This window comes from Streptomyces sp. NPDC127092 (assembly GCF_042722475.1).
Classification (GTDB): domain Bacteria; phylum Actinomycetota; class Actinomycetes; order Streptomycetales; family Streptomycetaceae; genus Streptomyces.
Window position 1 is genome coordinate 366,889 of record NZ_JBHXFE010000001.1, and the last position, 57,671, is coordinate 424,559.

General features: G+C 72.6%; 42 protein-coding genes (2 of these 42 only partly in view). 12 read left to right on the plus strand and 30 right to left on the minus strand.

What is annotated here, in order from left to right:
* From ACFWJO_RS01545 to ACFWJO_RS01565, 5 genes are all read right to left on the minus strand, one after another.
* A protein-coding gene (locus tag ACFWJO_RS01545) for an AlkA N-terminal domain-containing protein (RefSeq protein ID WP_386862791.1) crosses the window boundary here: on the minus strand, positions 1-15 show its start. 1,557 nt of this gene lie to the left of the window's left edge; the window shows 15 of its 1,572 coding nt (coding positions 1-15); its start codon is at positions 13-15; its stop codon lies beyond the left edge, outside the window.
* Positions 16-65: 50 nt separating this feature from the next.
* A complete protein-coding gene (locus ACFWJO_RS01550; RefSeq protein WP_386862792.1) occupies positions 66-1,163 on the minus strand; it encodes a LuxR C-terminal-related transcriptional regulator in 1,098 nt (365 codons plus the stop codon).
* A 144-nt stretch (positions 1,164-1,307) separates the two neighbouring features.
* Positions 1,308-1,826, minus strand: coding sequence for an O-acetyl-ADP-ribose deacetylase (locus ACFWJO_RS01555; RefSeq protein ID WP_386862793.1), 519 nt, complete (start codon positions 1,824-1,826; stop codon positions 1,308-1,310).
* Between the two features lie 52 nt (positions 1,827-1,878).
* Entirely contained in the window at positions 1,879-3,303 is a 1,425-nt protein-coding gene (locus tag ACFWJO_RS01560; RefSeq protein WP_386862794.1) for a phytoene desaturase family protein, read from the minus strand.
* A gap of 58 nt (positions 3,304-3,361) precedes the next feature.
* Entirely contained in the window at positions 3,362-4,225 is an 864-nt protein-coding gene (locus ACFWJO_RS01565; RefSeq protein WP_386862795.1) for an inositol monophosphatase family protein, read from the minus strand.
* 140 nt (positions 4,226-4,365) lie between these two features.
* Here ACFWJO_RS01565 and ACFWJO_RS01570 point away from each other — a divergent pair, with 140 nt between their 5' ends.
* Both ACFWJO_RS01570 and ACFWJO_RS01575 read left to right on the plus strand, forming a co-directional pair.
* A complete protein-coding gene (locus ACFWJO_RS01570; RefSeq protein ID WP_386862851.1) occupies positions 4,366-5,421 on the plus strand; it encodes a lipoate--protein ligase family protein in 1,056 nt (351 codons plus the stop codon).
* A 181-nt stretch (positions 5,422-5,602) separates the two neighbouring features.
* Complete coding sequence (locus ACFWJO_RS01575; RefSeq protein WP_386862796.1) at positions 5,603-6,496, plus strand: hypothetical protein; 894 nt, start codon at positions 5,603-5,605, stop codon at positions 6,494-6,496.
* Between the two features lie 29 nt (positions 6,497-6,525).
* Here ACFWJO_RS01575 and ACFWJO_RS01580 read toward each other — a convergent pair whose 3' ends face one another.
* The 18 genes from ACFWJO_RS01580 to ACFWJO_RS01665 form a co-directional block, all read right to left on the minus strand.
* Entirely contained in the window at positions 6,526-7,125 is a 600-nt protein-coding gene (locus ACFWJO_RS01580; RefSeq protein ID WP_386862797.1) for a class I SAM-dependent methyltransferase, read from the minus strand.
* A gap of 239 nt (positions 7,126-7,364) precedes the next feature.
* Positions 7,365-8,606 (minus strand): cation:proton antiporter, encoded by a 1,242-nt coding sequence (locus ACFWJO_RS01585; RefSeq protein ID WP_386862798.1) that lies wholly within the window; start codon positions 8,604-8,606, stop codon positions 7,365-7,367.
* A gap of 347 nt (positions 8,607-8,953) precedes the next feature.
* Entirely contained in the window at positions 8,954-9,523 is a 570-nt protein-coding gene (locus ACFWJO_RS01590) for a hypothetical protein (protein ID WP_386862799.1), read from the minus strand.
* Between the two features lie 2 nt (positions 9,524-9,525).
* Entirely contained in the window at positions 9,526-11,766 is a 2,241-nt protein-coding gene (locus tag ACFWJO_RS01595) for a DUF6571 family protein (RefSeq protein ID WP_386862800.1), read from the minus strand.
* A 12-nt stretch (positions 11,767-11,778) separates the two neighbouring features.
* Positions 11,779-12,240, minus strand: a complete 462-nt coding sequence (locus ACFWJO_RS01600; protein ID WP_386862801.1) for a hypothetical protein — start codon at positions 12,238-12,240, stop codon at positions 11,779-11,781.
* 216 nt (positions 12,241-12,456) lie between these two features.
* The gene (locus ACFWJO_RS01605) at positions 12,457-14,790 is read right to left on the minus strand and encodes a hypothetical protein (RefSeq protein WP_386862802.1); all 2,334 of its coding nucleotides are present in this window, start codon (positions 14,788-14,790) and stop codon (positions 12,457-12,459) included.
* 79 nt (positions 14,791-14,869) lie between these two features.
* The gene (gene nhaA / locus ACFWJO_RS01610) at positions 14,870-16,171 is read right to left on the minus strand and encodes a Na+/H+ antiporter NhaA (protein ID WP_386862803.1); all 1,302 of its coding nucleotides are present in this window, start codon (positions 16,169-16,171) and stop codon (positions 14,870-14,872) included.
* Positions 16,172-16,402: 231 nt separating this feature from the next.
* Positions 16,403-17,950: an alanine/glycine:cation symporter family protein gene (locus ACFWJO_RS01615; RefSeq protein WP_386862804.1), complete on the minus strand. Its 1,548-nt coding sequence runs from the start codon at positions 17,948-17,950 to the stop codon at positions 16,403-16,405.
* Positions 17,951-18,366: 416 nt separating this feature from the next.
* Entirely contained in the window at positions 18,367-23,214 is a 4,848-nt protein-coding gene (locus ACFWJO_RS01620) for a DNA repair ATPase (protein ID WP_386862805.1), read from the minus strand.
* Between the two features lie 86 nt (positions 23,215-23,300).
* Positions 23,301-25,322 (minus strand): flotillin family protein, encoded by a 2,022-nt coding sequence (locus ACFWJO_RS01625; RefSeq protein ID WP_386862806.1) that lies wholly within the window; start codon positions 25,320-25,322, stop codon positions 23,301-23,303.
* A gap of 64 nt (positions 25,323-25,386) precedes the next feature.
* Positions 25,387-25,809, minus strand: a complete 423-nt coding sequence (locus tag ACFWJO_RS01630; protein WP_386862807.1) for a hypothetical protein — start codon at positions 25,807-25,809, stop codon at positions 25,387-25,389.
* Between the two features lie 266 nt (positions 25,810-26,075).
* The gene (locus ACFWJO_RS01635) at positions 26,076-27,089 is read right to left on the minus strand and encodes a TIGR03842 family LLM class F420-dependent oxidoreductase (protein WP_386862808.1); all 1,014 of its coding nucleotides are present in this window, start codon (positions 27,087-27,089) and stop codon (positions 26,076-26,078) included.
* A gap of 11 nt (positions 27,090-27,100) precedes the next feature.
* Positions 27,101-28,504 carry a dihydropyrimidinase gene (hydA, locus tag ACFWJO_RS01640; RefSeq protein ID WP_386862809.1) on the minus strand — a complete coding sequence of 468 codons (1,404 nt, stop codon included), beginning with the start codon at positions 28,502-28,504 and terminating at the stop codon, positions 27,101-27,103.
* Positions 28,505-28,522: 18 nt separating this feature from the next.
* Positions 28,523-29,806 carry an aspartate aminotransferase family protein gene (locus ACFWJO_RS01645; RefSeq protein ID WP_386862810.1) on the minus strand — a complete coding sequence of 428 codons (1,284 nt, stop codon included), beginning with the start codon at positions 29,804-29,806 and terminating at the stop codon, positions 28,523-28,525.
* The gene (locus ACFWJO_RS01650) at positions 29,803-30,645 is read right to left on the minus strand and encodes a nitrilase-related carbon-nitrogen hydrolase (RefSeq protein WP_386862811.1); all 843 of its coding nucleotides are present in this window, start codon (positions 30,643-30,645) and stop codon (positions 29,803-29,805) included. Before ACFWJO_RS01650 ends, ACFWJO_RS01645 begins: the two co-directional genes overlap by 4 nt.
* Before the next feature lie 296 nt (positions 30,646-30,941).
* Positions 30,942-32,171: a UL36 very large tegument protein gene (locus ACFWJO_RS01655; protein WP_386862812.1), complete on the minus strand. Its 1,230-nt coding sequence runs from the start codon at positions 32,169-32,171 to the stop codon at positions 30,942-30,944.
* A 53-nt stretch (positions 32,172-32,224) separates the two neighbouring features.
* A complete protein-coding gene (locus ACFWJO_RS01660) occupies positions 32,225-32,638 on the minus strand; it encodes a PPOX class F420-dependent oxidoreductase (protein WP_386862813.1) in 414 nt (137 codons plus the stop codon).
* Between the two features lie 90 nt (positions 32,639-32,728).
* Complete coding sequence (locus ACFWJO_RS01665) at positions 32,729-33,130, minus strand: winged helix-turn-helix transcriptional regulator (RefSeq protein WP_386862814.1); 402 nt, start codon at positions 33,128-33,130, stop codon at positions 32,729-32,731.
* A gap of 70 nt (positions 33,131-33,200) precedes the next feature.
* On the opposite strand from ACFWJO_RS01665, the gene ACFWJO_RS01670 reads away from it, so the two are divergent.
* A complete protein-coding gene (locus ACFWJO_RS01670) occupies positions 33,201-33,965 on the plus strand; it encodes an NAD(P)-dependent oxidoreductase (protein ID WP_386862815.1) in 765 nt (254 codons plus the stop codon).
* Positions 33,966-34,034: 69 nt separating this feature from the next.
* Here ACFWJO_RS01670 and ACFWJO_RS01675 read toward each other — a convergent pair whose 3' ends face one another.
* Positions 34,035-34,286 carry a helix-turn-helix domain-containing protein gene (locus tag ACFWJO_RS01675; protein ID WP_384419616.1) on the minus strand — a complete coding sequence of 84 codons (252 nt, stop codon included), beginning with the start codon at positions 34,284-34,286 and terminating at the stop codon, positions 34,035-34,037.
* A 32-nt stretch (positions 34,287-34,318) separates the two neighbouring features.
* On the opposite strand from ACFWJO_RS01675, the gene map reads away from it, so the two are divergent.
* On the plus strand, positions 34,319-35,086 hold the full coding sequence (gene map, locus ACFWJO_RS01680; protein ID WP_386862816.1) for a type I methionyl aminopeptidase: 768 nt from the start codon (positions 34,319-34,321) through the stop codon (positions 35,084-35,086).
* 34 nt (positions 35,087-35,120) lie between these two features.
* Here map and ggt read toward each other — a convergent pair whose 3' ends face one another.
* Positions 35,121-36,941 (minus strand): gamma-glutamyltransferase, encoded by a 1,821-nt coding sequence (gene ggt, locus ACFWJO_RS01685; RefSeq protein ID WP_386862817.1) that lies wholly within the window; start codon positions 36,939-36,941, stop codon positions 35,121-35,123.
* A 106-nt stretch (positions 36,942-37,047) separates the two neighbouring features.
* Between ggt and ACFWJO_RS01690 the strand changes: the two genes are divergently transcribed.
* Complete coding sequence (locus ACFWJO_RS01690; protein ID WP_386862818.1) at positions 37,048-37,776, plus strand: hypothetical protein; 729 nt, start codon at positions 37,048-37,050, stop codon at positions 37,774-37,776.
* On the opposite strand, the gene ACFWJO_RS01695 is transcribed toward ACFWJO_RS01690, so the two are convergent.
* Positions 37,730-39,034: a cytochrome P450 gene (locus tag ACFWJO_RS01695; protein WP_386862819.1), complete on the minus strand. Its 1,305-nt coding sequence runs from the start codon at positions 39,032-39,034 to the stop codon at positions 37,730-37,732. The two genes, ACFWJO_RS01690 and ACFWJO_RS01695, sit on opposite strands and share 47 nt — an antisense overlap.
* Positions 39,035-39,192: 158 nt before the next feature.
* Between ACFWJO_RS01695 and ACFWJO_RS01700 the strand changes: the two genes are divergently transcribed.
* The 3 genes from ACFWJO_RS01700 (at position 39,193) to ACFWJO_RS01710 (ending at position 42,688) form a co-directional block, all read left to right on the plus strand.
* Positions 39,193-39,663: a hypothetical protein gene (locus tag ACFWJO_RS01700; RefSeq protein WP_386862820.1), complete on the plus strand. Its 471-nt coding sequence runs from the start codon at positions 39,193-39,195 to the stop codon at positions 39,661-39,663.
* A 110-nt stretch (positions 39,664-39,773) separates the two neighbouring features.
* The gene (locus tag ACFWJO_RS01705; RefSeq protein ID WP_386862821.1) at positions 39,774-40,949 is read left to right on the plus strand and encodes an Ig-like domain-containing protein; all 1,176 of its coding nucleotides are present in this window, start codon (positions 39,774-39,776) and stop codon (positions 40,947-40,949) included.
* Positions 40,950-41,125: 176 nt separating this feature from the next.
* Positions 41,126-42,688: an alpha/beta fold hydrolase gene (locus ACFWJO_RS01710; protein ID WP_386862822.1), complete on the plus strand. Its 1,563-nt coding sequence runs from the start codon at positions 41,126-41,128 to the stop codon at positions 42,686-42,688.
* A 49-nt stretch (positions 42,689-42,737) separates the two neighbouring features.
* Here the strand turns inward: ACFWJO_RS01710 and ACFWJO_RS01715 are convergent, their stop codons facing one another.
* The 4 genes from ACFWJO_RS01715 to ACFWJO_RS01730 all read right to left on the minus strand — a co-directional run bounded on the left by ACFWJO_RS01715 (position 42,738) and on the right by ACFWJO_RS01730 (position 46,052).
* Positions 42,738-43,175: a DUF6278 family protein gene (locus ACFWJO_RS01715; protein ID WP_386862823.1), complete on the minus strand. Its 438-nt coding sequence runs from the start codon at positions 43,173-43,175 to the stop codon at positions 42,738-42,740.
* Between the two features lie 96 nt (positions 43,176-43,271).
* Entirely contained in the window at positions 43,272-44,051 is a 780-nt protein-coding gene (locus ACFWJO_RS01720) for an exodeoxyribonuclease III (protein ID WP_386862824.1), read from the minus strand.
* Between the two features lie 55 nt (positions 44,052-44,106).
* Entirely contained in the window at positions 44,107-44,739 is a 633-nt protein-coding gene (locus ACFWJO_RS01725; RefSeq protein ID WP_386862825.1) for an MBL fold metallo-hydrolase, read from the minus strand.
* Between the two features lie 47 nt (positions 44,740-44,786).
* Positions 44,787-46,052, minus strand: a complete 1,266-nt coding sequence (locus tag ACFWJO_RS01730; protein ID WP_386862826.1) for an alpha/beta fold hydrolase — start codon at positions 46,050-46,052, stop codon at positions 44,787-44,789.
* A 389-nt stretch (positions 46,053-46,441) separates the two neighbouring features.
* On the opposite strand from ACFWJO_RS01730, the gene ACFWJO_RS01735 reads away from it, so the two are divergent.
* The 4 genes from ACFWJO_RS01735 to ACFWJO_RS01750 form a co-directional block, all read left to right on the plus strand.
* Positions 46,442-47,110, plus strand: a complete 669-nt coding sequence (locus ACFWJO_RS01735) for a class I SAM-dependent DNA methyltransferase (RefSeq protein WP_386862827.1) — start codon at positions 46,442-46,444, stop codon at positions 47,108-47,110.
* Positions 47,111-47,396: 286 nt separating this feature from the next.
* Entirely contained in the window at positions 47,397-48,020 is a 624-nt protein-coding gene (locus ACFWJO_RS01740) for an RNA polymerase sigma factor (RefSeq protein ID WP_386862828.1), read from the plus strand.
* Positions 48,017-48,388 carry a hypothetical protein gene (locus tag ACFWJO_RS01745; RefSeq protein WP_384419577.1) on the plus strand — a complete coding sequence of 124 codons (372 nt, stop codon included), beginning with the start codon at positions 48,017-48,019 and terminating at the stop codon, positions 48,386-48,388. The genes ACFWJO_RS01740 and ACFWJO_RS01745 overlap by 4 nt, the downstream gene beginning before the upstream one ends.
* Positions 48,389-48,670: 282 nt before the next feature.
* On the plus strand, positions 48,671-57,671 hold the 5' portion of the coding sequence (locus ACFWJO_RS01750) for a type I polyketide synthase (RefSeq protein WP_386862829.1). It continues 596 nt past the right edge of the window; the window shows 9,001 of its 9,597 coding nt (coding positions 1-9,001); the start codon lies at positions 48,671-48,673; its stop codon lies off the right edge, out of view.

A 57,671-nucleotide genomic window follows, 5' to 3' on the forward strand; every position in this document is an offset into this window, starting at 1 on the left:
GGTGTCGGTGTGCATGCCTCAAGGATCGGTGATCGCGGGCGGGCCGGGCTGGCGAGAAAACGACATCAACGTCCGGCGACCTGGCCGGCCTCCGCTCCCGGGAGGGGCAGCTCCGGAAGGTAGTGCGGGAAGAAGACCTGGGCGACGAGTTCGCGGCGGGACCGGACCCCGGTCTTGGCGAAGACCGCCTTGAGGTGGTCCTGGACGGTGAACGGGGACAGCCCGAGCCGGGTGGCGATCTCCGAGGTGGGAGCGCCGCCGACCACCTCGGTGAGGACCTGGCACTCGCGCGGGCTGAGGGCGTAGGTCTCCATCAGGGCGGCGATGCGGTCGGGCGGCGAGGCGGGCCCCATGGACAGGGCCACCTGGGGCCGCTCCCCCGTGTCGAGCCGCCAGCCCTCGATGGCGGCCCAGCCGCCCGACCGGGTCGGCACGCAGACCCGGCTGCCGCCGGTGGGGCTGCTCAGGGCCGACGCGGCGACGCCGTACGCGGCGGCCGGGAGGCCCGTGCCGCGTGCGGACGTCTCGGCGAGCTCGGCGCACCAGGCGCCGGCGGTCGCGGACCGGGTGACGACCTCGTACGCGGAGTCGAGGACGACGAGCGAACGGGCGCCGGGGCCGGGGGCGGTGGGCCGTTCCGCCAGGGCGTCCCGCAGGGCGCGGCCGAGCGGGGCGGACAGCCGGGCGGCGAACTCCGTCTCGGCGGCGGAGAACGCCGGCCGGTCCTTGGAGCGCGCGAGCACCAGGGCGCCCCATACGCGGCCGGCGTCCCGCAGCAGCAGCCGCATCTCGTCGGCGAGTCCGAGCGGCCGGTAGACGTCCTGGTAGCGGAGGCTCCGTTCGAGACGGCCGTCGAGCGCCCCGGAGAGGGTGCCCACGGGCTGTGCCTGCCGGGCCACGGCGGGCATGAGGTTGGCGTCGCCCTCGCGGTACTCGATGTCGAGGAGCCGGGGCATCCATTCGGCGCCGACGCCGTGGTGGTAGCAGCCGCCGACGTTGAGGAGGGTCACCGGGTCGAGCAGCACCCCGGCCCAGAACTCGCAGGGCACGGCCTCGGTCAGCGAGGTGGCGGCGGCCTCCAGGACGGCCACGGCACCCTGTGCCCGGCGGGCCGCGCGAACCGTACGGCCGTGGACCGCCTGCCAGTCGGGGCCTCTGCCCATGCGCCCTCCCAGGGGTGCGACGCTCTCGTTGCGGCACCGTCCGGAGCCGTCGTCCCAGCCTCACAGGACGCGCTGAATGTCTGATAAACGCGCCACCGCGGCCGGATCACGACGGACGGTCTGTGGGCGGGCGGAGGACCGAGGTCAGCCCAGGGCCGCCTCGAAGGCCGCGTACGCCGTGTCGTCGAAGAGCACGAAGCGGACCTCGGCCACCGACGTGGTCGCCGCCCGCACCGTCTCGACGGCGATGCGGGCGCCGTCGTCCATGGGCCAGCCGTAGACGCCGGTGGAGACCGCCGGGAACGCGACGGAGCGCGCGCCGAGTTCGTCGGCCACGCGCAGGGACTCGCGGTAGCAGGAGGCGAGCAGCTCGGAGCGGTCCTCCTGGGCGCTGTGGACCGGGCCGACGGTGTGGACGACCCAGCGGGCGGCGAGGTTTCCGGCCGTGGTGGCGACGGCCTGGCCGGTGGGCAGGCCGCGGCCGTAGTGGCCGGCGCGGAGCCTGCGGCACGCGTCGAGGACGGCGGGGCCGCCCCGTCGGTGGATCGCCCCGTCGACCCCGCCTCCGCCGAGGAGGGAGGAGTTGGCGGCGTTGACGATGACGTCGGTGTCCTGCCGGGTGATGTCGCCGCGGACGAGCACGATCTGGGGTCGGGTGGTCATGTCCCCATCCTCTCTGCCGACGGGTGGGCGGGTCATCCGGGTTTCCGCCGCCTCATCTCCCCGCGGGTACGCGCAGGCGGCGCCAGACCGCCTTGGCGGCGTTGTGGCCGGACATGCCGTGCACGCCGGGGCCGGGCGGGGTGGCGGAGGAGCAGAGGAAGACCGCCGGGTGCGGCGTGCTGTAGGGGAAGAGGGAGAGCTTCGGCCGCAGCACGAGCTGCAGGCCGCGGGCGGCGCCGCAGGCGATGTCGCCGCCGACGTAGTTGGCGTTGCGCTCGGCGAGCTCGGGCGGTCCGGCGGTGGCGCGGGCGAGGATCAGGTCGCGGAAGCCGGGGGCGAAGCGCTCGATCTGCCGCTCGACGGCGTCGGTGAGGTCACCGCGCCAGCCGTTGGGGACGTGGCCGTAGGCCCAGAAGACGTGCTTGCCCTCGGGGGCGCGGCCGGGGTCGACGAGGCTGGGCTGGGCGGTGATGAGGAACGGGGTGTCCGGGGCGGTGCCGGAGGAGGCCTGGTTCAGGGCGGTGTCGATCTCGCCCATGGTGGGGCCGATCTGGACGGTGCCGGCCCGGCGCGCGTCCTCGGCGGTCCACGGTACGGGGCCCGACAGGGCGTAGTCGATCTTGAAGCAGCTGGCGCCGTAGCGGTAGCCGTCGTAGGCGGCGCCGAGTCCGGCGATCCTCGCGAGGGCGGTGGGCGAGGTGTCGAAGACGTAGGCGCGGGCCGGCGGCAGGTCGTCGAGCCGCTTGACCTCGAAGTCGGTGTGGACGGCGCCGCCGAGCTCCTTCAGATACGCGGCGAGCGCGTCGGAGATCGACTGGGAACCGCCCCGGGGCAGCGGCCAGCCGCCCGCGTGTGCGGCGAGCGCGAAGACCAGGCCGACGGCGCCGGTGGCGAAGCCGCCGAGCGGGGCGATGACGTGGCCGACGAGTCCGGCGAACAGGCCGCGTGCCTTCTCGTCGCGGAAGCGGCGCATCAGCCACGTGGAGGGCGGGAGTCCGGCCAGGCCGAAGCGGGCCAGGGTGACCGGGTCGCGGGGCAGCGCGGTCAGCGGGAGCTGCATGAAGTCCGCGACCAGGCTGTCCCACCTGCCGAGGAAGGGCGCGACGAGCCGCCGGTAGGTGCCGGCGTCACGCGGCCCGAAGGAGGCCGCGGTCTCGGCGACGGAGCGGGAGAGGACGGCGGCGGTGCCGTCGTCCCAGGGGTGGGCCATGGGCAGGTCGGCGTGCAGCCACTCCAGGCCGTGCCGCTCCAGCGGCATGGTCTTGAAGACGGGCGAGCCGACGCCGAGCGGGTGCACGGCCGAGCACGGGTCGTGGCGGAAGCCGGGGAGGGTCAGCTCCTCCGTGCGGGCGCCGCCGCCGATGGTGGGCTTCGCCTCGAACACGGCGACCGAGAAGCCGCGCCGGGCCAGCTCCACGGCAGCGGTCAGTCCGTTGGGTCCCGCCCCCACGACGACGGCATCGAGCATCGACGGCACCTGGACTCCTTCGGTCGGCGGGCCGGGAACCCAGCATATTCCCGGCCCCGTACGGGACTTACCGGGCCCCGAGGAGTGACCGGATCCGTTCGGCGGTGGCGGCGTCGCGGGCCGCGGTGAACGGCAGCGTGTTGCCGCCGGTGACCCGGAAGCGCTCGCCGGTCAGGGTGAGGTCCGCGCCACCGGCCTCCGCGACCAGCAGCATGCCGGCGGCGTGGTCCCAGGCGTACTCCCAGGAGAAGGCGACCGCGTCGAGGCGGCCCCGGGCGACGGCCAGGTACTCCAGTCCCGCGGAGCCGCACGGGCGGGGGCGGACGCCCTCGGTGCGCAGTCCGAGCAGGGCGCGCTTCTGGTCCGGCGTGGTGTAGTCGGGGTGGGAGGTGGCGACCTCCAGGACCGCACCGGGCGCGGGCGCGCCCGACCGTATCGGCTCGCCGTTCAGGGTGGCGCCGTGGCCGCGCACCGCGACGGCGAGCTCGTCCAGGGCGGGGGCGTAGGTCCAGGAGGCGAGGAGCTCGCCGCGCCGGGCGAGGGCCACGAGTGTGCAGAAGCCGGCCTCGCCGCGCACGAACTGACGGGTGCCGTCCACCGGGTCGACGATCCACACCGGGGCGTCGCCCTTCAGTGCCTCGTAGACCGCTGGATCGGCGTGCACGGCCTCCTCGCCGACCACCACGGAGCCGGGCAGCAGCGCGGTGAGGGAGGCGGTGAGGTGGGCCTCGGCGGCCCGGTCGGCGACGGTCACCAGGTCGTGCGGCCCGTTCTTCTCGACGATCTCGTCCGCGTCGAGCTGCCGGAAGCGGGGCATGATCTCCGCGGCGGCGGCCTTGCGCACCGCCTCCTCCACCTCCGTGGTGCCACCGGCGAGGACATGGGCGAGGAAGTCGTGGGCTCCGGTCTCGGTCACGCTGTGTTCCGTCATGTGTCCATCCCACCACACCCGTCTGACAGGGCGGGGGCTCCCGGACGACCTGTGGACAACCGGCGGACGACCTGCCGGCCACGAGTACGCTTTGGTCGAGTTCATCCCATGGCTCCGTGCTCACCATCCAGGGAGGGCCCGTGCACGGCGAGTACAAGGTCCCGGGCGGCAAGCTGGTCGTCGTCGACCTCGACGTGGAGGACGGCGTGCTGCGCCGGGTCCGGGTCGCGGGCGACTTCTTCCTCGAACCCGACGAGGCGATCCTGGCCATCGACCAGGCCCTCGAAGGCGCCCCCGCGGACACCGACGCCGCCGGTCTCGCGGCCCGCATCGACCAGGCGCTGCCGCCGGGCACGGAGATGTTCGGCCTCACCACGGAGGGCATCGGGGTCGCGGTCCGCCGGGCGCTCGCGCACGCCACGGACTGGACGGACTACGACTGGCAGCTGGTGCACGAGCCGCCCCGGTCCCCCGCGCTGCACATGGCCCTCGACGAGGTGCTGACCGCCGAGGTCGCCGCGGGCCGGCGTCCGCCGACGCTGCGGGTGTGGGAGTGGGGCTCGCCCGCCGTGGTGATCGGCAGCTTCCAGTCGCTGCGCAACGAGGTGGACCCGGAGGCGGCCGAGCGGCACGGCATCGAGGTGGTCCGCCGGATCAGCGGCGGCGGCGCCATGTTCATCGAACCCGGCAACACGATCACGTACTCGCTGTCGGTCCCCGACGCCCTCGTCCAGGGCCTCTCCTTCACCGACAGCTACGCCTACCTCGACGACTGGGTGCTCGGCGCGCTCGGCGACATGGGCGTGAAGGCCTGGTACCAGCCGCTGAACGACATCGCCACCGACGCCGGGAAGATCGCGGGCGCCGCCCAGAAGCGCATGGTCGCGGGCGAGGGCGCGGTGCTGCACCACGTGACGATGGCGTACGACATCGACGCCGACAAGATGACCGAGGTGCTGCGGATCGGGCGCGAGAAGCTCTCCGACAAGGGCACCAGGAGCGCGAAGAAGCGGGTCGACCCGCTGCGCCGGCAGACCGGTCTGCCGCGCGAGGCGGTGATCGAGCGGATGATCTCCTCCTTCCGCGGCCGCTACGGCCTCACGGAGGGCGGGGTGACCGAGGAGGAGCTGGCTCGGGCGAAGGACCTGGCGGAATCCAAGTTCGCGACCCGCGCCTGGACGGCCCGGGTCCCGTAGCGCCCGGGTCCCGGAGCGCCCCGGGTCCGGCCGGCGGCCTGCGCCCTGGAGCCCGGGTCCCGTGACGAACCGGCCTGGCAGCGCCCCGAGCCGACTCCGGTGGCGGCCCGGGTGTTTGTGGCCGCGAGGGGAGCTGGAGCCCGGATACCGTGCCGCCCGCTCCGCCTCGTACGCTCGCGGGATGCGGATCGTGATCGACCACCCGGTGCGGCCGGGGCTGCGGATGGAGTGCGCGGACGGCGGGCGGCTGGTCCTGTCGCAAGGGGACCGGCCGGTGCTGTTCGCGCGGCAGCGCGCCTCGCGCTACGGCGTCCACTACGCCCGGACCGGGACGTACGTCTCCCCGCTCGCCCCGCTGCGCGCCGCCACCGCCCGCTCCTTCGCGGACTTCGCCCCGCCGGGCTCCGAGGCGTGGACCGACCGCTGGACCGCCCACGCGGCGGCGGAGCTGCGCGGGGCCACCGAGGGACCGCTGCACGAGGGCGACTGGCATCTGGGCCCGATGATCCCGGGATGGTTCGTGGACGCCCACTGGGCCCATCTCCTCCCCCACGACACCGACCGTGGCCACCTCACCTGGTTCGGTTACGGCGACCCGGTCGAGGACGCCCGCGACCTGCTGCCGCTGCGGACGCTGTCCGCACCGGAGGCGCCGCGCGTGAAGGCGTACCGGCGGCAGTACCGCGAGGGTCTGCTGCCGCCCGTCCTGCTCTGGTGGATCAGCGGGCTCAACTGCCCGGTCGTCCTCGACGGCCACGATCGGCTGGTGGCGGCGCTCGCCGAGGGCGGCCGTCCTTCCGAGCTGCTGCTCTCCAGGGCGGTCGACGCCAGGTATGTGGCGGTGTGCTCGGAGCGTCCGCTCCGGGAGTACGAGGAGCGCATGGCCGCTCTGGAACCCGGTCCCCTCGCCCAGGTGAAGGCAGGAGTGGCGAGCCGGCACCTGGCGGCCGCCCTGCGGGCCGTCGAAAGAGCCACGGAGATCACCCGCGCCTGGCCGCTGGCCGGGGGCGTGGCCGCCTGGGAGCGTTCCGCGGCGGCGCACGTGCCCGGCTGGCGGCCGCCGCCCCTTCCTTGACGCGGGAGGGGGCCGCGGGCCTGCCCGGCTCAGGCCTCCGCGGGGATCCGGGCGACCAGGACGAACTCGTTGTAGGGGAAGACCTTGCCCACGGACCGCGGGAACGGGAACGAGTAGGTGCGCTCGATGCCGAGCCCGACCTTCTCGGCGTGCGTGCGCATCCCGTCGAAGTCGACGAACCGCACGTGCGTGGAGTCGGTCTTGTAGCCGGCCTCCTGCGGACAGATCAGGACGACCGAACCGCCCCGCTTCACCAGCGGCAGGTACTGCTCCAGGACCGAGTTCCCGAGGGTCTCGTCCATGTGTTCCAGGACGTGCGCGCAGAGCAGGCTGTCGAAGGAGCCCGGACCGCAGTCCGGGGCCTCGGCGAGCTCGTCCGGCGTGTAGGCGTTGAGCCCGCGCTCACGGCAGGTGGCGACGGAGTGGGCGTTGTGGTCGACGCCGACGCTGTCGGGCCCGCAGTTCAGCAGGTTCCGGCCGAGACCGCAGCCGACGTCGAGCACCCGCCCTAGGCCGAGCCTCTTCAGGTTCCATCGGTAGGGAGCTTGCGTGGGGAGCAACCGCTTGATTCCCGAGGTCTCGAGCCGCGCGAGACGCTGGGTGTAGTCGGAGGACTCCGTGCCGGACATTGACGACCGCCTTCGTTGCGTTGTGTAAACGCAAAACGACACCGTGGGGGGCGAGTTACGGGGTCACGAACGCGTCCGGGCAGGTTGGGGGACCCGAAGTGAGCGACGCTGCCCGCTTCTCGGTGTCTGCGAGGCTAGGGCATTCACGCCGCCCCGGTCCAGGGCCGCCGGGACGGGCAGGTCTGCCGGCTTCGCGCAGGCTGCCGCGAGGCGTACCGGGGAGGCAGGGCCGGGCAAGGTCACGCGCGCGCATGGGGCTGGACCTTCATGGTGGCCGCGGGAGCCTCGGGGCGTGTGCCGTCGCCTTCGACGAGGTCGTCGACGTGGAAGAGGCGGGCGATGGGGACGTCGGTGCTGCTGTGCGCGAGGATCGAGAAGGCGATGCAGACGGCGATCAGGGTGTACGCCTCCTGGCCCTGGGGGATGCCGGCCTGGAGGACCAGCAGGCCGTAGACGACCGACGCGAAGCCCTTCGGGCCGAACCAGGCCGCGACCAGCTTCTCCCTACGGTCGATCCGCGTCCCCCACAGCGAGACGAGCAGTGACGCGGGCCGGATGAGCACGATCGCCAGCACGACCGCCACGTATCCGCCGACGGACAGGTCGCCGAAGAGCCGCGGCGTGAGCAGCGCGCCGAAGACGAGCAGGGCGGCGAACTTGGCCAGCTCGGCCAGCGACTCCCCCAGCGGCTCGAACGCTTTCTGGGGCTCCGGCGACACGGCGGCGAGGACCGCGCCCGCGGAGAAGGCCGCCAGGTACGGGTTGGCGTGGGTCAGGTGGCAGGCGGCGTACAGGATGACACCGGTGGCGAGCGGCAGCAGCGGCTGGAGCTTGGGCTCCGCGCCGAGCAGCCGGAACCGTACGAGCCCGTTGACGAGCAGCGGGAGCAGCGCGCCGAAGGCCAGGCCGAGGCCGAGCTCCAGCGCGATCTTCCCGAAGGATGCCTCGGCGTGACCGGCGGCCGGTCCCGCGGCGGCGATGAGGACGAGGACGACGGGCAGGGCCAGGCCGTCGTTGATCCCACTTTCGACGTTCAGCAGCTCACGAAGCCGCGCGGGGACCTCCTTGCGGCCGACGATGGCCGAGGCGAACACCGGGTCGGTCGGCGCGAGGACCGCGCCCACGAGGAACGAGGTCGTCCAGTCCAGGCCGACCAGGTAGTGGGTGACCAGCGCCATGCCCACGCAGGCCAGCGGCATGCCGAGGCCCAACGCCCGTGCCGGATTGCGCCAGTTGGCCCGCAGCTTGCCGAAGGAGACGTGCATTCCGTCGGTGAACAGCACGGCGAACAGAGCGAGGTCGGCGGTGACCGACACGATCTCGCTCTCCGGCGTGATGTGGATCAGCCCCAGGAAACCGTCGCTGACCAGCGCCCCACCGACCAGGAAGAGCAACGAGGTGGACAGGACGGTCCGGGCGGCGAGCCCGGACAGCAGAACCGCGACGAGCAGCGCGGCACCGAAGACAGCGACGAGCACCATGACGGAAGTTCCCCGATCGGCAGAAAAGACACGTAGCCCTTGTTCGCCGACCAGGCTTCCCGGCACTCCGCAACGGACCTTACACGTTTCTTATGCGACGTTGACAGGTCCTTGACGGGCATCCGATCGCACTCCGGGTTGCCGACACCCGGCAATGTGCCGTGACTCGCGGCAGGTGAGCCGGAAGCCTCGCCGGCAACAGATGCCGCCTGCCCCGTTGCCCGCTCTGCACGCCTACGCCGAGCGCTGCCGCTCCTCGGGAACACGTGGAGGGATGACGACGGGTGCGTCGCCATCCCTCGCTTCCGCTCTGACGGTGCCGGGCGGCACCAGCTACTTCCTGCCCTTCAGCAGCCCGCCTTCCGTGCGAGGTTCGTCGCGGCTTCGCGCACTACCGTGGTGCTGTTGCGGATGGCCGTGTCGCGGTCGACGAGGCCCTTCTTCTCCGCCTGTGAGGGTGCGCTGAGAGTCACCGTGATGTACGGGGCGGTCGAGCCCATGCGGGCGGCGCAGCCTGCGGGCAGGGTGGCCTCGGCCTGGTCGGGGAGCACCCAGCCGGTGAATCCGGTGCCGAGCGGGACGGAGTCCTTCCTGCGGCCCGGGGCGCTGCGGGTGTCCTGGATGATCAGCTGGTAAACGCCCCGGGGGGACTCGCTGTCCGGGTTGGCGCGCTGCACCTGGCAGCCCTTGAACACCGCGTAGTCGGTGGTCTTTCCCTTGCTCTGCCACTCCTCCGCGCTGACCTCGCCGCCCTTGCCGTCGTCGATCAGCTCCGCCGTCTGCCGGCTGAGCGCCCCATAGCACAGGGTCTGCGGAAGCGGTGGCTCCTTCTCGCCGTCGGGCCAGACGCTCGCCGTCACGACGGCGACCCCGGCGGCGCCGAGCACGACGGTCAGCGGCAACCACTTCTTGTTCACGGCTACGGCTGCCCCATCTTCTTCTGGGCATCCTCGATGCCGTACTGGTACCACTGCTCGGCGGTCGCCTGGAGGCCGTCCTCGTATTCGCCGGGGGTCGCGTCCAGCTCCTGGTCGGTGAGGCCCTTCTCCTGCGCCATCTTGCGCATCATGGCGTCCATCTGGTTCTCGCCGTTCTCGAAGTGGTTGACCATGTCCTTACGAGTCGCCTCGTCGACCTTGGCGTTGAGCTCATTCATGTACGCGGCCGTGCCGACGTCGATCGAGCGCTGGAGCACGTCGCCGGCGACGGGAATGGCCGTCAGCGGTGCGCCGATGATGTGGTAATTCATCATCTTGTTCCAGCCGTTGGTGTCCTTCTGAGCCTGGCCGAGGTCGTAGATGACGTCTCCGCGTACGGCGTCGAGGTGGCCGAGCACCGACGCCGACTGCTTGACCCAGGCGCGCAGTTCGGGGTCCTCCTTGCGGAACGATTCCGGCGGGAAGCCGTTCAGCCCTTCGGCGATCACCACGCTCTGCGAGTGGTGCATGACTCCGAACGCCTTGGGGTCCTCGGCGACGCCCCGCATGAGGCGGGCCAGGTCGCCCCTCTCGATCGTGAGGTTGTTGAAGTCGGTCGGCCCGTCCATCTTCTTACCGAGGATCTGGTGCACGTCCGAGGCGTAGTCCCCGATCATGTTGCCCATGCTCGTGCGCATGGACACGGGCACGGAGCTCTGGGTTCCGTAGGTCTCGTCGCCGGTGTACTCCTTGGCGATCCGCTCGAAGATCGCGGCCTGGGCGCCGTCGTGGCGGTTCTCGACGCCGTTCAGCGGGCTGCCCGGCTGACGGCCGGTGGCCGCGGCCTCCAGGGCGGCGCCGAACTCCGTGCGGGCCGAGGTGCGTTGTGTCTCCTCGGGCATCTTGAACTCGACGTCGCCGCCCGGCCACTTGCGGTCGTCCAGGAAGTACTTGAGGTTGTCCGTGGTGTGCGGGTCGAAGTAGCTGGTGGCGGCGGAGGGGTTCCGGCTCATGGCGTTCATCAGACCCTTCATCGGGTCCTCCTGCGTGCCCTGCCAGTTCTTCATGTAGCCGTCGTAGGCGTCGTCGTTGTTCGTCTCCCATGCGCGGATGGTGTCGCCGACCTCGGTCAGGAACGCCTCGCTGTAGACCGGGTCGTCCTTGTCCTTGTCGTAGGGGGACGCGTTCTTGTCGTTCGGGTCGTACGCCTTGTCGCCGGCGTCGGCGGCCATGAGGTCGGTGAGGTCCTTCAGGCTCGCGGCACCGCCCCCGATGTACCCGGGGTGGCGGTTGGAGAGGCCGTTGCCGTCACGGGCCGTGGTGATGAGCTTGTCGGTCCAGGCCGAGGTGACGCCGCCCGGGGAGCCGATGGACGAGTCGGGCCCGGTGGCGGTGGCGAGGGAGCCGGACAGGGCCTTGTACAGGCGGGCGTCGGTCGCGGAGAGCTGGCCGTCCCGGCCGCCCGCTTCCAGGCTGCCGGCCAGCAGCAGCACGGCCTCCTGCTGGTCACGGCCCCGGTAGCTGAGGTTCGTCATCAGCTGTTCGGCGAAGGCGGGCGAGTTCTTGCCGCCCTCGGCGAGCTGCAGCAGCCTCTCGCGCTCCTTGTCGTCGAGGTACTCCCAGCGGGCGTACAGCTTGGCGGCCTCCCGGCCGTTCTCCGCCTGCTGCTTCTCCTCCTCGCGCAGCTTCTTCGCCTCGGCCACGCCGCCGATGTCGGTGCTGCCGAAGTCGTTCGGGTGGTTCTTGATCAGCGCGCGAAGACCCCATGCGCACAGCTCGTCGGCCTCGGCCGCTCGCTTGAGAATGCCCTCGATCTTGCCCCGCAGTGCCTCGAACTGCGCCTCCGTGGCCACCGGTTCGGTGCTGTCCTTGGAACGGCGGTCCGGATGGACCCGGTGGCTGAGGACGCCGTTGGGGTAGATCGTGATGCCCGGCGGGGGGTTCTCGTACGTGGTCTTCAGATCGTCCTGCGCCGTCTTCAGCAGGGTGTACGCGTCCTGGAGCAGGTCGCGTACGGATTCGGCCTCGGTGACGGCGTCGCCGAACTCCTTGGCGGTCTTGGTGACGAACTCCTTCGTCACGGAGGCGTTCTCGCCGCGCCAGGTGGACTTGCCCGCCTTGGACGTCATGGCCGACGCGTCCGTCTTGAGCTGCGTCAGCTTGGAGATCATCTCGGTCCACTGCGTGGCGGCGGTGTTCATCGGGCCGAGCTTGGCGTTCAGAAGCTGCTCGAACGTAGGCACTGGCTCGGCTCCTTAACGGAAGTACTTGTCGATCTGGGACGCGGACACGGCGCCGTCCCGGCCCGGGACGACCGGGCCGACGATGCGCAGCTGCGCCGCGATCCAGTCGTCCTCGGCCTTGTTGGACTTCTTCGTGTAGTTGAGGTGGTTGGAGATGTGGGCGCATGCCTGAAGGAGGGTCTTGACCTGCGTCTCCCAGGTCTTGTTCACCTCGGTGAGGGCCGCTCCGGAGTCGAATCCGTCGCCCTTCAGGCTGGTTCCCGCGGTCTCGCTGGCCGCGTTCGCGTGCTTGCCGGCCGATTCGAGGCCGTTGAACAGGCCGTGCGCGGCATGGCCGATCTCGCCCAGGTCGTCGTCCTCCACGACGTAGTCCCCGGACCCCTTCGCGGGGGTGGAGCTTCCCGTGCTGTCCGCCTTGTTGAGCCTCATGGAAACAGCCGCCTTCTGCGCGGCCCACTCGTCTTCGAACGACATCGTCGACACCCCCGTGTCCTGATTCGCAAGAACTGACCCGCCCGCCACGCTACCCACACGGTCCACGGTCAGCGATAGCTGATCGATCATGCGTACGGGTTCTTTACATCCCGGCGCCTTCCCGCCTCGCATACGGAATGCGACGTCATGGGCGGGTCTGAAGGCGAGTGACCGACGGCTCCCCGCGGCCGGCCATCGGCCGCGGGGACCTCGGCGTCAGCCGCGATCGGCGGCGGGCGACGACTCCGTCGGATGGCCGTGCGCGTCCGAGGGGTCGAGCGCGACACCGGGCGGGACAAGGTCCGTCACGTACTGCCGGAAGTACTCCTCCTCGTCCTGGTCGGCGAGCAGGGTCAAGGGGCCGAAGGGCCAGACCAGTTGCTCACCGATCACGGCGACCGCCGCGGCGGAGTCCTGGGGCGCGCTCCGGAGGTCCAGAGTGCCTTCCGTGGGCAGGAGTACCGCGCTCGGTTCCACTTCCATCACCGCTGCCGGCCGACGTGCCCCGGGCTCGAAGAGAACGAGCAGGGGTGCCGCGTTTCGGGGCTTTTCGCCGCCGCCGGGGAGGAGGAGGTAGTCGAGGCGCCGGGCCTCGCCGCACCGGGCGGCGCGCAGCACCCGTCGCAGAGTCCGCCCGAAGGAGACGGTGCACCACACGAGGCGGACCACCGCCAGAGCCGCGACGGTGCCGCTCGCCCAGAGGCCCCGCCCGAGTCCGGGGTCGCCGGGGATCCATGCGACGGACGGACGCCCGGCCGCGTACGCGATCCCGATGGTGTCCCCTTCGGCCGGTACCGGATCGCCATGGGCGATGTCCGTGACAACCCGTCGGCCGTCAGCCGTGACGAAGCTCATCTCCGCCTCACCGGGCAGCGGCCACGGCTCCAACGGAAGGTCGTCGTACAGGTACTCAACGGTCGCGACTGACGTCTCGGACCGATCCGTGGCGGAGTGCAGGGCGGTCATCCACCACCCTCCCGACCAGAGGGCGGTGACACCGAGGACGATCAGGGCACCCCAGGAGACTCCCGACGTGAGCGCGACGCGGCGCAGCACCGGCGATCTCCACCACGGGTGGGAACCGGGATCGGGCTCCGGGCCGCGGCTCCTCGGGCGGGACCCGCGTACGTCCCGCGCGAAGAGCAGCCTGGACACCGCCGTCAGGTGGCCACGGTCGAGCACGTCACCGGTACGGGCCGGGTCGCCTCCCGCTTGCTTCTGCGGAGGGACCGATGTGGCGGTGGAGGCGGCTTCTGGAGTCGACGTCAGAAGCCGGCCCCGACGTGACCGGCGGGAACGGAGTCCGATCCCCAGGAGCGCGACGCCGACGTGGGCGACCGTGACGATCCCGAGGGCAACAGGAGTGAAGTCCCGGTCGAACGCCTCCCCGCGCAGGGGCCACGGCAGGGCACTGACCTCCAGGGAGTCTCCACCGGAGACGCCGTCACAGTCGACTTCCGCTGTGTGCCGTGCACCGTCCCAGGGGTCGGCCCAGGCGACGGCGCAACTGCCGTAGTCGGTCGTGCCGGTGACCTCCGCGCGTACCGGCTGCCCGAACCCGTACGCGAGCGTCATCAGCCCCAGACCGGCCAGGCCGAGCGTTCCCGTTGCCCAGCTCCACCAGGGCACCACCACACGGGCCGCTCCGGGCGGGTTCGCCCCTCCGCCGCGTCCCAGGTGGCCCCGCAGCAGCCGTAGCCTGCGTGCGGCGCCGAGCGATGCGGAAGCGATGCCGACCAGTCCTGCCAGCCCTGCGGCACTCACCCCGAAGACCACCATGAAGGGGGAGTCCTCCAGGTCCGCGGCCTCGCCCCGCGCCGGCCAGGGCCGGGCGCTGATCCGCAGCGCGTCGCCCGGTTTCTCACCCTGGTAGCAGTCCACGCGTGCGTGCCGGGTACGGCTCGCGTCCCACGGGTCCTGCCACACCACCTGGCACTGGGCGTCCCTGACGCCGCTGACTTCGGCGGTGACTTCCCTCCCCAGGAGGAAGGTGTGCGCGCCGAAGAGTGCGAGGAGCAGTGCACCGCTCAGGAGCAATGCGGCGGCGCCAGGCACACGGATGCGCTGCCAGGGGGCGACCTGCAGCACATCCGCCGGCTTCTCGCGCTCGGACTGCCCGCCGCCCGGCTGCGTGAGGGCCTTCGTCACGATCTCGGCGGAGGGCTGGTCCACGGTGATGGCGAGGCGGGCTCCCGCCCCCGGCACCTGGTACACCACGGTCTCGCGGTGGACGAATGACCGTTTGAGCCCTTTCGCGCGCTGAGGGGCGACATCCCTGATCCTCCCGCCACGGGGCAGCGTGAGGATGGTCGAACCCTCCGCGACGAAGTGGAGCGGGGCGTCGCCCCGGCCGGTCAGCCAGAGGTCTCCCCGCACCGTCGCGCCCTGGTCCTGCTGCCCGTCGTGCGACTGCCAGGCGACCTCTGCGGGAAGCCCGACGGTCTTGCCCGAGGCGAAGGCTCGCCGGAGGGACCGGGTCCTGCCGTTGGCCCAGAGAGCCGGAAGCACTCCGCCGAGGACGATGCACAACGGCAGCAGAAGGAAGTTCACAGACGCACTCTCAGGAAGAGCTGAGGAAAGAAGAGACAAGGTGGTGCGCCGAGCAGAGCCGGACCGAGGCCGTCGACTCTCAACGGTGCCCGCTCAGCTGGGTGACGGTCTGGTAGACGTCGGGGATGCCGTCCGCGTCCTCGTCGCGCTCTTCCTCTTCCCACAGCCGCTTGTAGAGGCGGTTCCGGCGGCGCAGGAGCACGGCGGCGAGCGCCGCGGCGATGAGGGAGCCCACGAGGACGGCGGCCTTGGTGTGTTCCGCCTGGGCCGCGTCGGGGAAGGCGAGTTCTCCGATGAGGAGCGCGACGGTGAAGCCGATCCCGGCAAGGGTGGCGAGGCCGAAGACGTCGGCCCAGGCGAGTTCGGGGTTGAGCTGCGCTCGCGTGAAGCGCGCGGCGAGGTAGGTGCCGAGGAATATCCCGAGGACCTTGCCGACGACCAGTCCGACGACGACGGCGAGGGGTTCCGGGTCGGTGAAAACGTGCCCGAGGGCCGTGCCGGACACGCTCACGCCCGCCGCGAACAACGCGAAGAGAGGGACGGCGACGCCGGCCGAGACGGGATGTACGAGGTGCGAGACGCGGGCGCCCGGTGAGGTCTCTTCTCCCTTGTCGCGGACGGTGCGCAGGATCAGGCCCATGGCGACTCCGGCGACGGTGGCGTGGACGCCGGAGTTGTACATCAGCGCCCAGATCGCGACGCCGAGCGGCACGTACCACCACCAGCCGCGCACGCGGAGGCGCTGGAGCGCGTAGAAGAGGATCAGGCCCGCGAACGCCCCTCCGAGCGCCCAGAAGTCGAGGTCGCTGGTGAAGAAGACCGCGATGATCAGGATGGCACCGAGGTCGTCGACGACGGCGAGGGTGAGCAGGAACGCCCGCAGGGCGGCGGGCAGATGCGTGCTGATGACCGCGAGGACGGCGAGGGCGAAGGCGATGTCGGTGGCCATGGGCACGGCCCAGCCGTCGAGGCTGCCGCCGCCCGCCGAGGCGGTGAGGGTGTAGAGGGCCGCGGGTACGGCCATGCCGCACAGGGCGGCGACGACGGGCAGGGCCGCGGTGGCGGGGGTGCGGAGTTCGCCGACGACGAGTTCGCGTTTCAGCTCGATGCCGGCGACGAGGAAGAAGACGGCCAGGAGGCCGTCGGCGGTCCAGTGGCCGACCGAGAGCTCCAGGCCGAGGGCGGGGATGCCGAAGTGGAAGTCGCGTACGGACTCGTAGGCGGCGCTCCACGGACTGTTCGCCCAGACGAGCGCGACGACGGCCGCGGCGAGCAGAACGAGACCGCCGACGGTCTCGGTCCGCAGGGCCTCGGCGATCGCCTGGCGTTCAGGCCAGGGCAGGAGCCCGAAGACGGGCCTGCGGGGGCGTGCCTGCGTCATGGGGAGGGGCCTCCGGGGGTGTCGACTAGTGGGCACACAGGTCCCTCGGACGCCGACCAGACTTCCCGGCACACCAGCATCGTGTTCTTGACGCGATCTTTACACCCTATCGGGTGATCGGGAGTCTCACCAGGGCGTCTCTGACCTGCTGAAAGAAGGTGAAGGACCCTGTCCTCACCAAGGCGCGAGGTGGGGACAGGGTCCTTCGGGAGCCGGGCCGCCGGGGGGCGGTCAGACGGTGGTCTTCACCGGCTCCTGGTCGGTGTCGCTCTCGGTCTCCTCGTCCGTGTCGAGGCCGGCGTCACGCCGCTTCACGAAGGCGAGGAAGGAGTTGAGCTCCCGCTTGACGACGGGGGCGAGGAGGTAGAGGCCGATGATGTTGATGACCGCGAGCATGAACAGCACGGCGTCGGCCATGTCGATCAGCGTCTGGAGGGTCAGCAGGGAACCGGCGACGGCGAAGAGGGTGTAGAGGACCTTGAAGGTCAGCTCGCTGGCCCTGCCGCGGCCGAACAGGTGCGTCCAGGCCTTCATGCAGTAGTAGCCCCAGGTCAGCACCGTGGAGATCGCGAACAGCATGACCGCGATGGTCAGGATGTACGGGAACCAGGGCAGGACGGTGGCGAAGGCGTCGGAGGTGATGGTCACACCGCCGATGGACTCACCCGCGCGGGCCTCGGCCCAGCTCGCCGGGTTGGCGATGACGATGGTCAGCGCGGTCATCGTGCAGATGACGACCGTGTCGATGAACGGCTCCAGCAGCGCGACCAGTCCCTCGCTGGCGGGGTGCTTGGTCTTCACCGCGGAGTGGGCGATCGGGGCGGAGCCGAGGCCGGCCTCGTTGGAGAACGCGGCCCGCTTGAAGCCGATGATCAGCGCGCCGAGGACACCGCCGGCGACGCCCTGCGGGTTGAAGGCGCCCTCGATGATCGTGGAGATCGCGGTGGGCACGGCGCTGACGTTGACGGCGATGACGACCAGGCAGGCGGCGATGTAGATGCCGGCCATGGCGGGGACGAGCTTGCTGGTCACGGAGGCGATCGAGCGGATGCCGCCGAGGAGCACGATGCCGACGAGGGCGGCGATCAGGATGCCGAAGAAGAGCGCTCCGGCGGAGCCGCCCATCAGGCCGCTCTCGCCGCCGGTGACGGAGACGAGCTGCGCGTAGGACTGGTTGACCTGGAAGAGGTTGCCGCCGAAGAGGCCGAAGAACAGCACGAAGAAGGAGGCGAGGACCGCGAGGACCTTGCCGAGGGTCTTGCCGTTCTTGCCGAAGCGCTCGGCGAGCCCCTTGGGCAGGTAGTGCATCGGGCCGCCGGAGACCGTGCCGTCGGCGTGCACCTCGCGGTACTTCACACCGAGGGTGACCTCGACGAACTTGGTCGCCATGCCGAGCAGGCCACAGAGGATCATCCAGAACGTCGCTCCCGGACCACCGATGGAGACGGCGACCGCCACACCTGCGATGTTGCCGAGGCCGACGGTGCCGGACACGGCCGCCGTCAGGGCCTGGAAGTGGTTGACCTCACCGGTCGACCCCTTCTCGTCGTACTTGCCGCGCACCACGTTCACGGCCAGGCGGAACTTGCGCAGCTGGACGAAGCCGAACCAGCCGGTGAAGACCAGACCCGCGACGACGAGCCAGGCGACGATGAGGGGGAGCTGGGTGCCGCCGACGGGCACGGAGTAGAAGACGACCTCGCCGAGCCAGGTGGCTATGGGCTCGAAGAATCCGCTGACTGCCTTGTCCACGGACTGGGTGATGGAGTCGAGTGACACGGTGGGGGACCTCAATGGCGCAGGGGCCGGCGCGCGGGAGGCAGCGCCGGTGTGGGGGGTGCGGGCTTGAGCGAACGCCGTTGTCCGTTCGGCGACCGGAGGTGAACCGTCCGCGGACTCGGACAGTGATCACCGGGGTCGGGCAGGCCGGAGGTGCACCGGCCCTCACGAGGCGGCGAGGGGTGGTGCCACCTGCGGAGTTGCGCATTCCTACCACGAGACCCGGCAGGTGCTACGTGACGCGTATCACATTACGGAAGGTGATCTTCCAAAAGCCCAGCACTCGTGACCCGACCGTTATCCGGACGGCCGCGTCCGTTCACCGTGCACTTATCTCCGCAGGTCAGGAGCCCACTGAGAAATGGTCCTGTCCTCCCGGGGTCACGTCCCCCTCAGCCGCGGTCCCTCTTCCTTTGTCAGTTACCCGCGTGCTGTCCTGCGGGCCGCGTGAGGAGGTGGCGGGGGTCGGTCGCGCGGGTGATGGCCTTCTCGACGGCCGCGAGCCGGTCCGCCAGCAGCGCCAGGGCGGCGACCGCTCTGCCGGTCGGGTCGTCGCCGGCCCCGGCGAAGGCCCGCGTCCGGGTGTAGGCGCTGGTGATCTCGGTCCAGCGGGTGGCCTGCTCGGGAGTGAGGGTGCCGCGCAGGGCGGCGAGCTTCAGGAGGTTGGCCTCGGCGTCGGTGGTGAGGGTCTGGGCCTCCGCCGTGTAGTGGTCGTCGATGACCGCGGCGAGCTCGGCGTCGTTCATGGCGGGCGAGATGCGGGCCGCGATCTTGTTCATGTTGCGGTACGACCCCTGGAGCCGGAACGGCGGCTCGGTGCGGGCGTCGTCGGCCTGGGCCGCGGAGGCGATGTACGCCGCGTTCACCGCGAGCACGGTGGTACGGGCGGTCAGCAGGTGCCGCAGGACGGCGAGGATCCGGTCGAGCTCGGCCGGGGTGTACGGGTGGCTGAGGGGGTCGCGGCTCACCGTGGGGTCCGAGACGGCGAGCCTGGTGAGCAGGTCCACGTCCGCGCGGTCCCGGCCGGCCAGCGGGGCGAGGTCCGGGTGGGAGGTGAGGGCGTTCTCGACGAAGCTGAAGGCGAAGGCGTCCTCCTTGCCGGTGAGGACGTCGCCGAGGTTCCACACGTCGGCGCGGTTGGCGAGCATGTCGGGGACACGGAAGCGCTGCCCGGACTCGGTGTAGGGGTTGCCCGCCATGCAGACGGCGAAGCGCTTGCCGCGCAGGTCGTGCCCGGCGAGGCTGCGCGTGGCGTCGCAGAGGGGGATGAACTTCTGCAGGAACTCGGGCGAGCAGTGCTGGATGTCGTCCAGACAGAGCATGACGTTGTTGGCGGCCGCGAGCGCGAACGCGATCTTCTCCAGTTCGCGCGAGGCTCCCGCGTCGGGGGCCTCGGCGGGGTCGAGGGAGATCGTGCCCTGGCCGAGGGCGGGGCCGTCGACCTTGACCAGGAGCAGGCCGAGCCGTTCGGCGACGTACTCCACCAAGGTCGTCTTGCCGTAGCCGGGCGGTGAGAGCAGCAGGAGCAGGCCGTGGCTGTCGGCGCGCTTGCCGTCGCCCGCCGCGCCGAGCTGCTTCGCGAGGTTGTCGCCGATCAGCGGCAGGTAGACCTCGTCGACGAGGCGGTTGCGCACGAACGAGGACATGACCCGCGGGCGGTACTCGTCCACGCGCAGCCGCGTGCGTTCGGCCGCGACGAGCTCCGCCCTGCGCCCCTGATATGCCCGGAAGGCCGGCACCTCGTGGGCGGCGAACTCCCCCGTCCGGTGGAGGAATTCATCGAGGCGGAGCTCCAGGGAGCCGCCGCGCAGCCGCGGGTGGCTGCCGATCAGGCCGGGGATCATGGAGCCGGTCGGGCTGTCGACGTCGTAATGGTCGAGCCCGGGGCACAGCTCGACGGCGACGGCCTCCGCCAGAACCCCCTCTCCGGCCTGCTCGCCGGACGCGGCCGCGTAGGCGTGCAGCCAGCCCTCGACGAGCTGACGGCGGGCCGCGAGGTCGCCCAGGGCGCCGAGGTCGTCGTCGTACGCGCCGGTCCCCACGGCCCTGCGGAACTTCTCAAGCAGGGTGCGCGCCTCCGCGGAGACCGCGAACCCGGTCGGGCCCGTGGCCAGTTCCTCGATGAGGTACGCGGCGGCCGACAGGTCGCCGGTCTTCTCGGCCAGCTCGCGGCAGAGCGTGTCCAGGGCGGGTGCCGCGCCGAAGAGGTCGCGGGCACGAGTGAGGGAGAGGGCGCGCCGGGACCAGGCGGCGCGGGCCTCGTCGGTCGCCGTGTGCGCCCAGAACAGCTGGGCGTCCGCCCTGGCCGCCGCCGGGTGGCGCAGCGGTCCGGCGGCGTCGCACAGCCGGAGCACCGCTGCGAGGATCGCCGCCGCGTCGTGGTCGTGGACCCCGCGCTCGTACCCCTCGTCGTACGCGGCTTCCGCGGCCTGGCGTACGAGGGCCGGCAGATCTGCGACGGCGGCGAGGGTGTCGGCACCGTGTTCGGCGAGGAGCCGGGCGGCCAGGTACTCGGAGCGGTACACCTCCGGGGATTCCGACGGCAGGGTCCGCGTCCAGTACGGGCGGGTGGCCTGGAAGGCGGGGTCGGTGACCGGACGGCGGTAGTCGGTGCCGGTGAGGGCGAAGGCCAGGGTGTCGCCGTGCGGGACCAGGGTCAGCTCGGGCGCCTGGCGCTGGACGGCGAAGCGGTGCCGCCCGAGACGGATGGTGTCGCCACCGTCGGCGTACAGCTCGCCGCGGTCGCGCAGGGCCCGGACGGCCTCCTGACGGGCGGCGGTGAGCCGGCCCTCCAGTTCCTCGGCCCGCACCTGGTCGCCCAGGTCCCGCAACTCGGCCACGGTACGGCGGACCTTGGCGACCATGGGGTCGGAGGCGAAGTACGCGTGGACGTCGTCGGTGCTGTCGAGGGCGGCGGCCCGCCGCGCGACCGTTTCGAGGATCCGGCCGGCGGACTCGGTGAGGCGCTCGGCGCGGCGGGCGCGGATGTCGGTGAGGGTCTGGCGTCGTGCGGTGAAGGCGTCATGGATCTCGGTCCGCTTCTCGGCGAGTTCGCCGAGGAAGCCGTCGTGGTCGGCGAACCGGGACTCGAGGTTCTCGAGCTGGAGCAGGAGCCTGCCGAGCTGGGCGTCGCAGTCATCGGGCGTCGCCGTGGCGGCGAGCGCGCCGGTGACCGCCTCGGCGAGCAGGGCGAACCGTGCCGTGAACTCGGCCCGCCCCTCGTGGTCCAGGAGTTCGGCGCGCCGGGCGGTCAGGACGGCCCGGGCCCGGTTGAGGCCGCCCAGGACGTCGGCGACGCGCTCCAGGATGGAGGTGCGTACGGTGGCGTCGGCGATGTCGAGCCCGGCGACGACCTCGCTGAGCGTCCGCAGCCCGAGCCCGTGCTCGTCGAGCCGGCCGTCGAGGTCATGGGTCGCCGCGACGGTGTCCGCCTCGGCCGCGGCGGCGGTGAGCCGTTCGACCTCTGCGGCGTGGGTGGTGAAGGCGTCCTCGCGCTGGAGGAAGGACACCGCCCGCTGGGCCGCGGAGACGATGTCGTCCTCCGCCTGCCGGGCCAGGGCGTCGACGGCGTCGGTGTCGGCGTACCGCAGCTCCTTCACCGTGAGGAGCCGGCCCTGGGCCCGGCGCAGTCCGGTGAGGCGGGAGATCCACTCCTCGGCGGTGGCCGGTGACTCCCCGCGGACCTGCCGGACGAGCCGGGTGAGGTCCCGTTCGGCGTCCGCGAGGGCCTCGGCGGCCCGGCCGGTGAGGGCCGCCACGGTCTCGAACTCGGCGAGCACCTGCTCGGCGGTCGCCCGCAGCGCGGCGAGCGGCGATCCGAGGTCACCGGCCCCGGGGTCGTCGAGCCAGTGGTGGGTGTCGGCGGCCCGGACGCACGCGGCGAGCAGCGCTTCGTACACCTCGCCGGTCGGCGTGGTCTCGCCGGCCTGCCGGGCGATGGCGAAGCAGTCGGCGATGCCGCGGACGAGGTCGGCGTTGCCGATCCGGGCCAGGGGTCCCGTACCGGCCGGAGGCAGGTGGGTGTCGGCGGCGAACGGGGTGCGCCAGAGCTGTACGGGATGGACGCGGCCCGCCTCGGTGCCGGTCCCGCGCAGCACGACCATGGTCCCGTCGTCGAGCAGCGCGTGCGCGCGCCCGGTGACGGGGCGGGCGATCTCCTCACGGACCCGGTTGTACGGGAGCAGGACGGACCGTCCGTCGTCCGCGGCGCGGAAGACGTACAGGATGTCCTCGCCGTGCGGCGAGATGACGGCCCCGTCGTACTCCATGCCGTCCGTGTCGGTGTCGAAGGTCTTCACCGTGCCGTCGGCGAGGCAGTAGCCGCCGGGGAACACGACGCCCCGGTCGTCCGGGAGCCGCAGGCAGGCCTGGCCGAGGCCGTCGAGACGGACGACGGCGCCGGTGAGGGAGTTGAAGACCAGGTGGCGGGTCGTCTCCTCCCGGTACGGATGGACCCGGACGAGGACGAGCGGGCCGACGACGGCGTGGGCGACCTCGGCGTCGGCGAGGGACTGCAGGGGCTCGTCGACCGGTTCGGCGTACACGCCCTCGGCGGTCTCCGTGTCGTCGTCCGTCTTGACGGTGAGGGTGCCGCCGACCGTGGAGACGTACAGCCGCCCGCCGAGCGAGATGTGCGGGTGCCGGCCCGGCACGTGGTCGTCGCGGACGGCGGCGATCCAGTCGACGTCCTGGCCCGACGGCGAGACGAGATCCCGCTCGCCTCGGGCGTCCAGGAACCGGCACTCGCCCGACACGCCGACCGCCCAGCGCAGGACGCGCAGGTCGTCGGCCTTCTCGCCGGTACGGAAGACGGCGAGCAGCCGCCCCTCGGTACGGTGCAGCCGGACGAGGCGCGCGCCGCGGAAGTAGCGGTGCAGGGCGGTGAACTCGCGGACGAACGCCGGGTCGTCGAGCAGCCCGGGCACCGCGTCCTCGGGCACGGCGGTGAGCTCCCGGTCGTACAGGGCGAAGACGTCGGCGACGCGGGGCTCCGTGTCCTGGGCGGCGGGCGGCCGGGTGCGGCCGAAGAGCACCAGGCCGCCGACGGCCACCACGTCCGTCAGGACGCAGGGGTCCTCGGTCCGTGCCTGCCTCGTCCCGGTGAGCTCCAGCTCGCCCGAGCCGAACTCCCGGGTCCGGGCCTCGTTCAACGCCTGGGCCCGTGAGGCCAGTTCTGCGGCCTGCGCCGCGAGCCGGTCGCGCAGCACCGCGTACGCGTCCTCGTCGACGCCGTGCGACCCGGTGTTCGCGCTCTTCGTGTTCATCCCGCCGTACCTCTCCACATTGCTCCGAGGAGGGCCGGTGCCGGGACCCCCGTACCCGGCTCCGGCCTCCTGGCCCCCGTCGTCCGTCAGCTCGCGGCCGTGCCGTTCAGCGCCCCGGCGGCCGGCTCCTTCGCCGGTGTCGCCGGGGTCGCCGGGTCGAGGACACCGGACTTCATGACCTTCGCGAGCAGCGCGGACACGCTGAGGTTCTGCACGTCGGCCGTCGACAAGGAGCCGAGCACCTTCGTCAGGTCCTCGGTGAAGGAGCCGTCGCCGTTCAGCCACGGCCCGGCAAGGGTCTGCGCGGTCTGCGAGTGGTCCAGGAAGCCGTCGACGGACTTGCCGAGCGAGACGGACTGCACGAGCCGGTCGAGGAAGACGGACTCCCCGCCGACGATGTTGATGTCGGCGTGCTCCAGGCCGGTGGCCAGGACCGTCGCCTGGGCCTCGGCGACCTGCCGCTGCACGTCGAGGCCGGCGAGCCGGATGTCCTTCTCGGCCTCCAGCCGCAGCCGGTACTCCTCGTGGGTACGGGAGGCCTCGTCGAGCGCGGCCATGGCGGCGGCCTTCTCGGTGAGGCCGGCGGCCTCGGACTTCAGCTTCTCGCCGATCGCCTCGGCCTCGGCGAGTGCCCTGGCCCGCAGGCCCGCCGCCTCCGCGCGCAGCCGGGCCTCGGTGGCCTCGGCCTCGGCGCGGCCGGTCTTCTCGATGGCCTCGGCCTCCTTCTCCCGCACCTGGGCGGCGGCGAGCCCTGCTGCCGCGGCCTCGGCCTGGATGCCTTCCGCGAGTCGGATCTTGGCACGGGCGTCCATGTCCGCGGCCTTCTGGCGGGCCTCGGCGAGGGTCAGCTCCTCCGCGGCCCGGTGCACGGCGGCCTGTTCGGCGGCCTCGGCGGCCTTGATGTCCTTGACCAGCTTCTCCTGGGCCTCGGCCTCGGCGCCGATGACCAGTGCCTGACGCTCGCGCTCGGCCTCCTCGACGACCCGCAGCCGCTTGATCGACTCCTCCTGCTCGGCGACCGTCCGGTCCACCGCCACGCGCTCGCGGAGCACCTCGGCGATCTCCCGGCGCTCGGCCTCGACCTCCTTGTCGGCCGCGATCCGGGTCAGTTCCGTCTCCCGGTCGCGGGCGATGACCTCCAGGAGCCGGTCCTTCTCGATCCGCTCGTTCTCGATCGCGATGACCCGCTCGCGGTTCTTCTGCGCGACCGCCACCTCACGGGCCTGGTTCTCCCGCTGGACGCCGAGCTGCTCCTCGGTGCGCAGGAAGGCGCTCTGCGCCCGCAGCCGCTCCTCTTCCACGACCTTGGCCGTCTCGGCCTCTTCCTTGGCGCGGACGGTCTCGATCTCGCGCTTCTGCTTGATCTCGGCGTCCGCCTGGCGCCGCTCCAACTCCAGGATGGCCTCGCGGGCGTCGACGTTCTGCCGGGTGATCTCCTTCTGCTCGTTCTGGCGCAGCTCGTTGGTGCGGACGTTCTCGACGGCCGTCAGCTCGGTGATCTTGCGGATGCCCTGGGCGTCCAGGATGTTGCCGGCGTCAAGCTGGGTCAGCGGCGTCTGCTCCAGGTAGTCGATCGCCGCGTCCTCCAGGCTGTAGCCGTTGAGGTCGATGCCGATCACCTCGATGATCCGGAACCGCAGCTCCTCGCGCTTGGTGTAGAGGTCCGTGAAGTCCATCTGCTTGCCGACCGACTTGAGCGCCTCGGAGAACTTCGCGTTGAACAGCTCCTGGAGGGTCGCCTTGTCGCTCGCCCGCGCCGTGCCGATCGCCTGGGCGACCTTGATGACGTCCTCGGCCGTCTTGTTCACGCGGACGAAGAACGAGATCCGGATGTCGGCCCGGATGTTGTCCCGGCAGATCAGACCGTCACGCCCGGTCCGGGAGATCTCGATCGTCTTCACCGAGATGTCCATGACCTCGGCCTTGTGCAGCACGGGCAGCACGACCTGTCCGGTGAAGGTCACGTCGACCTTGCGCATCTTGGAGACGATCAGCGCCTTGCCCTGCTCGACCTTGCGGAACAACCGACTGAGCGCGAAGACGACGGCTACGGCGAAGAGCAGGACCACGGCGACGAGCACGCCGATGCCCACGGTGATGGCATCCATGAAAGAACCCCGTGTCGATGGAAGAAGACGGAGAAGAAGAACGAAGAAGGACGAGCGCAGCCGCTCAGGCCGCGGGACGCGCAGGGCGCCGGCCGGGCGCGGCGCCACGGCGCCGGGCCCGAGGGAAGACGGATGACCGTTTCCTCACCCGGCCGACCAGCCACCTCGTCAGCCGCCATGACACGGCCAGAGCACCCGCGAGCAGGACGACGGAGAGAAGGAAGGACCACAGTCCCGGCAGGCCGGCTCTGCCCAGCAGCACCATGCCGGAAAGGTCGAGCGTCCATGCGACCGCGAGGAAGAACGTGCCGACCGGCGCGACGGGCGCATCGCCGAAGCCCAGGGCTTCCGTGTCCACGTCGGTGTCGAAGGCGTCATGCGCGATGACACGGCACAGCACGAGCAACCAGAACCCGACGACCGCGACGAGCGCGGAGGTCAGGACGATGGCGGGAAGGCCGAAGGCCGCGTCGATGAACTCCGACATGCCCGCCCTCCCCCTCACCCGCGCCTCTTCCGGAACTCGGCATCGGGCACACAGGGCGCGCCGCCGCCGGAGTCATTCTGGCGCCGGGGAGCCTGCGGGCGCATTGCCGGGTTCCGGCAATCTTTACGTCCTCTTGATGCCGAAACCGCGCCCCTTCCGGGGGGTAATGGAGCGGTGGGCCGCCCATAGCCTTTCCGGTCCGGGGCGACGCACACGCTCCGGCCGCCCTCGGTCGTGAGCGGAACGCGGTCGGTCGCCGCCCTTCGTCAGAGAAGGGCGGGGATGATGTCGGTGCCGTAGGCGTCGATGGTGCCCTCGCGGTTGTCGTGCATGTCGTAGACGGCGAACTGGTCGACGCCGAGGTCCTTGAGCCGGCGGAGCTTGGCGACGTGGGCCTCGGCGGGACCCAGGAGGCAGAAGCGGTCGACGATCTCGTCGGGGACGAAGGTGGTGTCGGGGTTGTCGGCGCGGCCGTGGTGGGAGTAGTCGTAGCCGTGCCGGTCCTTGATGTACGCCGTCAGCTCCTCGGGGACCATCGAGGAGTGCTCGCCGTACCTGGCGACCAGGTCCGCGACGTGGTTGCCGACCATGCCGCCGAACCAGCGGCACTGGTCGCGGGCGTGGGCCAGCGCCTCGGGCGAGTCGTCGGCCGTGACGTACGCGGGGGCGGCGACGCAGATGGTGAGGGCGTCGGGGTCGCGGCCGGCCGCCTGGGCGGCCGCGCGGACCGCCTTGACCATCCACTCGGTCAGGAACGGGTCGGCGAGCTGGAGGATGAAGCCGTCGGCCTTCTGGCCGGCCAGGGCCAGGGCCTTGGGGCCGTACGCGGCCATCCAGACCGGCAGTTTCCCGTTCTTGATCCACGGGATGCGGACGGGGTTGCCGTCGACCACCGCCTCGCGGCCCTCCGCCAGGTCGCGGATGACGTCGATGGCCTCGCCGAGGCGGGCCAGCGTGTTGGGCCTGCGGCCGGCGACGCGCATCGCGGAGTCGCCGCGGCCGATGCCGCAGACGGTCCGGTTGCCGTACATGTCGTTGAGGGTGGCGAAGGTGGAGGCGGTGACCTCCCAGGTGCGGGTGCCCGGGTTGGTGACCATCGGGCCGACGCGCAGCTTCGTGGTGTTGGCGAGGACCTGGCTGTAGATGACGAAGGGTTCCTGCCAGAGCACGGCGGAGTCGAAGGTCCAGCCGTAGCGGAAGCCGTTGCGCTCCGCCCGGCGCATCAGGCCGACGACCTGCGAGGCGGGCGGGTCGGTCTGCAGGACGAGTCCGAAGTCCAAGGGGCGGCCTCCTAGTTCAGGTACTGGCAGGTGGAGCGGGGCACGAAGCTGCCGTGTCCGGCGCGCCCGGTGAACTTCCGCTGTTCGATGACGAGTTCGCCGCGGGAGAGGACGGTCTCGACCTGTCCGGTGACGGTCTTCCCCTCGTACGCGGAGTAGTCGACGTTCATGTGGTGGGTGGCCGCGGACAGGGTCTGGGTGGCGTGCGGGTCGTAGATGACGACGTCCGCGTCCGCGCCCGGCGCGATGGTGCCCTTCTTCGGGTAGAGGCCGAACATCCGGGCCGGGGTCGCGCAGGCGATCTCGATCCAGCGGCGGCGGCTGATGTGTCCGTCGACGACGGCCTGGTGGAGCAGGTCCATGCGGTTCTCGACGCCGGGCAGCCCGTTGGGGATCTTGGAGAAGTCGCCGACGCCGAGTTCCTTCTGGCCCTTGAAGCAGAAGGGGCAGTGGTCGGTGGAGACCACCTGGAGGTCGTTCGTCCGCAGGCCCCGCCAGAGCGCGGCCTGGTGCTCCTTCGGCCGCAGCGGGGTCGAGCAGACGTACTTGGCGCCCTCGAAGTCCGGCTCGGCCAGGTTGTCGGTGGAGAGGAAGAGGTACTGCGGGCAGGTCTCGCCGAAGACCGGCAGGCCCTTGTCGCGGGCCGCGGCCAGTTCGGCGACGGCCTCCTCGGCGGACACGTGCACGACGTACAGCGGGGAGCCGGCCACGCGGGAGAGCTGGATCGCGCGGTGGGTCGCCTCCGCCTCCAGCAGGGTCTTGCGGACCTCGCCGTGATAGCGGGGGTCCGTCTCGCCCCGGGCCAGGGCCTGCTCCACGAGGACGTCGATCGCGATGCCGTTCTCCGCGTGCATCATGATCAGTCCGCCGTTGGCGGCCCCGCGCTGCATGGCCCGGAGGATCTGTCCGTCGTCGCTGTAGAAGACTCCCGGATAGGCCATGAACAGCTTGAACGAGGAGATTCCCTCCTGGACGAGCCAGTCCATCTCCTTCAGGGTGTGCTCGTTGACGTCGGAGAGGATCATGTGGAAGCCGTAGTCGACGGCGCAGTTGCCGTCGGCCTTGGCGTACCAGGTGTCCAGGCCCTCGCGCAGGGTGTGCCCGACGGTCTGGACGGCGAAGTCGACGATGGTGGTGGTGCCGCCCCAGGCGGCGGCGCGGGTGCCGGTCTCGAAGGTGTCGGAGGCGGAGGTCCCGCCGAAGGGCAGTTCCATGTGGGTGTGGGCGTCGACGCCGCCCGGGATGACGTAGCGGTCGGTGGCGTCGACCACCCGTGCGGCGGTCCACCCGGCGGCGATGTCGGAGCCGTGGGCGGCGAGGGCGGCGATCCGTCCGTCCTCGATCAGCACGTCGGCGTGCAGTTCGTCGGCGGCGGTGATCACGAGCCCGCCGCGGATGAGGGTTCGGGTGCTCACGGGACTTCTCCCTGCCGACTAGATGGACTGGAAGGCCTGTTCGAGGATCGCCGCGCCTTCCTCGGCCTCGGCGACGGTGAGCGAGAGCGGCGGCGCGATGCGCAGGGCGGAGGTGTTGTGCCCGCCGCCCTTGCCGATGAGCAGGCCTCCCTCGCGGGCGGCCTCCAGGACGGCGCCCGCCGCGTCGGGGTTCGCCCGGTCGGAGCCCGGTTCGGTGAGCTCGACGCCGATCATCAGGCCGCGCCCGCGCACCTCGCGTACGGCGTCGATGCCCGCGGTGATGCCCCGGAGGCGTTCGAGGAGGAGGCCGCCGACCCGGCGGGCGTTGCCCTGGAGGTCGTGTTCCAGGAGGTAGGAGAGGTTGGCGAGGCCGGCGGCCATGGTGACGGGCGAACCGCCGAAGGTGGAGATGGAGTTGGCGTCGAGGCAGTTCATGATCTCGGCGCGGGCGACGACGCCGCCGATGGACATGCCGTTGCCGATGCCCTTGGCGAAGGTGAGCATGTCGGGCGGTCCGGCCTGGCCGTGGGCCTGCCAGCCCCAGAAGTGTTCGCCGGTGCGGCCCCAGCCGGTCTGCACCTCGTCGGCGATCCAGAGGATGCCGTGCCGGTCGAGGACGCGGCGGAAGGCAGCGTAGAGGCCGTCGGGCGGGGAGGTGAAGCCGCCGACGCCCTGGATGGGTTCGGCGATGAGGGCGGCGACTCCCGAGCGGGTCTGGCCGAGCAGGTCTTCGAGGTCGGCGACGCAGGCCTCGGTGAACCGCTCGTCGGTGTACTGGGCGAAGGGGCCGCGGGTGCGGACGCCGCCGTGCACGTACAGCGTCTGGAGCGGGGAGAGGCTGGTCGGGGACCAGGCGCGGTTGCCGGTGATGCCGACGGTGGCGAAGGACCGGCCGTGGTAGCTGTTCCGCATCGCCAGGATCTGGTTGGAGCCCGTGTACGTGGTGGCGAGGAGGAGGGCGGCGTCGTTGGCCTCGGTGCCGGAGGTGGTGAAGAAGACGCGGGCGTCCGGGATGCCGGACAGGGAGGCGATCCGCTCCGCCAGCTCCACCATGGGGCGGTTGAGGTAGAGGGTGGAGGAGTGGACGATCCGGCCGGCCTGCTCGGCGACGGCCTTGGTGACCTCGGGCAGGGCGTGGGCGGTCATGGTGGTGAGGATGCCGCCGAAGAAGTCGAGGTAGCGCCGGCCCTCGGCGTCCCAGACGTGGCGGCCCTCGCCGTGGGTGATCTCGATCGGGTCCTTGTAGTAGAGGGCGACCCAGTCGGGGATGACGGCGCGGTGGCGGTCGTAGAGGCTGCTCACGGCCGCACCAGCCCGTCGTACGCGTCGGGGCGGCGGTCGCGGTAGAACGCCCACTGCTGCCTGACCTGCTCGATGAGACCGAAGTCGAGGTCACGGACGAGGAGTTCCTCCTCCTTGTCGGAGGCGACGTCGCCGACGAACTGCCCGCGCGGGTCGACGAAGTAGCTGGTGCCGTAGAAGTCGTTGTCGCCGTACTCCTCGATGCCGACCCGGTTGATGGCGGCGACGAAGTACTCGTTGGCGACGGCGGCGGCGGGCTGTTCCAGCTGCCAGAGGTAGGAGGAGAGGCCGCGGTGGGTGGCCGAGGGGTTGTATACCAACTGGGCTCCGTTGAGGCCGAGTTGACGCCAGCCCTCCGGGAAGTGCCGGTCGTAGCAGATGTAAACGCCGACCTTGCCGACGGCCGTGTCGAAGACGGGCCAGCCGGCGTTGCCGGGCCGGAAGTAGTACTTCTCCCAGAAGCCCCTGACCTGGGGGATGTGGTGCTTGCGGTACTTGCCGAGGTAGGTGCCGTCGGCGTCGATGACGGCGGCGGTGTTGTAGTAGAAGCCGGTGCCCTCGACCTCGAAGACGGGCACGACGACCACCATCCCGGTCTCCCGGGCGAGCGCCTGCATCCTGCGCACGGTGGGCCCGTCGGGCACGGGTTCGGCCCAGCGGTAGTGCTCGGGCTCCTGCACCTGGCAGAAGTACGGGGCGTTGAACACCTCCTGGAACCCGATGACCTTCGCCCCCTGCCGGGCCGCCTCGCGGGCGTGTTCCTCATGCTTGGCGATCATGGATTCGGTGTCGCCGGTCCAGGTGGCCTGGACGAGCGCGGCGCGTACGACGTCGGTCATGAGCTGCTCCTTCGGCGCGGCGTGGAGAGCCTCTACGCACGTAGACGCGATGCGTAGGAGGAGAACGTAAGCCCCGTCACACCCCGGAGCAAGACCACCGCCGTGAAGTGGCGGAGTCGATCATGTTTCATACCCGAGTGGTCCATGTCGGACACGTACCGACACGTCCACGTGCCTCCGGAACCGCGTTCGGGGCGCCGCGGGACGCCGTCGGCACACCCTGCGCGAGGCCGGCTGACGCGGGAACGGTTCACGCCAGATGGACTCATGTGGAACCGGCCTCACGCGAGGCCGGCTCACGCGAGGCCGGCGACCCGTAGCGCGTGCGCCAGGTCCCGTTCGCGGGACGGGGAGACGGCGCGGGCCGCGGCGAGCAGTCCGGGAGTGAGTACGGCCGGGTCGGCGGCGGCGAGCCGGGCCGCGTCCTCGGGCGTACGGGCCCGGAGGAAGGCCGTCAGCAGCGCCTGGGCCTCGGCCCGGTGACCCTCGGCGTGCAGGGCCGCGCAGGCCCCGGCCAGCTCCTCGACCGGGCGTGCCACGCCCTGGCGGAGCAGCTGCTCGCAGTCGTCCGGGCGCCCCGCGTCGGCGAGTGCTCCGGCGACGGCGGCGAGCCTGGCGGGCGGCAGGGTGGCCGCCTCCCAGAGCAGCGTGGCCCAGTCGGCGGCGAGCCCGGCGGCGTACAGCTCCGCGGCGAGCACGGGAAGCCACCCGGGCGGCCCGGCCAGCGCTTCGCAGAGCAGCGCGTGCGCCTCGCCGCTGCGCCCCTGGGCGCGCAGCCTCCGCAGCGCGTAGACGGCGTTGCCCGCGGCACGGGCGGCCTGCGCGGGATCACCGGCGGGCGCCGCCGCCCGGGCGGCGGACGCGGGCGAGGTGGGGGCGGGGGCGCCGCCGAAGCGGGCGCCGCGCGGCGCGAGGGCGGGCCCGGTGGGCAGTTCGGTCAGGGGAAGCGGCGCGGGCTCGGGCAGCGCCTCGGCCTCCTCCACGTACGCGTAGCGGGCCCCGCGCGGACGCCGCCGGGGCGGCGAGGCGGGGGGCGCGGGCGGGGTGGACGGCGGGTGATCGGTGCCGCCCAGGCGGTCCAGCCGCTCCGTGAGCTCGGTGATCCTCGCCCTCGCGCGGGCGAGGTCGTCGTGGGCCCAGGACAGGGCCGTGGCGTGGCCGGGAGTGTGGGCGAGGTCGCGGATGCGGGACTCGGCGTGGCGGGCCTCGCGCTCCATCAGGTCCCGGCGCTCGCGCAGGGCCTCCGTGCCGCCGGGGCTCCGGTCGTGGACGGCGGCCGCGGCCCGGTGCAGTGCCCGGCCCCGCAGGCCCCGGGGTCCGTCCGCCGGCTCGCCGAGGTCCTGGAGCAGCGACTCGACGACGTCCCAGGGCAGGATGTCCGCACCGTCGAAGCAGGCGCGCATGCCCTCCCGGTCGCGGTCGGTGAAGACGCCGTACCAGCCGCGGCCCGGTTCGAGCCGGCCGGCCAGCTCGCTCAGCCAGCCGGTGAACGCGACCACTTCCGCCGGGAGTTGCTGCACCGTCATTCCACTGCCCCTTCGGTCCACCGGCATTGGACCGCAGTCGTGTTACGGGACGGCTACGCAGGGTTTTCGGTCTCGCTCACACCCCGGGTGAACTTCACGACGATCCCCGTGTGCGGACGCCTGCCCAGGCGGGCGACCGTCGCGGGCCAGTCGACCGCCCAGAACTGCCACGTGTACTTGCGCGAGAGCAGCCGCCGCACCCGGCGCAGCTCCTCCCCCGTCACGAGCCGGGCGGTGCCCTCGGTGCGTACGGCGCCGTCGGCCACGTTGCCGCGCACGTCGCACACGGCGGCCACGACGCGGGGGTCGCGGCGCAGCCGCTTCACCTTCCAGGAGTCGGTGCGGGTCCAGGCGTACAGCTCGTCGCCCTCGACGGCGTACCAGACCGGCGTGGCGACGCCGGTGCCGTCCCGGCGGAAGGTGGTGAGGCTGACGTAGCGGCCGTGCCGCAGCTCTTCGGGTATCACGACCGCCGAGCTTACGCAGCGGCCGGACCGGCGGCGAGGGCCGCGAGGGGCCTGGCGGGCCGGCGGGGCCGCGCCCCCTCTGGACACCCCCTAGCGCCCGCCCTGCGGGCCGGCGGCGGTGTCGTAGTTCTCGCGGGCCTCGGTGACGGCGGGTGCGTGGGCGCGGGTCCAGGCGCAGGCGGTGTCGAGCGGGGCGAGGAGGGAGCGGCCGAGGTCGGTGAGGACGTACTCGACGCGGGGCGGGTTCTCGTCGTGGACGGTTCGCGAGACGAGGCCGTCGCGTTCCATGGCGCGCAGGGTCTCGGTGAGGACCTTGGGGGTGACCATGTGGAGCGGGACGCGCAGTTCCGTGAAGCGGCGGGCCCGGCCGTCCTCGAGACAGCGCAGCACCATGGCGGTCCACTTGCCGCCGAAGACCCGGACGGGCTGGGGCCGGTCGACGCAGTCGGGGTCGCCGAAGAGGGTGGGGCTCAGGGGCGGCTGGGCGGTCATGGGCCCGACGCTAGCCCAGGACGCCGGTACCGTTGAAGTAACCGGGTGCCTCCGTTCTACGGTCCCTGCCATGAGCGACGTGACGAGCGACAACGGCAACGGCAACGGCAACGGCAACGGCAACGGCAAGCGCAACGGCATCGGCATCGGCATCGGCATCGGCATCGGCGAGGGCAGCGGCGACAGCGCCGGCAAGAGGATCATCGTCTTCGGGGCGGGCGGGCGTGTGGGCCGCGCGGCGGTGGCGGAGGCGGTGGCCCGTGGCCACCAGGTGACCGCGGTGGTGCGGGACCCGGCGAATTACCCGGACCTGGCGGGGAAGGGCGTGGCGGTCGTCGGCGGCGACGCCACCGACCCGGACGCCGTGGCGGCCCTGGCCGCCGGGCACGACGCGGCCGTGAACGCCTCGGCCCGGCTCGACATCCCCTCGGAGCAGTACTTCACGGCGGCGGCGCGGGCCCTGGTCACGGGCCTGCGGAAGGCGGGCGTGGGGCGCCTCGTCGTCCTGGGGATCGCGACCACGCTGGAGACGGCGCCGGGGACGCGGCTGATGGACGCGCCCGAATTCCCCGCGGAGTGGCGGGCGTTCGCGCAGGGGCACGTGGCGGAGTTCGAGCTCCTGACCACCGAGGCGGGCGAGGGACTCGACTGGCTGATGGTGGTCCCGCCGCTCGACCTGAACGCGGAGGCGCCGGTGACGGGCGGCTACCGCACGGCGGTCGGCACGGTCCTGGACGGCCCGGGCCGCATCGCCCACGGTGACCTGGCCCGGGCGATCGTCGACGAGATCGACGGTCCGCGGCACAGCCGGGTGCAGCTGGCGGTGTCGGTCTAGGGACCCGTCGGCAGAGCCCGGGGCCGCCGCGCTGGACGGGCGCCGGCCCGTTGGACGGGCGCCGCCGCGCTAGACGGGCGCCGGCGCGCAGCTCGTGACGAGCTCGTCCATCGACAGGCCGAGCACGCCGGCGAGCGCGGCGACCGTGAAGAAGGCCGGGGTCGGGGCGCGGCCGGTCTCGATCTTGCGGAGCGTCTCGGCGGAGAGACCGGCGGCGGCGGCGATCTCGGCCATGGAGCGGTCGCCGCGGGCCGCGCGCAGCAGGTGACCGAGGCGTTCGCCGCGCTCGCGCTCTTCGGGGGTGAGGGGGGTACGCACCATGACACCATTCTAATACCGGTATAGTAATTGGCATGGTGGAGATCAAGACGGATGCGACCCTGCTGTTGATGCGCGAGGCGGGGCGGGTGGTGGCCCAGGCCCTCGCGGCCGTACGGGACAAGGCGGCGCCCGGGGTGACGCTCGCGGAGCTCGACCGGGTGGCGCGGGAGGTCCTGGCGGCGGCCGGGGCCGACTCGCCCTTCCTGGACTACCGACCCGACTGGGCCCCGACGCCCTTCCCCGCCGTGGCCTGCCTCTCCGTCAACGACGCGATCGTGCACGGCATCCCGGACGGTACCCGGCTCGCCGACGGCGACCTGGTGAGCGTGGACTGCGGGGCGGTGCTCGACGGCTGGGTCGGCGACGCGGCGGTGAGCTTCACGATCGGCCGGGCGCGCCCCGAGGACACCCGGCTGATCGACACCGCCTACGAGGCCCTGGAGGCGGGCATCGCGGCGGCCGTGGTGGGCAACCGCGTCGGGGACATCGCCCACGCCGTCGGCCGGGTCTGCCGCAGGGCCGGCTACGGTATCCCGGACGGCCTCGGCGGCCACGGCGTCGGCCGCACGATGCACGAGGGCCCGGACGTCCCCAACGAGGGCCGCCCGGGCCGGGGCATGCCGCTGCGGCACGGGATGGTGATCGCGATCGAGCCGATGCTGATCGGCGGCGGCCGCGACCACCACTACACGGCCCGGGACGGCTGGACGATCCGCACGCTCGACGGCTCCCGCGCGGCCCACGCGGAGCACACGGTGGCCGTCACGGACGACGGCCCGAGGATCCTCACGGCGCTGTAGCCCGTCGGGACGGTCCTGACGGCGCCGCGGATCCTCAGGACGCCGGCCGCACCACCATCGCCGATCCGCCGCCCCTGCGGACCGTCTCCGCGGCGGCCAGCCAGCGGCCGTCCGGGAGGCGTTGGACACCGGTCGCGGCACCGATCTCGGGGTTCTGGCGGAAGGCGTGGCCGAGGGACTCCAGGCCGGCCTTCAGGGGGCTGTTCCAGAGGGCCGGTTCGAGCTCGGTGGTGGTCTGGTTGCGCTGGCTGGCGCGGGGCGCGGCGATGGCGTCGACCAGGGGAAGGCCGCGGTCCACGACGCCGGTCAGGGTCTGGAGGACGGTGGTGATGATGGTGGCGCCGCCCGGGGAGCCGAGGGCGAGCACCGGGCGGCCGGTCCCGTCGAGGACGATCGTCGGCGACATCGAGGAGCGCGGGCGCTTCCCGGGGCCGGGGAGGTTGGGATCGTGGACGGCCGGGTTGGCCGGGGCGAAGGAGAAGTCGGTCAGCTCGTTGTTGAGCAGGAAGCCGCGGCCGGGGACCGTGATGCCGCTGCCGCCGGTGGACTCGATGGTCAGCGTGTAGGCGACGACGTCGCCCCACTTGTCGGCGACGGTGAGGTGGGTGGTGTTCTCGCCCTCGTACGTGGTGGGGGCGGCGATGCCGCCGCTCGCGCAGCCCCCTGCCGGGTCGCGCGGGTCGCCCGGCGCGAGCGGGCTGGTCAGCGCGGCGTCGTCGCGGATCAGGCAGGCCCGGGAGTCGGCGTACCGCTGGGAGAGCAGGCCGCGCACGGGCACGTCCTCGAAGGCCGGGTCGCCGACCCAGCGGCCGCGGTCGGCGAAGGCGATCCGGCTCGCCTCGATGAAGCGGTGCAGATAGCCGGCCTGCGGGGCTTGCGAAAGGTCGGTGGACTCCAGGATGTTCAGCGCCTCGCCGACGGTGGTGCCGCCGGAGGACGAGGGCGCCATGCCGTACACGTCGAGGCCCCGGTAGGAGACCTTGGTGGGGCGGCGCCGGATCGTCTCGTACCCGGCGAGGTCGCGCTCCGTCAGGTCGCCGGGGCGCACCACCCGGGTGGCGCCCGCGCGGACCGGTGGCTGCCGGACGGTGTTCACGATGTCGCGGGCGAGCGGGCCCCGGTAGAGCGCGCCCGTGCCCTCCCGGCCCAGTTTCTCGTACGTACGGGCCAGGTCGGGGTTCTTGAAGACGGAGCCGACCACCGGCAACTGCCCGCCCGGCAGGAAGAGTTCGGCGGAGGCGGGGAAGTCGCGGAAGCGGGCCTCGTTGGCCGCGGTCTGGGCGCGGAAGGTGGCGTCGACGGTGAACCCGTCGCGGGCCAGCCGTTCGGCCGGTTCGAGGAGCTTCCCGAGCGGCTTGCTGCCCCACGCGTCGAGGGCGGTCTCCCAGGTCGCCGGCGTGCCCGGGGTGCCGACGCCCCGGCCGCTGGTCATGCCCTCCTCGAAGGGGATGGGCCTGCCGTTCTCGACGAAGAGGTTCACGTCGGCGGAGGCGGGCGCGGTCTCGCGGCCGTCGATGGTGTGCACCGTACGGGTCTTCGCGTCGTAGTGGACGAAGTAGCCGCCTCCGCCGATGCCCGCCGAGTAGGGCTCGGTGACGCCGAGCGCGGCGGCCACGGCGACCGCGGCGTCGACCGCGTTGCCGCCCTTGCGGAGCACCTCGACGCCCGCGGCGGAGGCGTCCGCGTCGACGCTGGCGACGGCTCCGCCCCAGCCGGCGGCGACGGGCACCTTGACCGGGGCGGGCGCCGGTCCGGTGGCCGTCGGCGGTGCGGCGGCACCGACCGCCAGCACCGTGGCGGCGACGGCCACGATCGAACCGCTTCGTACGGTGGAACCCCGGAACCGATACCGCATTCCTACCTCCAGTCAACGACCGTCCGCGCAGCGTAACTTCCGCCCGCGCCTCCCGTCAGGACCGCCACTCGAACAGCCGACCGGTCGCCCAGTAGCATGCGCGCCCATGAACGAAGACCTGCGCAACGTCGTCCTGGGCGTGCTCGCCACCGGGGTCAGCGGTTCCCTCGGCTGGCTGGCCCGTACCTACCTGTGGCGGCGGAGGCTCCGGAAGAAGCAGGCCTTCTTCGGGCTGCCCAGCCACTCCGAGTGCCTGCTCGTGGTGCACCGGGAGGCCGGGAGCGACAGTGCGGTGCACCGCTTCGACGTGTCGGCGCTGCTCGAACTCTCCGCGCTCGTGAAGGACTGCGGGGCGCACGCGCAGATCGTCCAGCACGACCTCGCCCAGCAGGGCTTCGGCGACCGCACGGAGTTCTGCGTCGGCGGGCCGGGGTCGAATCGGCGGATGAGCGCTCACCTGGGAAGTCTGCTGCCGGGGCTGCGGATGAGCACGGCCCGGGAGCCGGCCGAGGAGCGGGGCGCGATACGGATCGGCGAGGACGTGTACCGCATGGAGCCGGGCGTCGTCGAGTACGTGCTGCTCGCGCGGCTGACGGCGGGCGAGGGCGGGCGTCCGGTCTTCCTGTTCTGCGGGCAGCGGGCCATCAACAACCAGGCGGCGACCCGCTATCTGGCCCGGCATCACGCACGCCTCGCGCGCCGCTACCGGAACGGCTCCTTCGTCCTCCTCCTGAAGGTCGTCAACTCCCAGGCGTACGGCCCCGACGTGGTGGAGCTCGTCGCCGACGTCACCCGCGAGGCGCGCACGGCTCCAGCCGCAGCGGCAGCGACTTGATCCCGTTGATGAAGTTGGAGACGAGCCGCCGGGGCGGCCCGGCGGGTGCGAGGCCCGGCAGCACCGCGCGCGCCTCCTCGTAGAGGACCTTCAGCTGAAGCCGGGCGAAGTGCGCGCCGAGGCAGACGTGCGGGCCGTCGCCGAAGGAGACGTGCGGGTTGGGGTTGCGGGCGAGGTCGAGCCGCCGGGGGTCGGCGAAGGCCCGCTCGTCGTGGTTGGCGGAGGCGTGGAAGACGACGACCTTGTCGCCGGCGGCGATCGGCACCCCGGCCAGCTCGGTGGCGCGGGTGGCGGTGCGGCGGAAGGAGAGGACGGGCGGGTGCCAGCGGAGGAGTTCGTCGACGGCGGTGTCCGTGCCGACGTCTCCTGTCCACAACCGCCGCTGCTGTTCGGGGTGTTCGGCGAGGGCGAGCAGTCCGCCGGGGGCGGCGCTGCGCACGGTGTCGTTGCCGGCGACGGTCAGCAGGAAGAAGAACATCTCCAGTTCGGCGTCCCGGAGTTCGGTCTCGGCGAGCACGGTCATGATGTCGTCGGCGGGGTGCGCCTTCTTGTGGGCGGCGAGTTCGCGCGCGTAGCCGAACATCTCGGCGAGCATGGCGGGTGAGCGCGGGTTGACCGGCCGGCCGTCGGCACCGAGGACCGGCGGTTCGTCGGGGTCCTGGTAGGCGATGACCCGCTCGGTCCAGGTGTGCAGCAGTCCGCGGTCGGCGGCCGGCACGCCGAGGATGTCGGTGAGGTTGAGCAGCGCGTAGTCGTCGGTGACGGCCTTCACGAGGTCGACTTCGCCGTCGCCCGACTCCCTTGCCGCGGTGAGGAGTTCGCGTGCCCGGGTGCGCGCGGTGGCGGCGAACCGGTCGATCCTGCGGGGCGTGAAGGCGCGGCTGACGAGCCGCCGCAGCCGCCCGTGGTCATTGAGGTCTCCCCTGCTCGAACGAAGGTGAGAGCTTGGGGAAGGGTCCTGGTTGAGCATCATCCGCCGGATGAACGGCAGGTCGGCCGGGTCGGGGTCGCGGATCTGCGTGGCCCCGAGGTGCGAGGAGAACCCCGCGGCGTCCTTGAGCACCCGGACGACGTCGGCGTGCCGCGTCACGGCCCAGAACCCGGGCCCCGCGGGCCAGCCGAGGACCTCGTACTCCTCCTGACGGGCGACCGGGTGGTGGTCGCGCAGGGCGCGGAAGCGGTCGTGCGGGATCCCGGCGGCGTAGATCCGCGGGTCGAAGACGTCGGGGACGGTCCCGGGTGCGTCGCTGTTGCCCACCGGCCCTCCGCTCGGAGTGAAGACGTCACCATCATGACAGGTCAGAGCCGTTTTTCGTAGGACGGAACGCACAGTTCGAGAGCCTTGTCCGGGCTGTCCTCCGACTCCCAGAATCTCCCCTCGTGCATCACACGCAGAACACGGTGAACAGGGGGAACATGACGGACACGGGGAACTCCGGGAAGATCGACCAGAACGCGGTGCTGCGGGCGCGGGTGCTGCTGCTGGGGTCCGGCGAGCCGAGCCTGTGGGCACGGATCGGGGCGTACCGGGTGCTGGCACAGGTGAGTCCGAAGGCCTATCTGCCGAAGCTGGTGGACGCGCTGCTGGAGCGCGGCCACGAGCTGCGGGATCCGGAGGTGCGGGTGCGGCTCTTCGCCGAGGCCGCGGAGGCGGCGCGGCGGATCGAGGCCGGTGCGCCGGGCCGGATGGATCGGCTCCGCAATGCCCTGAACGCCCATCAGGAGGTCCTCTTCGCGCTCGGCAGGCGGGCCGAGGCGCGCGCGGTCTGCGAGGAGCCGGCGGCGGCCGGGTGGAGCGGCCGACCGGCCCCGGCACTGGCCGAGGAGGGACGGTTCCGTGAGGCCGCGGAGCTCGCCCAGGCCGTCGCCCTCCTCGACCGCCCGTGACGTCGCCCATCTCACATCCGACATCACAGGAATAGGGCACATGTACGGAACCGTCTCCGGTCGTCCGGACTCTCTCCTCCCGTAAGAGATCACCACCGGAGGTCGTTTCCGTGAGCCGCATATCCGTGCCCGCCGCCCTGTTCGTCACCACCGCACTCGCCGTCACCCTCGGCGGGTGCGGTGGCGGTACGGGAGGCTCGGGCGGGGCCGGAGGGGCGGCGGAGGAGGCGCCGCGGACGCGGGTCTCGGTGAACCTGACCGGAGAGCGGGCGAGGGCCGGCGCGCCGGTGGTGGTGACGCTCGCCGAGGGTCCGCGGCTCCAGCAGGTGACGGTGACGGACGACAAGGGCGGGAACCTGGCCGGCAGGACCGGCGCCGACGGGAAGACCTGGACCTCGCTGCGTCCGGCCGCGCCGGGGACCTCGTACGCCGTCGAGGTGCGGGACACGGACGGCGGCAGCGCGAAGGCGTCGTTCAGCACCGCCGAGCCGGAGCGGGTGAACAAGCTGAACCTGGCACCCGGCAGGAACACCACGGTCGGCGTCGGCCAGCCGCTGTCGATCGTCTTCGACCACCCGGTGAAGAACAGGGCCGCCGTGGAGCGGCAGTTGAAGGTGACCACCTCGAACGGCACCGAGGGGTCCTGGGGCTGGATGCAGGACTGGTCGGGCAAGGACCGGGTGGACTGGCGGCCCAAGGAGTACTGGAAGGCGGGCACCAAGGTGACGCTCAAGGCCGAGCTCAACGGCATCGACTCCGGGGGCGCCGGCGGCTGGTTCGTGCGCGACTACACGACGGGCTTCACCGTCGGGAGGAACCAGCTCGTCAAGGTCGACCTGGACGCCCACCGGCTGAAGCTGCTGCGGGACGGGCAGGTCGTGCGGGACGTGCCCATGTCGGCCGGGACGCCCGGCGGCGAGAAGGCCTCGTGGCGCGGGAAGACGGTGCTGATGGCGAAGGAGGGCACGATCAACATGCGCTCCGAGACCGTCGGGCTCGGCGACGCCTACGACAAGATGGTCGACTACTCGATGCGGCTGACCTGGTCGGGCATGTACGCCCACGCGGCGCCGTGGAACGCCGCCTACTTCGGCAGCGCCAACAGGAGCTCGGGCTGCATCGGGATGAGCGACGCGAACGCGAAGGCGGTGTACGACGCGGTGCAGGTGGGCGACCCGTTCGAGATCACCGGCTCCGACGCCAAGGGCACGCAGGCGCTGAACAACGGCTACGGCGAGTGGAACCTGTCCTGGGCCGACTGGCAGGCGAAGAGCGCGCTGCGCTGACGGCTCCCCGTGCCGGGGGTGCGCCCCGCTGACGGCGCGCCCCGCACTGACGGGTCCGTTCCGCCAATCGTTACCCTTGCGTAACTTACTGAGCGGTTACCCCGGGTAAGCCGTCGAGGTTACCGTCGGGTCACTTTCACTGCCCCCCCATTCAGTGAACCAGTGAGGAGTGACCCGTGCGCACAGCGCTGACCTTCGCCGTCTCGGCCGCCCTCGTCGCCGGCACGGCCCTCGGGCTCGCCCCCGCCGCCGGCGCGGCCACCGCCGCCGAGTCCGGCGGCACCCTGCGCTTCGTCGACATCGCGGGCGACGGCGGCACCGTCCTCAAGGCCAACGTCGCCACCCCGGCCGGCGCCGACGGCTCCACCCGCTACCCGGTGATCGTGCTCCCGACCAGCTGGGGCATGCCCCAGGTCGAGTACCTGGCCCAGGCCCAGAAGCTCGCCGACTCCGGCTACGTCGTGGTGAGTTACAACTCGCGCGGCTTCTGGCAGTCCGGCGGGGAGATCGAGACCGCCGGACCGAAGGACATCGCGGACGCGTCCCTCGTCATCGACTGGGCCCTGGCCAACACGCCCGCCGACCCCGCCAGGGTCGGCATGGCCGGCGTCTCGTACGGCGCGGGCATCAGCCTGCTCACCGCCGCCCAGGACAAGCGGGTCAGAGCCGTGGCCGCGCTCAGCGGCTGGGCCGACCTCATCGACTCGATCTACAGCGGCCGCACCCAGCACCTCCAGGCCGCCGCCCTGCTCGGCGGCGCCGGGTACCTCACCGGCCGGCCCGGTCCCGAACTCCGGCAGGTCCTGAGCGACTTCCTCGCGTCCGACCTGGACAAGGAGGACGAGATGATCGCCTGGGGCCGCAAGCGGTCCGCGGCCACGTACCTCGACGCGATCAACGCCAACCGGCCCGCGGTCATGCTGGGCAACGCCTGGGGCGACACGATCTTCCCGCCCAACCAGTTCGCGAGCTTCTACGAGAAGCTGAGCGGCCCCAAGCGGCTGGAGTTCCGCCCCGGCGACCACGCCACCGCGGAGGCCACCGGACTGCTCGGACTGCCCAACGACACCTGGACCAGCGCCCACCGCTGGTTCGACCACCACCTCAAGGGCGTGGACAACGGCGTCGACCGCGAGCAGCCGGTCCGGCTCAAGCCGCGCTCCGACGCCGGCTACGAGGGCTACCCGGACTGGAAGTCCGTCAACGCCGACCGGCGGAAGTTCGCGCTCACCGACTCCGAGCACGTCTGGGCGAACATCGACTCCGGCGCCAACGGCGGCGTCGTGATGCTCTCCAACCTCCTGGACCAGTTCTTCCAGGCCCCGCCGACCGCCTCGGTCCCGCTGCTCCCCCGGGCCTTCGCGGCCGTGTGGCAGACCGGGCGGTACGACACCGCGCAGCGGGTGCGCGGCACCGCGCGGCTGCACACCACGGTCACCCCGACCGCCGGGAGCGGCACCTTCGTCGCGTACCTGTACGACGTGGGCCCGCTCGGCATCGGCAAGCTGGTCACCCACGCCCCGTACACCTTCCACGGCAAGGAGCCGGGACAGCCGTTCGCCGTCGACCTGGACCTGTTCTCCACGGCCTACGACGTGCCGGCCGGTCACCGGCTCGCGCTGGTCGTCGACACCGTCGACCCGCTGTACATCGAGCACAACCCGACCGGCGCGCAGCTGACCTTCTCCTCGCCGGCGGCCGATCCGAGCTACGTGTCGGTGCCGGTGCGGGCGGAGTGATCACCGGCTGCTGCCGGGCGGGCAGGGCCCGTGCGGGGCGCCCGGAGGCTCAGAACTCGGCGGACTCCGCGTAGACCTGGGAGAGCTCGGGCGCACCCGTGGCGGCCCAGTCCAGCCCGGCCGCCACCACGTTGATCTCGCGGCCGGAGGCCAGCAGCACCACCGGCTGGCCGTCCGGCCGCAGCCGCCATCCGGCGCCCGGCACGGTCCGCACGATCACGGTGCCGAGATAGAGGCCGGCGTCGTTCCCGACCCAGGGCAGTTCCTCCGGGTCTTCCCGCCAGCGGGGCGGAAGCTGGTCGAGCGCCGCGAGCGAGCGGGGCGTGTCGTCGAGCGTCACTCCCGCCTCCTGGGCACGGGCGCGCAGCAGCTCGCACTCCGCGAGCAGCTCGGCGGCTCCCTCCGGGTCCCGGTCGAAGACCGAGACCAGAGGGGATCGTTCCGCTTCATGCTTCTTGCGCCAGTTGTCCAGGAAAGGAATGTTCATCCGAACAGCGTCCCATTCCACCCCTGGAGGGCACCACCCGGCGCGCGGAGATCACCGAGCCACCACCGGACGTCCACGTCTCGGACGTCGAGGTCTCTAGACGTCGAGGTCGACGACGACCGGGGCGTGGTCGGATGCGCCCTTGCCCTTGCGCTCCTCGCGGTCGACGTAGCTGTCCTTGACCGCGTCCGCGAAGGGCTTGTTGCCGTAGACCAGGTCGATGCGCATGCCCTTGTTCTTCGGGAAGCAGAGCTGGCGGTAGTCCCAGTACGTGAACGGGTGGTCGTACTTCAGCGGGCGCGGCACCACGTCGGCCAGGCCGGCCTCGCGCAGCCCGGCGAGCGCCGCCCGCTCCGGCTCCGTGACGTGGGTGGCGCCCTCGAACAGGGAGATGTCCCAGACGTCCTCGTCGGTGGGGGCGATGTTGAAGTCGCCGAGCACGGCGAAGGGCCGGCCGCCCGCCGCGTCCTCGGCGACGGCGGCCTTCAGGGCCTCGAGCCAGCGCAGCTTGTACGCGTAGTGGTCGTGCGCCACCTCCCGGCCGTTCGGCACGTACACCGACCAGAGGCGGACCGGGCCGCAGGTCGCCGAGATGGCCCGCGGCTCCTGCACGGTCTCGTAGTCGGGGCCGCCGGGCAGCCCGGTGACGACGTCCTCCAGGCCGACCCGGGAGACCAGGGCGACCCCGTTCCACCGGCCGGTCGCGTTGACCACCGACTCGTACCCCAGCTCGCGCAGCTCGTCGGCGGGAAACTGCTCGGCGGTGCACTTGGTCTCCTGGATGCACAGCACGTCGGTGCCGGTGCTCTCCAGCCAGGCCAGGAGGCGGGGCAGCCGGGCCGTGATCGAATTGACGTTCCAGGTGGCGATGCGCATGTGCGCAAGCCTAACGGCGGGGTGTGACAGTCGGCGGTCCGCGGCGCGGGGCCGGTCAGAGCTCGGCCGAGTCGCCCGGGGTGAGCCTGCGGTGGTCGGTGCCGGCCAGGGCGCCGATCTGGCGGTCGTAGATCGGCCGGGCCAGGTCGGTGAGGAGCGCGTCGTGGATGTCGTACGCGCGGACCGGCTTGACCTCCCGCACGTAGTCGATCACTTCGGAGATCTTGTTCCACGGCGCCATGACCGGCAGGAACAGGGTCTCCACCGGGCGGTCGGGGACGGTGAGCGCGTCGCCGGGGTGGAAGACGGCCCCGTCGATCAGGAAGCCGACGTTCGTGATCCGCGGGATGTCCGGGTGGATCACCGCGTGCAGTTCGCCGTGCACCTGTACGTCGAAACCGGCGGCGGAGAACGCGTCGCCGTCGCCGACCGTGTGGACGCGGCCGGGGAACGCCGCCGCGAGCTGCCCGGCGACGCTCCGCAGCGTCCACACCTCGGCGGCCGGGTCGGCCTCGAGGGCCGCGCGCAGCCGTCCCTCGTCGAAGTGGTCCGGGTGCTCGTGGGTGACGAGGAGGACGTCGGCGCCGAGCGCGGCGTCCTCCTCGGTGAACATCCCGGGGTCGATGACGAGCGTCCGGCCGTCCTTCTCCAGGCGGACGCAGGCGTGGGTGTTCTTCGTCAGCTTCACGGCCGCAGCCTAGGGGCAGGCCGTGGGCTCTGCCGCTCCTGGCAGGCCTAGGCAGGCGGTGTCGTGTCCTCCTCGATCACGCGGCGGACGACCCGCAGGGCGCTCTCGGCCGCGGGCAGGCCGCAGTAGACGGCGGTCTGGAGGAGGATCTCGCGGAGCTCGGCCGGGGCGAGGCCGTTGCGGAGCGCGGCCCGGGTGTGGTCGGCGAGGGCGTCGTGGTGGCCGCCGGCGATGAGCGCCGCGAGGGTGACGGCGCTGCGGGTGCGGCGGTCCAGACCCTCACGGCTCCACACCTCGCCCCACGCGAAGCGGGTGACCAGGTGCTGGAAGTCCTCGCCGAACGGATCCGCCAGGGCCTCGTCGACGTGGGCATCGCCGAGGATCTCCCTGCGCAGCCTGAGGCCGCTCTCGTACGGGTCGGGGCGGGGATCCTCGTCCTCGTCCGGCGACGCCGGGGCGGTCTCGGCCGCCGGGACGACCGGGACGGGGACCGGCGGTGTGCCGGGCGGGGTGAGGGCGACGCCGTGGGTGTCCTGGGCGAGCGGCGCGAAGTGGCCGGTGAGCAGCTCCGTGACGGCGGCGGGCTGCTCGACGGGCGCGAGGTGGGAGGCGCCGGGGACGACGGCGAGGCGGGCGTCGGGGATGCCGGCGACGAGGGTGCGGGCCTCGGCGGGGCCGGTGATCCGGTCGTCGGCGCCGACCAGGACCAGGACGGGCACGCCGATCCGGTCCAGGGCCTCGCGGACGTCGAAGACGGCGAGCGCCTCGCAGGCGGCGATGTAACAGCCCGGGTCGGTGGTGCGGACCATCTGCACGGCCCAGTCGACGATGGCGGGCTGGGCAGCGGCGAAGGCGGGTGTGAACCACTGCTCGGGCGCGGTACGGGCCATGGGTTCGAGGCCGTTGGTGCGGACGAGCACGCCGCGCTGCCGGAACTCGTCGGCGCTGCCGAAGCGGGGCGAGGTGGCGACGAGGGCCAGGGACGCGACCCGCTGCGGCGCGCGCAGCGCGAGGTCGAGGCCGACGGCGCCGCCGAGGGAGCAGCCGGCGTAGCAGAAGCGCTGGACGCCGAGCTCGTCGAGGGTGGCGAGCAGCCGGTCGCCGAGCTCGGCGACGGAGCCGGCCGGCTGCACGGGCGCGCCGCCGTGTCCGGGCAGGTCGAAGCGGACGACCCGCCAGGCGCGGGTGAGCTCGGGTATCTGCCGGTCCCACATGTGCCAGGTGGTGCCGAGCGAAGGTCCCAGGACCAGGACCGGGGCGTCGTCTCGACCGTCTACGCGGTATTGGAGGGTGTTCGTCGGTGTCTCACTCACCCGCCCGACCCTCTCATCTCCGGCGTTCCGTCACGCCGCCGGGTCGGACCAGGGGCGTCGCCCGCGGCTGGAGCACGGCGGGGAAGGCACGGCGGGAGGGCAGGACGGAAGGGCACGGGGGGTAAGGCGCGGCGGGAAAGGCGCGGATGCCGGTGGGCGGTGCTCAACGCCCGGCCGCGGGCGGGTCGGGCGTAGCCGGGTGCATGCGCTGCCCGTATCCCCGGCCGGCGCCGGTCGGCGGGCCCGGGCCGACCGGCGGGCCCGGGCCGACCGGCGGGTCCGGTCCGGCCGGCGGCTCAACCAGGCGTGCTCACCGCGGAGATGGGAGCCGTCGGCGTCGGGCGGTGTCGCGTGGTCCACGCTGCGCGCCGCCGCCCTATCCTTGCCCGATGCCCGCTCACCGCATCGACCGGCCCGCCGATCTCGACGTCGTACGCGACTCCTACGACCGCGTGGCCGACAACTACGCCGACATGGTCCTGAATACGGGGATCGGCGACATCCGCCGCCACCCCTGGCTCAAGGCGTCGATCGACGCCTTCGCCGACAGCGTGGGCGGACTCGGACCCGTCCTCGACGTCGGCTGCGGACCCGGCACGGTGACCGCCTACCTCGACGAGCGCGGGCTCGACGTGTCCGGTGTCGACCTCTCCCCGCGCATGATCGAGAACGCCCGCCGGCTGCATCCGCAGTGCCGCTTCTCCGTCGCCTCCGCCACCGATCTCGGGCTCGGGGAGGCGTCCCTCGGTGGCGTGCTCGGCTGGTGGTCCCTGTTCAACCTCCCCCGTGACGTCCTTCCCCAGGTACTCGCCTCGTTCGCCCGCGCGTTGAAGCCGGGCGGGTACTTCATCACCGCGACCCACGTCGGCGACGGGGACACCTTGCGCACCGAGGCCTACGGAGGCGTACCCGTCCGCTGGACGACGCACCGGTGGCGGCCGGAACAGCTCGTGGACCTCGTCGAGCGGGCCGGACTGCGCACGGTCGCCGAGCTCCGGCTCCCGGCGGACGAGCACACCGGGCCGGGCGTGGTCGTCATGGCCCGGAAGGCGGGCTGACCGTCTCGCCGTCGGCAGGTGTCCGCGGCCTCGCGGAGCGGTCGTCCTGACGCCCGAAAAAAATCTTCGCGTGAGGCGAATCCTTTCCGGACCTCCCCTCCTCCTATGTGTGTACCGGCCGAACGGGCCGGCCGAACCGGGAGGAAACACCAATGATCACTGCGCTCATCGTCGTCGGAGTCCTGGCTGTGGGCGCTTGCAGCTGGCACCTGCTGCGCCGCTTCAAGAAGAGCCGCGTCTGACCCGCGCCCTGCGCGCGGGGTGCCTTCCGGGTATGAGTTAGCACATGAATCCACGCTTCCGATGGCCGGACGATCGCTTGATCAAGGCCGCTCAGGACGGTGACGTCTCGTCGCTCACCACCGTCGTCATGGAGTCGCAGCCTCATGTGCGCAAGTTCGCCATCTCGCTGTGCGCCTCGCCGCAGGACGCGGAGGACGCGGCACAGGAGGCGTTGATCATCCTCTACAGGAAGATCGGCACCTTGCGGGCCACCGGCGCGCTTGCCTCATGGATGTTCCGGATCGTGCGCAACGAATGCCTCCGGCAGGTACGGCTGCTCGTCTCGCGGAGCGACGAGACGTCGGCCGAGCCGGAGGTCTGCGCGGAACCGTCGGCCGAGGAGGCGGTGCTGCACCGGCTGGAGGTGGAGCGGATCGCCGCCGCGGTCAGCGCCCTTCCGCGGGACCAGCGGCAGGTCCTGATCATGCGTGACATCCAGGGCCTGCCCGGCAAGACCGTCGCGAACGCGCTCGGTCTGAGCACCGCCGCGATGAAGTCGCGGCTGCACCGGGCCCGCGCGACCCTGCGCCAGTCGCTCACCGCGACCGAACCACCACTCGACCAAGCCGCCGGTCGGGCGTCGGACGACGCCGTCGGCCCACACGTCGGAGGAGACCCACGACCGTGAACACCGTGAAGACCGCTCCCACCCAGCTCCAGGTCCCCGCGACCGCGAAGCCCGCGGCGCCGAACTTCGCCAGCAAGTCCGTCCCGCGCCACCTGGCGCGCGGCGTCATCGGCTTCGGGCTGATCATCGGCTCGATCGCCATGGTGCCGGTCGCCGGCCCGGCCGTCCTGCTGGCGGCCCCGCTGTCCCTGATCGCCTTCAAGGGCTGCCCCACCTGCTGGATGGTCGGCCTCGCGCAGACCATCTCCCGCGGCCGCCTCGAGCGCCAGTGCGTCGACGGCGTCTGCACCATCACCAAGGCGCACCCGGCGGCGAAGGCCGCCGAGGGCCACTCCGCCGACACCAAGGTGCCGGCCGCCTCCCGGTGACGGGTCCACGGCCCGCGCCGTGGACCCCTGCCGGACAACACCCGTCCCGTCGGCGTCCGCCCGGCGTGGGGACGCGCCGTTTACGCGTCGTTGACGGGATGGTTACGGGATACGCCGACACTCCCCCCGGCTGTCCGGAATGCCTATTTCCGCATGCCGACTGCATGCCGTGGCCATTGGTTTACGGAGCGCCGACTCGGTGCTAGGGTCCGAATTGAATCTGGCTGGACCGCCGAGTCGGCCGCGCCGTTCAACGTGCTTCACGGGGGGAGCAAGAACACCATGATCCGCCATGCCCGAATACCGGCGGCAGCACCAACACCCGAAGGTATCGACGACCGGACCGTCGCCGTCGTCGGACTCTCCTGTCGCTTTCCCGGCGGGGCGAACCCCGCTGAATTCTGGGATCTCCTCAAGAACGGCCGCGATGCCATAGCCGAACCGCCCGCGGATCGCGCGCATCTCGCCACGTTACCCGACGGCTCGCCGCGCCCCGGCGGCTTTCTCCCGCGTGTCGACACCTTCGACGCCGAGTTCTTCGGCATTTCGCCGCGGGAGGCCGCCGCGACGGACCCCCAGCAGCGGCTCGTCCTCGAACTCGCCTGGGAGGCGCTGGAGGACGCCCGCATCGTGCCGGCCACGCTCGCCGGCACGAGCACCGGCGTCTTCGTCGGCGCGATCGCCGACGACTACGCGGCCCTGACCCACGCGGCCGGCCCCGGCGCCACCTCCGCCCACACGGTGACCGGCCTGCACCGCGGCATCATCGCCAACCGGGTCTCCTACGCCCTCGACCTGCAGGGCCCCAGCATGGTGGTCGACACCGCGCAGTCATCGGCCCTGGTCGCGGTGCATCTGGCCTGCGAGAGCCTGCGCCGCGGCGAGTCCGTCGTGGCACTGGCCGGCGGCGTCAACCTGAACCTCGCGCCGGAGAGCACCCACGCCCTGGAGGCCTTCGGCAGCCTCTCGCCCGACGGCCGATGTCACGCTCTCGACGCCCGTGCCAACGGGTACGTACGAGGCGAGGGCGGCGCCGTGGTGGCGCTGAAGCTGCTCCGTCAGGCCGTCGCCGACGGGGACCGGATCCTCTGCCTCCTGCACGGAGGCGCCGTCGGCAGCGACGGCGCGAGCGACACCCTCCCCACGCCCAGCGGAAAGGCGCAGGAACGCGTCATCCGCGAGGCGTGGGAAGACGCGCGAATTCCCCTGGAGCAAGCCCAGTACGTCGAAATCCACGGATCGGGCACCCGCGTCGGCGATCCCATCGAAGCCTCGGCTCTGGGCGCCGTTTTCGCCTCGTCCCGCACTCCCGGCAATCCCCTCCGCCTCGGTTCCGTCAAGACGAACATCGGTCACCTCGAAGGCGCCTCCGGTATCGCGGGACTCGTCAAGACCATTCTCTGCATCAAAGAGCGGGAACTCGTCCCGACCCTGAATTTCCGCACTCCCAATCCGCAGATTCCCTTCGACGATCTCCGGATCTCCGCCATCACCGAGAACAAGCCATGGCGGGATTCCGATGGACCGCTCGTCGCGGGAGTGACATCGGTCGGAATGGGCGGCACCAACTGCCATCTGGTACTCGGCGAGTGGAACGGAACTGCTGTTACCGCCGGGAACGATCAGGAATCCCCCGCGGAATCCGCCGAGGAATCCCCAGCAGAATCCGCCACCGGCGAATCCCTCGCCTGGGTGCTGTCCGGACGCGGCGAGAAGGCGCTGCGCGCCCAGGCCGAGCGGCTGCGCGAGCACCTCGCCGCCCATGAGGACCTCGGCGCCGCCGAGGTCGCCCGCGCCCTCGCCCACGACCGCACCGCCTTCGCCCACCGGGCCGTCCTGGTCGGCTCCGACCGGGCCGAGCTGCTGACCGCCCTCGACGCGGTCGCCGACGGCAGGGTCACCCAGGCCGCGGTCCAGGGCAGCAGCCACCGGACCACCCGTGAAGCGGTGTTCGTCTTCCCCGGCCAGGGCTCGCAGTGGGCCGGCATGGCCGCCGAACTCCTCGACGCCGCCCCCGTCTTCGCGAAGGTCGTCGAGGACTGCGAGCGCGCGCTCCGCCCGTACCGGGACTGGGCGCTGACCGACGTGCTGCGCGGCCGCCCGGGCGCGCCCGCCCTCGACCGCGACGACGTCGTGCAGCCCGCCCTGTGGGCCGTCATGGTCGGTCTCGCCGCACTGTGGCGGGCGGCGGGCGTCGAACCCGCCGCGGTCATCGGCCACTCGCAGGGCGAGATCGCCGCCGCCACCGTCAGCGGCGCGCTCACCCTGGACGACGCGGCCCGGCTCATCGCCGTGCGGAGCGCCGCCCTCGGCGAACTGGCCGGTCGCGGCGGCGGCATGCTCACCGTGTCGCTGCCCGCCGACCGGGTGCGCGCCGACCTCGCCGCGTACCCGCAGCTGAGCGTCGCCGCCGTCAACTCCCCCGGCATGACCGTGGTCGCCGGCGACGGGGACGCCCTGGACGCGTTCGCCGCGCGGTACGGCGAGGACGTCCGCACCCGGCGCGTCCCGGTCGCCTACGCCTCGCACAGCCCGCACGTCGACGCCGTACGCGACACCTTGCCGGCCGAGCTCGCCGGGATAGCGCCGCGCGCCGGAAGCGTGCCCCTGCACTCCACCGTGACCGGCACGGCGCTGGACGGCTCCGAGCTCGACGTCGACTACTGGTACCGCAACCTGCGGGAACCCGTGGGATTCGAACCCGCCGTACGGGCCCTGCTCGAAGCGGGGCACGAGCTGTTCATCGAGATGAGTCCGCACCCGGTGCTCGCGCTCGCCGTCCAGCAGACCGCGGAGGCCGCGGACCTTCCGGTGACCGCGCTGGGTACCCTGCGCCGCGAGGAGGGCGGCCCGCAGCGGCTGCTGCTCGCGTTCGGCGAGGCGTTCTGCCACGGCGCGGAGGTGGACTGGTCCGCCGTCCTGCCCGCCGGCACCACGCGCGCGGAGCTCCCGACGTACGCCTTCCAGCGGCGCCGCCACTGGATCACCGCACAGCCCGGTGGCTCGCCGGCCCCGACCGCACGGGCCGCCGCCCTCCCGGCCGGCATCGTGGACGCCCCGGACGCGGCGGACGACGCGTACGGCGAGGAGGCCGAGGCGCACGGCTCGCTGACCGGACCGGCCGCTCTGGAACTCGTACGGGCGCACACCGCCGCCGTCCTCGGCTACGAGTCCGCCGCCGAGATCGAGCCGCGGCGGACGTTCAAGGAGCTGGGCATCGACTCGGCGACGGTCGTCGAGCTGCGCAACCGGCTCGTCGCCGCCACCGGACGCAAGCTGCCCACCACGGTCGTATACGACCACCCCAGCCCCGCACGGCTGGCCTCGCTGCTCGCCGACGCAGGGAGCGACGAGGCCGCGCCCGAAGCCGGTCCCGACCAGGACGACCCGATCGTGATCGTCGGCATCGGCTGCCGCTTCCCGGGCGGGGTGGACTCGCCCGAGGCCCTGTGGCGGGTCGTCGCCGAACAGCGGGACATGATCTCCGGCTTCCCGACGGACCGCGGCTGGGACCTCGACGGCCTCTACCACCCGGATCCCGCCCACGTCGGCACCACCTACGTGCGCAACGGCGGCTTCCTCGAAGGCGCCGCCGAGTTCGACGCCGAACTGTTCGGGATCTCGCCGCGCGAGGCGCTGGCGATGGACCCGCAGCAGCGCGCCTTCCTCGAAGTGTCCTGGGAGGCCCTGGAGCGGGCCGGCATCGCCCCGGACTCCCTGCGCGGCACGCAGACCGGTGTGTTCGCCGGTGTCATGGCGCAGGAGTACGGTCCGCGGCTCGGCGAGGCGGGTGCCGGCGCCGCCGGTTTCGGCCTGACGGGTACGACGTCGAGCGTCGCGTCGGGCCGCGTGGCCTACACGCTGGGCCTCCAGGGCCCGGCTCTGACGGTGGACACCGCGTGCTCCTCGTCGCTGGTCGCCCTGCACCTGGCGGTCCGGGCGCTGCGCTCCGGCGAGTGCTCGCTGGCCCTCGCCGGCGGCGTGACCGTCATGTCGACGCCGGGCATCTTCGTGGAGTTCTCGCGTCAGCGCGGGCTCGCCGAGGACGGCCGCTGCAAGTCCTTCTCGGCGGACGCGGACGGTACGGCCTGGGCCGAGGGTGTCGGCGTGCTCGTCGTCGAGCGGCTGTCGGACGCCCGGCGCCGCGGTCACCAGGTCCTGGCCGTCGTCGCCGGCTCGGCCGTGAACCAGGACGGCGCCTCCAACGGGCTCACCGCCCCCAGCGGCCCCGCCCAGGAACGCGTCATCCGCGCCGCCGTCGAAGACGCCGGCCTGACCTTCTCGGCCGTCGACGCCGTCGAAGCCCACGGCACCGGAACGGTCCTCGGCGACCCGATCGAAGCCCAGGCACTCCTCGCCACCTACGGCAGCGCACGCGACGGCGGCCGGCCGCTGCTCCTCGGCTCGCTCAAGTCCAACATCGGACACGCCCAGGCCGCCGCCGGTGTCGGCGGTGTCATCAAGATGGTCATGGCGCTGCGCAAGGGCGAACTGCCCGCGACGCTCAACGTGTCCAAGCCGAGCAAGCTCGTGGACTGGGCCGCCGACGGCGTCGAGCTGCTGACCGAGCCCCGTCCGTGGCCCGCCCAGGACGACAGGATCCGGCGCGCCGGTGTCTCCTCCTTCGGCATCAGCGGCACCAACGCCCACGTCATCCTCGCCGAGGCCCCCGGCGACCTGACGTCGGCCGACGACACGGAGCAGGCACCGCTCGACGACACGGCGCCGCTGTGGGTGCTGTCCGGCCGTACCGAGCCGGCGCTGCGCGCCCAGGCCACGGCACTCGTCGAGGCGCTGGACGAGCTCGACGACGTGCCGGCCCGTGACCTCGGTCGCGCCCTGGCCACCACCCGTACCGCCCTGGAGCACCGCGCGGCGATCACCGCCGAGGACCGCGCCGAGGCCGTCGCGGCGCTGACCGCGCTCGGCCGCGGCGAGGCGCACTCCGCCCTGGCCCTCGGCACGGCGCGCCCGGACGACGGGCTCGCCTACCTGTTCACCGGGCAGGGCAGCCAGCGCGTCGGCATGGGCCGTGAACTGTACGAGTCCGAGCCGGTCTTCGCCGCCGCCCTCGACGCGGTGTGCGCCGAACTCGACGCCTGCCGTGCCTCCGTGCCCGGTACGCCGCCGATCCGCGACGTGATGTTCCACGACGCGGAGGCCCTCGACCGGACCGAGAACACGCAGTGCGCGCTCTTCGCGCTCCAGGTCGCGCTGTTCCGGCTCCTCGAGCACCGGGGTCTGGCGCCGGACGCCGTACTCGGCCACTCCATCGGCGAGTTCGCCGCCGCGCACGTCGCCGGGATCCTCACCCTGCCCGACGCCTGCGCGCTGGTCACCGCGCGCGGCCGGCTCATGCAGGCCCTGCCGGCCGGCGGCGCGATGACGGCCGTCCAGGCCTCGCAGGACGAGGTCCGCGCCCTGATCGAGGGCCGCGAGCACGAGGTGAGCATCGCCGCCGTCAACGGCCCGACGGCCGTCGTCGTCTCCGGTGACGTCGAGGCGGTGGAGCAGGTCGCCGCTGCGTTCGCCGAGGCCGGCCGCAAGACCCGCCGGCTGGTCGTCAGTCACGCCTTCCACTCGCACCGCATGGACGGGATGCTCGACGCGTTCGGCGCCGTCACCGCGGGGGTCCGCTACGCGGAGCCGCGCATCCCCATGGTGTCCACGGTCACCGGGCGGCCGATCGAGGTCACCGCCGACTACTGGCTCCGGCAGGTGCGCCAGGAGGTCCGGATGTCCGACGGCCTGGTCGCCCTCCACGAGTTCGGCATGCGGACCTTCCTCGAACTCGGCCCGGACGGCGTGCTGTCGGCGCTGGGCCAGGACTGCCTGGACGACGACGCGCTGGCGTTCGTACCGGTGCTGCGTCGCAACCGGCCCGAGGGCCGCACCCTGGCCGCCGCGCTCGGCGCGCTGCACGTGCGCGGCCGGAGCGCGGACTGGCGGGCCGTGTTCGGGCCCGGCCGGACGCCCGCCCTGCCCACGTACGCCTTCCAGCGGGAGCGCTACTGGCTGACCGCGCGGGGAACCGCGGGCACGGCCGGTCACCCGATGCTCGGCCCCGCCGTCGAGCTCGCCGAGTCCGGACAGACCGTGCTGACCGCGCGGCTCGGCCGCCGTACGCATCCGTGGCTCGCCGACCACGCCGTGCTCGGCTCGGTCCTGCTGCCCGGCACCGCGTTCCTCGAACTCGCCGCCCGCGCGGGCTCGCTGACCGGCACGCCCCGGGTCGCCGAACTCACCCTCGTCGCACCCCTGGTGATCCCGGAGGAGGGCCGCACCGAGGTCCAGGTCGTCGTGGCCGCTCCCGGCGACGACGGGCAGCGCACGCTGACCGTGCACGCCCGCGCCGAGACGCCGGACGGCGCCACGGAGCCGTGGACGCTGCACGGCACCGGCGCGCTCGCCCCGCACGACGGAGCACCCGCGACCGCCGCGGCGCCGCCCGTCGCCGAGGCCGAGCCGCTGGCCGTGGACGGCTGCTACGACGGCCTGGCCGCCGCCGGCTACGCCTACGGCCCGGTCTTCCAGGGCCTGCGCGCCGCGTGGCGGCACGGGTCGGACCTGCTCGCCGAGGTCGCCCTGCCGTCGTCCGTCACCGACGCCGCCTCGTACGGGCTGCACCCGGCGCTGCTCGACGCGGCCCTGCACCCGATCGTCATCACCGCGCTGGACGACGGCGACCGCCGTCTGCTGCCCTTCTCGTGGCGCGGCGTGACCGTCCACCAGCCCGGTGCCCGCACGGCCCGCGTCCTGATCGCCTCCACCGGACCGGACGCGGTGTCGCTGACGCTGCTCGACGAGTCGCACGCGGTGGTCGCCGAGGTCGAGGAGCTGGTCCTGCGCCCGGTCAGCGAGGAGGTGACCGTTCCGCGGTCGCTCCACCGCCTGGACTGGAAGCCGGTCGCCGCGGACCCGGCCGGGGACGGGGACGCGTCCCCGTCGGCCGCCGGGCTCGGCTCCGCCGACCTGGGCGTCGGCTCCCGGTACGCCGACCTCGCCGCCCTGGGGCAGGCCGTGGACGCGGGGCTCCCGGCCCCGGCGGTGGTCTTCGCACCGCTCACGGACCTGGCCGGCGCGACGGACACCGCCGGCGCGACGGATCTGGCGGACGCCACGGACCTGGCGCGCCTCGCGGACGGTGCCGCGGACCTGGCGGACGGTGCCGCGGCCGGCACCCGGTCCGCCGTGCACCGCGCGCTCGACCTGCTCCGGACCTGGCTGGCCGACGACCGGTTCGCCGACTCGCGGCTCGTGCTCGTCACCCGCGCGGCCGTGGCGACGGCACCGGACGCCGACGTGGACCCCGAGGCCGCGGCCGTGTGGGGTCTGGCGCGCTCGGCGCAGACCGAGAACCCGGGCAGGGTCGGTCTCCTCGACGTGGAGTCGGCGGCGGACTGCCGCACGGCGCTGCCGACGACCGGGACCGAGACGCAACTCGCCGTCCGTGACGGGGCCTTGCTGGTTCCCCGGATCGGCAGGGCGACCGCCGACGGTGCGCTGGTTCCGCCGGCCGGAGCGACCGCCTGGCGGCTCGCGGTGCGCGACCGCGGCACCCTGGACCACCTGGCGCTCGAACCCTGCCCGGAGTCCGAGGCGCCGCTCGGCGACGGCGAGGTGCGCATCGCGGTGCGCGCCGCCGGCGTCAACTTCCGCGACGTCCTGAACACCCTGGGCCTCTACCCCGGCGACCCCGGTCTCCTCGGCCTCGAAGGCGCCGGTGTGGTCACCGAGGTCGGCCCCGGTGTCACCGGCATCGCCGTCGGCGACCGGGTCATGGGCCTGCTCTCCGGGGCGTTCGGCCCGGTGGCCGTCGCCGACCACCGGCGGGTCGCCGTGATGCCCGCCGCCTGGACGTACGCCCAGGCGGCGTCCGCGCCCATCGTGTTCCTGACCGCCTACCACGCGCTGGTCGACCTCGCCGGACTCGCGGCGGGCGAGCGCGTCCTGATCCACGCCGCCGCCGGCGGTGTCGGCATGGCCGCCGTCCAGCTCGCCCGGCACCTGGGCGCGGAGGTGTACGGCACGGCCGGTCCCGGCAAGTGGGACGCCCTGCGTGCCATGGGTCTGGACGAGGCGCACCTGGCGTCGTCCCGCACCCTGGAGTTCGAGACCGCGTTCGGCGCGGCCACCGAGGGCCGTGGCATGGACGTGGTCCTGAACTCCCTCGCCGGCGAGTTCGTGGACGCCTCCCTGAGGCTGCTGCCGCACGGCGGTCGTTTCGTGGAGATGGGCAAGACCGATCTGCGCGACCCGGACGTGGTCGCGGCCGACCACGCCGGGGTGGACTACCGCTTCTTCGACCTGCTCCAGGAGCCGACCGAGCGGATCGCCGAACTGCTCACCTCGGTCCTCGCGTTGCTGTCGTCGGGTGCGCTCACCCCGCTGCCGGTCAGCACCTGGGACGTCCGCCGGGCGCCGGAGGCGTTCCGCCACGTCAGCCAGGCGCGGCACATCGGCAAGGTCGTCCTGACCCTGCCCGCGCCCCTCGATCCGGACGGCACCGTCCTGATCACCGGCGCCACCGGCGCCCTCGGCGGTCTCGTCGCGCGGCACCTGGTCACCGAGCACGGTGCCCGCCGGCTGCTGCTCGTCAGCCGTCGCGGCCCGGACGCGCCCGGCGCGGCCGAACTCGCCACCGAGCTCACCGAAGCGGGCGCCGAGGTCACCCTCGCCGCCTGCGACACCGGCGACCGGGACGCGCTCGCGCGGCTCCTGTCGGACGTGCGGCTCACCGCCGTCGTCCACGCGGCGGGAGTGCTCGACGACGGCGTGATCACCGCCCTCACTCCCGAGCGCCTGGACACGGTGCTCGCCGCCAAGGCCACCGCGGCCCGCAACCTGCACGAGCTGACCGTGGACCAGGACCTCGCGGCCTTCGTCCTCTTCTCCTCCGTCATGGGTGTCATCGGCGGCGCCGGGCAGGGCAACTACGCCGCTGCCAACGCCTACCTGGACGCCCTGGCGCAGCACCGGAGGGCCCGGCGCCTGCCGGCGCTGTCCCTGGCCTGGGGCATGTGGGCGGACACCGCGGGACGACCGGGCGCCGCCGGCATGGCGGGCTCGCTGTCCGAGGCCGACCGTGGACGGATCGCCCGGACCGGTCTCGCGCCGATCGACCGGGCGGAGGGCCTGGCCCTGCTCGACGCGGCCCTGCGCACGGACGCCGCGGCGCTCGTGCCCGCGCCCTTCGACCGCGCCGCCCTCGGCGCGCTCGGCGAGCAGCGGCCCGCCGTGCTCCGCGATCTGGCCCCGGCCGCCCCGCGCCCCGGCCAGGAGG

Coding starts and splice junctions, on each gene's coding strand:
- ACFWJO_RS01550 (WP_386862792.1), bottom strand. CDS start 1,163: ATGGGCAGAGGCCCCGACTGGCAGGCGGTCCACGGCCGTACGGTTCGC.
- ACFWJO_RS01555 (WP_386862793.1), bottom strand. CDS start 1,826: ATGACCACCCGACCCCAGATCGTGCTCGTCCGCGGCGACATCACCCGG.
- ACFWJO_RS01565 (WP_386862795.1), bottom strand. CDS start 4,225: ATGACGGAACACAGCGTGACCGAGACCGGAGCCCACGACTTCCTCGCC.
- ACFWJO_RS01575 (WP_386862796.1), top strand. CDS start 5,603: ATGCGGATCGTGATCGACCACCCGGTGCGGCCGGGGCTGCGGATGGAG.
- ACFWJO_RS01580 (WP_386862797.1), bottom strand. CDS start 7,125: ATGTCCGGCACGGAGTCCTCCGACTACACCCAGCGTCTCGCGCGGCTC.
- ACFWJO_RS01585 (WP_386862798.1), bottom strand. CDS start 8,606: ATGGTGCTCGTCGCTGTCTTCGGTGCCGCGCTGCTCGTCGCGGTTCTG.
- ACFWJO_RS01600 (WP_386862801.1), bottom strand. CDS start 12,240: ATGTCGTTCGAAGACGAGTGGGCCGCGCAGAAGGCGGCTGTTTCCATG.
- nhaA (WP_386862803.1), bottom strand. CDS start 16,171: ATGACGCAGGCACGCCCCCGCAGGCCCGTCTTCGGGCTCCTGCCCTGG.
- ACFWJO_RS01620 (WP_386862805.1), bottom strand. CDS start 23,214: ATGAACACGAAGAGCGCGAACACCGGGTCGCACGGCGTCGACGAGGAC.
- ACFWJO_RS01625 (WP_386862806.1), bottom strand. CDS start 25,322: ATGGATGCCATCACCGTGGGCATCGGCGTGCTCGTCGCCGTGGTCCTG.
- ACFWJO_RS01630 (WP_386862807.1), bottom strand. CDS start 25,809: ATGTCGGAGTTCATCGACGCGGCCTTCGGCCTTCCCGCCATCGTCCTG.
- ACFWJO_RS01650 (WP_386862811.1), bottom strand. CDS start 30,645: ATGACCGACGTCGTACGCGCCGCGCTCGTCCAGGCCACCTGGACCGGC.
- ACFWJO_RS01655 (WP_386862812.1), bottom strand. CDS start 32,171: ATGACGGTGCAGCAACTCCCGGCGGAAGTGGTCGCGTTCACCGGCTGG.
- ACFWJO_RS01665 (WP_386862814.1), bottom strand. CDS start 33,130: ATGACCGCCCAGCCGCCCCTGAGCCCCACCCTCTTCGGCGACCCCGAC.
- ACFWJO_RS01670 (WP_386862815.1), top strand. CDS start 33,201: ATGAGCGACGTGACGAGCGACAACGGCAACGGCAACGGCAACGGCAAC.
- ACFWJO_RS01675 (WP_384419616.1), bottom strand. CDS start 34,286: ATGGTGCGTACCCCCCTCACCCCCGAAGAGCGCGAGCGCGGCGAACGC.
- map (WP_386862816.1), top strand. CDS start 34,319: ATGGTGGAGATCAAGACGGATGCGACCCTGCTGTTGATGCGCGAGGCG.
- ggt (WP_386862817.1), bottom strand. CDS start 36,941: ATGCGGTATCGGTTCCGGGGTTCCACCGTACGAAGCGGTTCGATCGTG.
- ACFWJO_RS01690 (WP_386862818.1), top strand. CDS start 37,048: ATGAACGAAGACCTGCGCAACGTCGTCCTGGGCGTGCTCGCCACCGGG.
- ACFWJO_RS01700 (WP_386862820.1), top strand. CDS start 39,193: ATGACGGACACGGGGAACTCCGGGAAGATCGACCAGAACGCGGTGCTG.
- ACFWJO_RS01715 (WP_386862823.1), bottom strand. CDS start 43,175: ATGAACATTCCTTTCCTGGACAACTGGCGCAAGAAGCATGAAGCGGAA.
- ACFWJO_RS01720 (WP_386862824.1), bottom strand. CDS start 44,051: ATGCGCATCGCCACCTGGAACGTCAATTCGATCACGGCCCGGCTGCCC.
- ACFWJO_RS01735 (WP_386862827.1), top strand. CDS start 46,442: ATGCCCGCTCACCGCATCGACCGGCCCGCCGATCTCGACGTCGTACGC.
- ACFWJO_RS01740 (WP_386862828.1), top strand. CDS start 47,397: ATGAATCCACGCTTCCGATGGCCGGACGATCGCTTGATCAAGGCCGCT.